We start from the raw sequence: 57100 nt of genomic DNA on the forward strand, positions 1-57100 counted from the left end.
GGGGTCAAGCCCGGCAATGACGACCAAGAAAGGCTGATCCGGATTTTATGCTCGCGGCTCTAGTGGTATTCCCGCCGTCCCGCCGCCGTGACGATGGGGATGTGGCGCATCCACAATTGGCGACGCCACCAATCCTCGTTGGTGCGGTACCAGTCGATGGTCCTGCGCAGCCCCTCCTGCCAGGACACTTTGGGTTCCCAGCCCAGCGTGCGGCGGATCTTGTCGTAGTCCGCCGTGTGGCGGATCACTTGGCCGGGGCGGTCTCCGGTGTTTTCGATTCGTGTCGTGGGGGTGCCGATCAGGGCTGTCAAGTCGTTGGCGATCGAGGCGATCGTTCGGTCCTCGCCGGTGCCGACATTGAACACCTCGCCATCGACCAAGGCGCCGTCGGCGTGAAGGGTCATGTCGATGGCGCGACAGACGTCTTCGACATAGACGAAGTCCCGAGCGGCCCCGCCCGATCCGTGAACCGTCAGCGGTTCATCCAGGAAGACGCTGGTGATGAAGCGCGGGATCACCTTTTCCAGGTGTTGGCGTGGACCGAAATTGTTGAACGGCCGAATGATGGTGGCCGGCAGCTTATAGGTTGCCCAATAGGAATAGACCAGACGGTCGGCGCCGCACTTGGCGCTGGCGTATGGGCTCATTGGCTTCAGCGCATGCTCTTCATCGATCAGGGGCGCTTCGGCGGTGCCATAAACCTCCGAGGTCGAGATGTGGATGAAGCGCTTGACGCGCCCTCCGGCCTTGAGCACCGCGTTGGCGACGGTGTGGGTTCCCAGGACGTCGGTCTGGAAGAACAGGCGATTGTCGAAGATCGACCGAGTGACGTGGGTCTCCGCCGCGAAATGAACCACATAATCGGCTTCGTTGACCAAGGTATCGACCAACTCGGCGTTGACGACGTCGCCGTACCAGAAACGCATGCGGGGATTATCCAGCTCGCGCATTCCATAGGGTAGGTTGTCCATCGAGCCGGCATAGGTCAGCGCATCGAGGACCATGATCTGGTATTCCGGATGATGACGGTCGATATAGTCGACGAAATTCGAGCCGATAAAACCAGCTCCCCCCGTAATCAGCACCGTCGTCATCGTGTTCCCTCGTCTCGCAGCTGGGCTTTCGTCCAGAATGGCCAAAGCCCTCATACACCAAACTCAGTCCCAAGTCCAAAAAGGACATCAGGTGGCGGCAACGTGATCGGATGGTTCCGCCACGGCCTCTCGCCGCAAATCCTCGATCTCGGCGCGAGCGGCGGCGACCACGGCGTCGAAGTCGGGGCCGCGTTCGCCGGCCACCGCCTCCAGCCGTTCCAGGATCGTCACCAGCCGGTGTTGCCGGCGTGCGATGGCATCGGTCCGCCACTGCAGGTGCGCCACTTCCAGCCGGTCGATCAGTGTCACCCGGCTCCCGGCCGATTGGCCGGGATATCCCTCGGACGCGATCATGGTGGTCCGGGACCGGCGCAGGCGCGCCACCATCACCACCAGGATGGCCAGGGCTATTCCCGTCGCGGCGAAGCCCGCGACCAGGGTGCGCTGTATGCCGACCTGCCGGTTCTTGATGGCGGTGACGCGCTCATAGAGACGCATCTCGTAATCCGGGATGGTCTTCAGCCAGTCGGCGTTCACCTCTTCCCGGGTCGGCTCTCGGGTCTGGGCGCCGGCCGGCGAAGCGGGCAGGGCCGCCAGCACGGACAGAACCACCAGGCAGCGAATGATCACGGCTCGGACGCTCACGGTCTTCTCCATCAAGAGTCACTGCAGGAATGGGAGGCGGCTCTTGCCGCGTCGTCGGATGTCGCTTCTGGCTTACGGCCTTCCAGGATGCAGATCGAATGGGGGAACGGTAGGGTGATGTGGATCAGATGCTGGCGGACCTCCGGAAAACGCCCGCTCGCCAAGCGCAGATAGGCCGGAATGGTTCGCACGTTCTGGCCGCGATCTTTGCTGATGACGAAGCGGTGCAGCCAGCTCTGTCCGGGAAAGTAACAGGGGTCGGCGGTGAATAGGCGCCCCCCTGGGGCAAGTGCCTGGTAGGCATCGTCGAAAAGCGACAGCGCTTCGTCATCGTCCAGATGGTGCAAGACACCGATGGCCAGAGCCAGATCGAAGGGACCCAACCCCGCGCCAATCGCTGCGCTGATCCGTCCGAGCAGAAATCGGCCGCGATCGCCGAAGGAGGCGCGTGCCCGCGCAAGATAGCTCTCGCTAGCGTCGATGCCGACATAGTCCACCGCGGGAAGGAGGCGGAGAATTTCCGCCGGCCCGCACCCGATGTCCAGGATCCGCTCGCCCTGCACCGGCTTGATGTGGCGTTCCAGTATCATCCGGTGGCAGCGCTTCGCTCCAACCAGATACTGGACGGCTTCGTAGGCCAGCGGATGGGACAGGACCGCTCGAATTCCGGTGGTGAGCTGAGCCATCGATTGGTTCTCTCCGATGGTCCGGCTATCGCAGCTTAGGGCGGGGCGCTTGCGGTCCCGATCCGATGCCATCGCGGAAATAGGCGAAAAGGGGGGCGGTCAGGACGATGGTCTTGGGGTCCAGTTCCCACACCGTGATCAAGCGGTGGATACGCCCGGCGGCGTTGTTCAGCGTGCCGGCTCGCCGCAGGGCCAGACCCCATTGCAGCCAATTCCGGGCGACATCGATCAACGAGCGGACCACGGTCAGGAACCGGGTTCCCTTCGCCTCGCCGACGGTGCGCGGAATGAAGGGGATCGGCACCTCGATGAAGCGCGCGCCGGTGGCATAGCTGCGCAGCAGTAGCTCGGGGTTGATGAAGGCCGAGGTGGCGGTCAGTGTCAGGCCTTGGACCAGTTTGGTCGGATAGAACGTGACGTTCTGGAAGTCGTGGAACGGTACGCCGAACAAGATTCGCAGGATATAGTAATTGGCAAGCGAGATGATCGCCTTGCGGATGTTGTCCGATCGACGGCGGACCCGGTAGATGGAGCGCAGAACCGGGACATAGCTCAGCAGGCGGATCGGAACGGGTCGGATGCCCTGGACGACGTCGTAGGTGCGGAGCAGTTCCAGATAGATCCGCACCGCGCTGATGTCGTAGGACCAGTCGACGGTTTCCCAGAACAGGAACTCCTTTCGCGCGTTTGCAACGGCGGATCGGGCGGCCAGGCCGACATTCTTGTTGACCTCGTGGTGCACCACCCGGATGCGAGGGTCCTCGGCGGCCATCTTGTCGGCGATCTCGCCGGTGCGGTCGGTGCTGCCGTCGTTGACGAAGACGATCTCGAAATCCTCGACCGTCTCTTCCATCAAGGCCAAGGCACGGCGCAGGAAGCCCTCGATCAGCTCCTCTTCGTTGTACCCCCAGCTCAGCATGGAAACGCTGCGGTCGAACTTGTCGAATGCGGGTTCGGTCACCATGGCGGCGAGATCCTCGCCCGTTGGCGCGGAGATCGCTCCGGTCCGCGATTGCTCCGCGAACGGCCGTGCGGCGCGATAGGTGCCATATGAGTTTCCCCTATGTCCATAATTCCGGCCAGATAAGGGGCCACTCCGTTGCCAAGGCCTGCACTGGACTACCATAGCCTTCTACGCACGATCAAGAGGCCTCGCCGCCATGCGAGTGGGCAGGGCGCGAATCGTAGCGTCGGTTCGATGAGTACGTTGATTTCACCGGTTGTTCGGCTTATAGCCCTGAGGAGGTAGGACCGAGTCGGAGAAATCGCACCGTGAAGAAGGCCGTATTCGCGTCAATCGCCCTGGTCATCGCCGCATGCTTGGTGGCCGGACTTTTTTTTTGGGCTGAGATCGCCTATCGAGCCTTCGGCTTCCGCCCCAGCTTGGGGCCGCTGATTGACGCGGCATTGTTCCCCTATGCGCCTTATACCGTCTCGTCGCATGCGCGCAACTACCGATCGGTGGATGGCGACGACTTGATCGGACGGTACTTTCCGGCAGTGAAGGAATGCGTGGGGGAGGATGGTTCGGCGGTTCGCTTCAACTCCCTGGGTTTTCGCGGGCCCGAGTTCCCGCCGACAGGGTCGAAGCAGGACAACGAAATTCGCATCCTAATCACCGGCGGGTCCGCTTCGGTCAGTTGGAACATTGGGGAACGCTGCTCTCTCGATGCCTTGCTGACCGAGCGCCTCGAGGCGATGATGCCGGGCCGCAAGGTGCGCGTGCTTAACCTGGGTGGCGCCGCCTGGAAATCTGCCCAGGAACTGATCGCCATCCAGCTATACGGACTGGAACTCGACCCCGACATGGTCATTCATTTTTCGGGGTTCAACGATTCCTACCATTCCCACTCCATGGCCGTTAATCACCCTTATTCCGGTTGGATGGTCAACCATTCTTTTCAACGCTACGTCTCGTGGTTGCACGGAACGCCGTCGGAATTCTTGAGCCAGTTCCATATCGGCAGTGCAATCAGGTCGTGGCTGTCGACCAAGCCAACGGTGTTGAGTGGGGCGGCCCAGGCTCCGGCGCTACCCGTCTTTCCAGAAAAGGCAGTCCAGCCCGAGCCCGGCAAGGTTGATACCCGGCTGGATCTTCCGCTGGACCTGGATGCCATCGCCCGGCGCGAGGATTTCGATCCCCATGGTCGGAAAGTGGTCGACAACTATCTTAAGCACGAAAGGCTGATGGCACGGTCACTGACGACGAAGGGTGCGGTGCTGCTGTCGGCCCTGCAGCCCAACCTTTACTTGAAGGAACCGTTGAGCGAGAGCGAAGATCGCATGATGCGGCAATTCTTCGCCGGATCGGTCAATTTCACGGTCCAGGCCTATCTGCGTCTGCGACAGGGGCTGACGCAGATCGCCGGGGATGAGCCGAACGTCAAATTCGTCGATCTCAGCACGCCGTTCAACGGCAGGCCCGAGACCTTCTTCGGTGACAACGTCCATTTCACCCGGGAGGGCTACCGCATCGTGGCCGATCGGCTGTCGCCGCAGATCGTCGAGATATTGACGGCAAGGGGCAAGTAAGGGGGCGGTGTCACTTGTCCATGATCTGCCGCAGGAGATCTGCCAGCAGGCCAAGGCAGAATATCAGGATGCTGAGAAGTATCCCGCCGACAAACCAATAATACCCTGCATTGAACGACAAGAATATTGATGACATAAGGCAGACAATCGAAAACACAATTGACATTGCCGACAGCATCAAGAACAGCTTGAGCGGGTTATAGTACAAAATGGCTTGAACAATATACTGCAATGTCATAATGGCGTCTTTGAATAGGCGCACCTTTGTCGTGCCGATTCTTTTGTAGTATGGGATATCCATGTAGGAAATATAGCGCCCATTCATCATGTAGGCGAGCGTCAGCGACGTGGTGAAGCTGAAGGTGTTGCACAGGTGCGGGAAGAACTCCATCGCCTCGGCCCGGCGGAACACCCGGAGGCCGGAATTGACGTCGGGAATTCGCCGCCCGGTGGTGAACTCCACCAGAATGGTCAGCAATTTGCGCATGGGGGCCTTGACTACCGATTCTCGATATTCCTCGCCGGTGCGGGCGCCGACCGCCATATGGAAGCCCTTGTCCAATTCGGCCAGCATCGCGGGAATGCGGCCGATCGGATAGGTTCCATCCGCGTCGGTGATGGCGATGATCGGATTGGCGGCGGCGGCGATGCCATCCTTCAGCGACCGTCCGTACCCGGCGTTCATCGGGTGTCGAACGACCTTGGCGCCGTGCTCGGCGGCCAGTTCGCCGGTGCGGTCGGACGAGCCGTCATCGACGACGACGATTTCGAAGCCGGCGTAATCGCAGAGGGTTTGGCGCACTTGCTGGATGGTTTCAACGATCGCGTCTTGCTCGTTGAACGCGGGAATGACTACGGAGATCATTGTCTGGATAAACCGTGAAGGCGGCGGCGGGCGGTACTTTGCGTGACACGGTCGGCGGGGTCAAGGTTGAAGTCCAGCGGACTTGCCCACGCTGTCCACCCAGGCACGCCACATCGTCAGGGCGAACAAGCGGAAACCATGGTCTGCCGTCATCGCTTGGTGCTCAGCGACCAAACGCGCCACCTCGGCTTCGACGAACCAATCCCCCGCCAAATTCCGCACAAGGTGGGTAGGGTCGGCCTGCGCGAACCAAGTGCTGACCGGGGCATTGAAGCCGGCCTTTCGCCGCGTCAGCACCGCCCGGGGCACCCGGCCTTGCTGGCTGAGCTTGAGGATGCGCTTCTTGTGCAGCGCAGGCATCCGTATAGAGGGGGGGATTTCGGCGGCCAACTCGACCAAGCGGTAATCGAGGAAAGGGGCGCGCGCTTCCAATCCGTGCGCCATGGTGGCGCGGTCGACCTTGACCAGGATGTCGTCGACCAGCCAGGTCTTGATATCGACATACATGGCGCGGTCCAGATAATGGGCGCCGGGGAGATGGTCGGCGAATCCCTTGAAATCGTCGAGCGGATCGGCCTGCAGTCCATTTGATCGGCGATCGGGTAGAATCAGCCGTGAGATTTGGTCGGCCGAGAATACTTGCCGCCAGAAATAATGGGCGGAATCGCCGTCCAGGCCGCATCCCGCCGTGAACTGCCGCAGTTTGTAGTCGAGCGGGACTTTGCCATGGCTGACCGGGGCCAGCCGGGCCAAGCCGGCGGCCCCGCTTTTGGCCCAGTCCGGCAGCCAGCCCATCCAGGCCCGCAGGCGGTCGGCGACATAGGTCTCGTAGCCGGCGAACAATTCGTCGCCGCCGTCGCCGCTCAGGGCGACGGTGACATGTTTGCGGACGAACTCGGCGAGACGGAAGGTCGGAAGGATCGATGTGTCGGCGAACGGCTCGTCGGCGTGCCAGGCGATCTTGCCCAATTGATCCAGGTCGTCATGGCGGGAGACCCCCTCGAGATGGTGGCAGCCCAGGAAGGCGGCGGCGGCGGCGGCATGGGGGCGCTCGTCGAAGGCCTTTTCGTCGAAGCCCATGGCGAAGCTGTGAACATTCGCGGGGCCGACGGAACGGCACATCGCCGAGACGATTGCCGTCGAGTCCAGTCCGCCACTGAGGAACGCGCCCAGCGGGACGTCGCTGATCATTCGCATCTGGACGGCGTCGTCGAGCAGCGCCGCCACCGCTTCGGCGGCCTCGCCAGCGTTACGGATCGGGCTTTCGATGCCGAAGTGATCCGCAAGATTCCAAAATGACGTCACGCGAGGCTGACGGTCGGCCTCGAACACGATGTGGTGTCCCGGTGGGACCTTGGCGACGCCCTCGAAAATCGCGGCGGACCCCAGCACGTATCCGAGTGACAGGAATTGTCGGAGCGCCTTGCCCGAAACGGTTAACCGCAACCCTGGATCGACGGTCAGCGCCTTGATCTCGGAAGCGAACGTGACCCCGCCGGTGGGCAGTTCCGCCCAGAACAGCGGCTTCTTGCCCAGCCGGTCGCGGGCCAGTATCAGGCGCCGGTCCCGTCGGTCCCAAATGGCCAGCGCAAACATGCCGTTCAGCCGGGCGAAGAGATCGAGACCCCAGCGGCGGAACCCCTCCAGCACGACCTCGGTGTCGCTCGTGGTGCTAAACGACGCGCCCAAGGCGATCAGTTCGCGCTGGAGGTCGCGATAATTGTAGATTTCGCCGTTGAAGACGATGACGTGGCGCCCGGTCTGGTCCGCCATTGGCTGGTTGGCTGCCGGGCTGGTGTCGAGGACCGCCAGCCGCCGGTGCCCCAGGGCCACCGGTCCTTCGACGAAGGTATTCTCGGCATCCGGCCCGCGATGGGCGATGGTTCGCAGCATGGCGGCAATCAAGGGCGCGTCGGCAGGCTCGTTCCAAGTGACCCTGCCCGTGATGCCGCACATAGTCGCCGTCTCCAATGCGTCGGAATGACAAATGCATCGATCCACGCTGCCTGCGCGGGTCATAGCCATCTCGGCAGAGGGCTGTCAAGCCGCGGTAGCGTGCAATTGACCACCCCTTGCGCCGTCGCTATGGTCGGGCGTCCCTCAGACGAGGAATTTCTTGATGTCGACAATGTCCGATCGGATGACCAGCTTTCTTGCGCACGATGTCCAGTTCGGGCGTTTCAGCCTGAGCGCCGTTACGGTGGTGGTGGTCGCCGTCGCCCTTGTTACCAACCTGATCGGATTGATTGGCGGTCCGATAATGTACCAGCCGGACAGCGGCAACTACCTTATTGCCGCCGCGATGCTGTGGCAGCAAGGCACTCTGATGGGAGTCGATCTCAACCGCGTCCCAGGTTACGCGATCTTTCTGTCGCCGATATTGGGCCTGGGCGGTGCGGGCGCAATGACCTTGATGGCGACGGTCCAGCACGGTTTGGCGGTGGCGACGTCGGCGATGATCGTCAGGATCGGCCACCTGCTGGACGAACGGCGCATCCTCGGTCTGGTTGCAGGATTGTTGTCGGCTTTTTCGCTCCAGTTCCAATCCTATTCCCGTTTGCCAATGAGCGAGATCCCGCATGCGTTCATGGCCATTCTTGGATTATTGCTGGTTCTGCAGCATCTGCGCGGTGGTCGGCGCGGCGCCATCCTGGTTGCGATCGCTGCCTTCTGCCTGGCCACGGTGATCAGGCCGTCGACCCAACTGATTCCTTGGTTCCTGCTGGGGTATATCCTGGTACGGATGGCCTTCCCTGGAAGTTTCGCCCGCTTGTTTCCCAACTGGCCTGTCCCCTCGCGCAGGAGCGATGCCGTCACCTTCGGCGCCGGGACGGCTCTAACAGTACTTCTGCTGGCGCCGTGGGCGGTCCATAACTGGAGCCATCAGGGATATTTCGGTTTGACCGGGTCGTTTGGGATCAATTTCTATTCCAATACGGTCGAGTATGGTGGTTTTGCCGACGAACAGAGCCCCGCGCTTGCCGAGATCAAGCGCCATTGGGAAGAGTTCGAGGCAAAGACGGTCGCGGCGGGGCAGCCGCCTGAGGACGTGTACACTTGGCGCCACCACTGGGCTTCAGCTCGTCATGTCATGGGCAATACCGGCTGGCCGATGTGGGAAGCCGACAAGTTGTTCAAGCAGGCGGCGTTCGATGCGATCAAGGCGCATCCTGGGCAATATCTTCGGCATATTGCCCAAAACATCTACAACACCCTGATGATGCTGGAACCGACCTACAACTATGTCCCCGGCCTGCGGAAGGGCGAAATCCCACCCGCCTACATGGAGGCGGCCTGGTCCTTGGACGATATGGAGCGGGTTCGGGCGTTTCATGATCGCGCAGTGCTGAGCATGGGCCTGATCGAGCCGGGAACGTTGAAGTTCGGCCAGGCCAACCCGGTGACCCCGGTTTACGGCGCGTTGTTGACGGCCTACCAGTCGGTGGTGATGTATGGCAATCGCCTTCTGCTGCTGCTGGCCGCAGGCGGAGCCATCGCGGTGGTTCTGGTGGTGCGGGGGCGGCGGGAATGGCTGGTCATCCTGGCCTTTCTCACATACGTCGTCGGGGTCACGGCCGTCGTCGTTCCCGGTGCGCCGCGCCATCGCTTGCCGATCGACCCGGTTATCTGTCTGGTTTACGCCCTCGCCCTGGTGACCGCGATCCGGCTGGGGTGGCACCGGCTTGTCTGGGTCTGGCGGGAGAAGGTCCTTCCAAGGCCTCAATGGGGCCTGCGGGAAACCGGCCGGGCGTGGTTCACCCTGGCAGTGTTGGGAGCCGCCGTGGTCTTCGGGCTCAAGGTCGGTGGCAAAGGCGGTTTGCTCATGATCCTGTTGGCCATCGCAGCGATTCTGGTCTAGGCATTTCCGCAATCAACTCTTTCGGAGGCCGTTCCGCTTGATGTATTGGTAGCAGCCGATCGTGTTTTTGCTGCCCGGCAAATTTTGGTGCTGTCCGGTCCGGTTTGCCTCTGGCGCCGCCGATGGTCGGGGGCACCAACTCCACCCGAACTCAAGGGTCCCCCGCTCATGAGAATTTGTCTTGTGCTCCCGCCATCGAATTTCATCGCGCAGGGCTACGGGGTCACGCAGAAGGTCAAGTTCGGTCATCTGCCGCCGCTCGGCATCGGCTATATCGCGGCCTATCTGGAACAGGACGGGCACCAGGTGTCGCTGGTGGACGCCACCTCGATGGAGATGGACGTCGAAACCGCAGCGAACGCGGTTCTGGCGACCAAGCCGGAATTGGTCGGGTTGTCGGTGCTGACCAATTACGCCGATCACGCCAAGGCCCTGGCCGACCGCCTGAAGGAATTGGCGCCCGACCTGACGATCGTCCTGGGCGGGGCGCATACGGCGTCGTTCTATCAGGAAATCCTGACGGACATGCCGTCGGTCGACCATGTCCTCAGGGGCGAGAGCGACACGTCGGTCTGTGAATATGTCCGCCACCTGCGCGATCCCGAGCGTCTGCATCAGGTCAAAGGGCTGGTTTATCGCGACGCGGACGGCAAGACGGTGGTCAACCCGCCGGCGGCGATCGTCGAGGACATGGACCAGATTCCGATGCCGGCATGGCATCTCTACGACATGAGCATCTATCGGCCCTTGCCGATGCAGTTCAAGCAGGCGCCGGTGTTCACCATGATGACCGGGCGCGGCTGCGCCTGGGCGCGGTGCAAGTTCTGCTTCCAAAGCGATCGGGTCGGCCCGAGCTTCCGCCGCCATTCGGTGAAGCGGGTGCTGGACGAGATGGAGATCCTGGTCAACCGTTACGGCATCAAGGAAGTTCACTTCTGGGACGACATCTTCGTTCTCAACAAGAAGTGGGTCGAGGAATTCGCCGCCGAGAAGAAGCGCAGGGGCCTGGGCCATGTGACCTGGGTCGGTTCGACGCAGGCCAACACCGCCAAGCCCGGCATGATCCGCACCTTGCGCGAAGCCGGCGGCTGGTCGCTGTTCGTGGGTGTCGAATCGGGCAACCAGGAACTGCTCAACGGGATGGACAAGGGCATCACGCTGGACATGGTTCGCCGCGTCATGGCCGAATGCCACGAGGTCGGCATGGAGACTCGGTGCGCCTTCATGCTGGGCCTGCCGGGCGAAACCCCGGAAATGGGGCGTAAGACCATCGAGTTTGCGGTCGAGATCGACCCGACCTATGCGATCTTTTATGCCGCTCACCCTCGGCGTGGTACCGAGCTCTATGACATCGCCTTGACCCAGGGTCTGTTCGTCGATCGGGAGTATCGCGGCATGTCCCGAGTGACCTACGTGCCCGAGGGCTATTCCGGACCCGAGGAACTGAGCAAGATGATTCAGTTCGCCTATCGGCGGTTCTACCTGCGGCCTTATTACTATTATCGGACCATTCGGAAGATCCGGTCCTACCGGGATGCCCAGGAACTGTTCATGGCGGTCTTCCTGTATATCGGCCTGTCTAACCTGTTCGCCCCTCTGACCCGTTTGGGGCAATCCCTGAAGCGTCGTCTGCTGCCGCAGCAATTGCGCGGGCGGGTGTTCGGCGATGGCGGCCAGTAACGACGACCGTCCAGCCTACCCCAGTCAATGCGGGGCTGCGATGGCGAGGAGTTCGGGGGTGACCGGCAGGCTGGGATAACGGGAACGGTGGCGGTCGATAATGGCGGCGATCTGATCGACCCAGTTGGCGCTGGCGAGTCGGGTTCCCGCTGTCATGGCAGCTGGGGCCTCGTGGTCGTCGATCAACACGAACCCGTTGGCGCAGCGGACCAGGAACCGTCCATCGGCGAAACGCTCGGCAACTTCGCCGCAGGCCAGGTCGGTGCCAACGTTCGCCAGCTTGAAAGGCCTGGCGCGCCAGATGCGAATCTTGTCGCCACCATCAGGCATGGAAAACGCCCCTGGATAGGGGCGAGTGAGGGCGCGGACGAAGGCGATTATGTCTTCCATGTCCCGATTCCAGTCGATCATGCCGTCGTCCGGTTGTCGTTGGGGAAGATAGCTGGCACTTCCCCCCTGTGACTGCGCGGATGCTGGCTCCAGCGCGGCCCAAGTCTGTTCCGTCGCGAGCAGGTCACCGACCGTGATCGACATCTTCCAGTAGGCGGTTTCGATGTCATCGTCCAGCGTCAATGGGAAGTCTCGGGTCGCGATAACCGGCCCGTCATCGATGCCGGGGCTGATGAAGAACAGCGAGACGAAGAACCGGCTTTGCCGCAGCATCAGCGCCCAGTTCAGTGGCGATCGGCCGCGGCCGGCGGTGATTCCGGCGCTGCTGCCGTGCACCCCGATAACCTTGCCGTGACAAAGCTCTATTAGCCAGTTTGGCACCAGCCGTTGCCAGCCAAGAACCAACAGCACATCAATGTCCAAGGCGGCGAAACGGGCATGGTTGGACTCGGGCGGCAGTGCGTACTTCTCAACCGTCTCATGGCGAATGGCGCGCTCTCGACACCAGTCGGAATAATCAAAATAGCCCGAGACGACATCGTCGGGGCTTCCTGGGGCCAGCCCGATCAAACCGGCGATCGGCATCGCGGCAACCACTCGCTCGATTGCCGGTAAATAGGTCCCTGTGGCCGAGAGGATCCAGACGTTCATGGCAAATGGCTCATTCGCAGGGGAGTTTGGTAGCTTCGCTCTGTGGCGAGCAGTACCGATTGGGTCGCCGCAAAATTCTCCTGCAACATCGCCTTCCACTTTTCCTCGATGGTCATCGGTGCGGTGGTCCACCATTCCGGATGCACCAGCAATTGCAGCTTTGGATGGCGAAGTTGCCCCAACCATGCCGATGGACAGCCTTCCCGCCAGGTCATGTTGGAGTCGGAGATATAGGTGAACCCGCGCGTGTCATCGCGGTCATAGACGTTCAGACAGAGAAGTCGGACCTGGTTCTCCAGGACGATGGCGGTCGGTTGGTGGAACGACACGACCGGAACCGGCTGGCCAAACAGCGTGCTCAGGAGCGCGCGTTCCTCCTCGCAATGTGCGGCGATCTGGTTGGCGTCCAGCGGACCATAGGCCGAATAATCATAGTGCAGCCCGAGATGGTGGCCGAGAGACAGGATTTCCCGGACGATGTCACTGTTCGGCTTGGCCAGCAAATTGTACATCGCCGACCGCAGCATGACGAAATAGGTGCTGCAGATACCCATCCCAGCTTCCAGGCGCGCCATGCGCAAGGCGGCAGTGAGGCTGTTGTCGCAATCGTGTCGCAGGGCGCATGTCGGACCGGCGGTGTTCGCGGCTGCGGCCAAGCTCGGGAAATCGATGAAGGAATAGCCGGCTTGCAGCGCTGACGCCAGGATGGCGCGGTAGCGGGGCAACGTGAATTCTGGGGCTGGGCAGTTGGTCACTTTCGGGCTTTCCATGATGATCGTGCAAGGCGATCTGCTATTGCAGGCTCTCGGGGTGAGTTTCCAGCCATTGTGCCAGGACCAGGATGTTCCAGATACGAGCTGATGCGTCAGTGGCGACCGAGTGGCCGGCCAAAAGTCTGTCCAAGGCGGCGGGGTCGACCACGTCCAGCAACACCGTGTTTTCGCGAAATTGCCGGCGAAGCTCGTCGATGCGGCCAGCCAGCCAGGGGCCCATCGGGAGGCCAAAGCCCATCTTGCGCCGCTCAATGATGTCGGCCGGGAAGCGTCGGCGGGCAAGGCGGCGCAGCAATACTTTCTTTTCGTACCGCGCGCCATCACGGACAACGCGTTGTTCAACGGGCAGCGTGGCCGCCAATTCGATGAGTTCGTGGTCAAGAAGTGGTGAGCGGACCTCCAGCGAATTGGCCATCGAGGCGATGTCCACCTTGGTCAGGATGTCGTTAGGCAGGTAAGTGTGCAGGTCGCAGAGCTGGAGACGAGACACCAGCGGGACCTCGAGTGCGTCCAGGAAACTGCGGACAAAATCGCTTCGATCCGATACCGCAGCTGCCCAGGAGCCCCGCAGTAATTGCCGGCGATCGGCTTCGCGGAAATGGCCATAGCATCCCTGGTGGAGCGTGGCCAGGGACGGGGGCTGTTTGGACCTCGACGGAAAGCACCTCAGTATCCGGGACAGGACGCTGCCGCCGGGACCACCGGCAAGGTCAGGTCGGACATCGGACAGGATCGATTCGTAGGTGTTGTAGCCGGCGAATACCTCGTCGCCACCGTCGCCGGACAATACCATCTTCACGGAATCCCGTGCCATTGCCGAGACGTGCCAGGTCGGGACCGCAGAGGAATCGGCAAATGGTTGGCCGTAATGGCGGACAAGGTCCGGTAGGATGTCCAGGCACTCCGGCCCAAGTACCCGGCTATGATGCTCGGTCCCCAAGATCTCGGCCACCTTGGCCGCGGGTGCCAATTCACTGTAGGCCTCCTCGGCGTAACCGACGCAGAAGGTCTGGACCGGATGGTCCAGCAGTTCGGCCATATGTGCCACCACCAGGGAGGAATCGATCCCGCCACTGAGGAATGCGCCAAATGGAACATCGCTCATCAGCCGAAGGGCAGTCGCCTCCCGGATCTTGTCCTCGATCAGTCGATCCCATTCTTCGACGGCAAGCGTCCGGTCTATGCTGAAGCGGACATCCCAGTAACGGCGGATGTCATGGCGGCCGGTTCTGAGGTCGATTTCCAGCACGTGGCCGGGTTCCAGGCAATGGACGCCTTGGTAGATGGTGAGCGGTGCCGGGACGTATTGCCAAGCCAAATATTGGTCGAGTGCTTCGGCATTCAGTTTCCAGGGGCCCAGAGTCTGCCACAAGGGTTCCAGCTCGCTGGAAAAGGCCAGGCCCCATGACCCGAATGTGTAGAAAAGCGGCTTTTTGCCGACCCTGTCCCGGGCCAACAATAACCTGCCGCGCTCTTTGTCATGGAAGGCGAAGGCGAACATCCCGCGCAGGCGTAAAATCGCATCGGCACCCCACTGACGGCAGGCGTGCAGCAAGGTTTCGGTGTCTGAGCGGGTCTTGAAGACATGCCCAAGCCGCTGCAACTCGGCACGGATGCTCAGGTGGTTGTAAATCTCGCCATTATAGGTCAACGCCGCCCCATCGACCGTCATCGGCTGTATCCCGCAAGCGATGTCGACGATCGCCAATCGGGTATGTCCGAAACATACGCCGCTGTCAGCATGCAGGCCGAAACCATCCGGTCCGCGGTGGCGCATGGCAGCGCAGCCCTTTTCCACTATTTCCGAGGCAGGCGGTGGACAGCCGGGTAGCGAAACGATGCCGAAAATTCCGCACATTCAGTCGAATCTCCAGCCCCAGCCGTGGCGGTCGGACAGTTCGTGGTAGACTTCGATCATGCGACCGATGACCAGATTTGATGAATGGTGTTGGCGGAACCACGCCAACCCCGCGATGCCGACTTGCGCACGTGTCTCTTCGTCGTCGAACAGTGTCTCCAAGGACTTGGCCACTGCTTCGTCATCGGGGGCATGCACCACCGGGGGCAGAACCGGGAAGCCCCAGCTGTGAGTTTCATGGTTCAAGTTCGAGATTACCGGTTTACCGCAGGCCAAGCCCTCGGGGACCACCGCGCCGAAGGACGCCAGGCCGGGATGGAATTGGTCGCATATCACATCGGCGGCACGGTAGAAATCCAGCATGCACAATTTACTGCGGATCGGTTCCCAGTGGACGCGGTCGGCAATGCCCAACTCAGCGATCAGGGCCTTAGAGAGGTCCACTTCCATGCCCCATTCGAAAAAGATGACGCTGGCGCGAATTTCCGGCCGGTTGGCCATGAATTTGGCGATGCCACGGATCAACACATCGTTGGCCTTGAACCAACTGTTCGGGTTTGCGTCCGGGGAGTGGCGCCAATGATGGCGTGCTGGACACAGAATCAGGTGGTCACAGTCCAGTCGTTCCAGCAGTTCCTGGCGGATCGGGCTCTCGCCAGGGTGGAAATGGTCGTCGTCAATCAGGTGGGGGATGAACACCCAATTGTCGAGCTCCAATCGTTTGGCCGAGGCGATGCAATCGACGTTGGTGATGAAGACCTTTTCGGCCTTCTTCAGCGCTAACCTGTAGAGGCGGCCACGGGCGGAATCTTCGTAAGGGAACTCCCGCATGGTGCCGTGTTCGTAGCAGATGAACGGCTTGCCCGGCGTTCCCAGCAACGGGTGGATCGGGTCTAGGGAGTAGCCTTGGATCAGCGGAAAATGGGAGAAGACAGGGGCATGCATCCGCGCTCGGCCGATGTGATCCAGGACGTCCTGGACCGTCAGGGGTGTCGGCGCGTCAGGCAGCAATCGGTCGTAGTCGGCAATGACGGTGGTGGCGAATTCCTTCAAGGCCCGCCCTTGATCGGGTTCCCCGGCCAGTCTGGCCAGGTTGATCATTTCTCGCAGCCGGGACGCCGTTTGGTGCATGCCAAGCGCAGACAATCCGGCCGAGACGGCTCGGCGCAACGGTGCGGCACGATGCCCTATGGCGGCGCGCCCGATCCGGCCGCGCAGGCTTTCGGTCGGCGTATCGACCGGCTCTGCCGGGGGGCGGTTGCCACCGTCTCCGGCCATCCGATCGGCCAGTTCGGGCAAATCGCCGCAGGACAGCCCGTGGTACCACGCTGGGCGCTGGAACTCTCCGACGTCGATTTGCGACCAGTCCTGGTCGAAATGAGCCACCGGCTGGGTGATTCTCACTTCATTCCACTCGGGCTGACCTTGGCAATGGGTGTAATCGACGTTCAGGCTTTCCGCCATGACACCGCGGCGGCGTAGGTATTTGCAATGCAGGTAGCCGTTGTTGAGGATGTTTCCGACATGCAGAACGTGACGAAGGGTCATTGCTTGGCCGCCAAGATGGATTTGTATTTCTCGATTACGCGTTCGGTCAGAAGGTCTGGATTATGGTATCTATGAACATAGTCAGGCCCCCTGAGGCCGACAGCCTTTAGCTCATCTGGCTTATCGAGCCATTCTTTCAGGACGGGATAGACGTTGGCTGGATCGGCGATGATGATCGGGCATTCTGGCATGTGCTCGATGTATTCTGGGCGAATATATGAAATATTTGGTACGCCAAGCATCATAGTTTCTATGTTTGCATTGTTATAGTATCCCATAAGCAGTTTGCCGACATACAAATCAGCACTTTTGTAAGCGGCGATTGCCTCGCGATAGGTCTGCTTTATGACCTCTATCAGCTCTACGGCGTATCCTTCACGCTGAAGGCGATTGACCGCAGCGCGAATGTGCGAGACGCCGTCTACGCCAGCGTGGTTCGAACTTGTGACAATCCGGAACAGCCCTTCGTTACGCGGGAGGGGGGCTATCGCGTCGAAGTCGACCTCGACCGGATGGACGAATGGCAGGTGTTCTGCCGTGGGCATGAAGTCCAACAGATCGGGGGTGGTGACATAGAAGTGATCGCCATAGCGACGGCCAAGGTCGATCAACTGTCGTTGTCCCGGGTTGTCACACGAGCCTTCGGGGTAATCGCATTCGGCGCAGGCATTGAGCGTCCCACGCAGCGACAGATTCACCTCGCGGCTTCTGAGGTCGCAGCCGCGATAGTGGATGACGATTCCCTTTCCCAACCTGCGGAGAACGTCCAGGTCGTAACCATCCTGGAACAAGAATGCATTGAAATGATAGTGGATAATGTCGTATCTGGCCATAACGGTCCACAGTAGCCATGCGGATATAATCTCACGGAACAACGCATTCGTGTTCATCGGAACTGAATAGTCATAGCCAATTGTCAGTCTATCATTCTTGGTTGTGTTGACAGCCAGAAATGATGACCTAATGCCGTGCCGCCGTAATAGGCGAGAAAGCATATATTGTTTGTGTGAGCTCAGGGATACCTGCAGCACAGAGCGGAGCTCGCGGGGCTTGTGACGATAGATGTTGAATCCGATCCAGGCCGCCAAAGGCCGGATCAGGGGGCGAATTAGAACGTGAAGCGTCTCGGCTATCAGCAGCGCCAGTGATGCCGGATGACGTAACATCCACACCCCGCGGATGATGCGATTGCGGGTTCGCTTCTGGATTCCAAGCCGATCAGCACATTTTCCCAGCCAACTCATGATGGAATTGCCCCATTCCGTCCCAGCCGCGTATGGGACATCCTGATAATTTCGGCCGCCGGTCGGCGTTCCTGCCCCAGTTCGGACACACTTTGCAGCCAAACCAGCCCCGCACCGCAGGTGACGGCCACCTCCCCATTGCGGCGAGCGGCCACATGCCCAGGAACGGCGAGATAATTGGACTCTTCATAACGAGCCCGCCATACGGTCAATCTGCGGTCACCCGCCCAGGTGAACGCTCCGGCGAAAGGTTCCGACGAGGCGTTGACAAGGCGGACGATCGTGCTGCCATCACTGTTCCAGTTCACCTCGCCGTCCTCGGGTCGACGGGGAAAGCAGCGAAAACCCTCGGCGGTCTGGGCGGTTCCGGCGGGTGGGCCGGCTTGGCGCATCGTGGTGAATAGTTCGCTGGCCATCTCGGGCGTAGAATTTTCCCAGAACGCGTAGAATTCACCGATACGTGTATCTAGCGTGGCCGGCATATGGCGCTTTGCTAGGATGTTGCCTGCATCCAGCCTATCGGGGTCCATCCAATGACAGCACACGGTTAACCGGGGCTCACCCTTGAGCAACGCCCAATTCGGGCATGCATTACCCTTGTAGTTGGGCAAATCGCCGGGATGGACATTGACGATTCCATGGCGCGTGAGGGCAATGGCTTCGCTGCGGATCAGCCGAGGCCAGTTGACGCTCAAGCCGGCATCGACTTCGGCATCGGCCAAGGCGCGGAGCGCTTCGCCCCCATTGACGTCGTCGGAAAAGACAAAGCGGGCGCCGGCCCGTTCGGCCAGGGAGGCGAAATCGGCCCGCCCCCGGGTATATTCCGGTGCTTCTGTAGCGGTGATGATCAACGGGATATGGAATCCGTCCGCCAGCAGCCGCTCGGCCGCCGCATAGAGAATTTGGGTCCTCCCGATCACGGCTATCTTGAATGATCCTGCCATATTCCTATGACTTCGCTAATGGTGTGGGTCTGGCCACTCGACAGATGATCGGTCAGTTGATCGAAGAACGTCGAGACCCCGGGGGAGGTTCCCACCAGCGGCTTAACCGCTGCCTCGGTCTGGACTGAAATGCCGCCTCGTGCCTGAAGGGTGTCGTAGGTTTCCATGCTTGAACTGTTGAGGATCAGGTGAATTGGGTGGAAATCGAATACTCTGAACCCGGCGCCGTCAAAGAATGCGGCGGTGGACGACCAGTCCTGCCCGCATGTGATCGCGACATTGTCCTGGAAGATGTGGGCGAGGCGGGTCATTTCCGCTCCTTCCCGGGAATATCGCAGTCGATGAGGGACAACGTGCGGAGCGTCTCGGAGGAATATCGAGCAGTCGATATCCAGGCCATAGTCCTCTACCATTTGTCGCAATAGGCGTTCGGACTGGAACAGCGAATGAGTCCGAACGCTACGGGCTTCCGGGAATAGGGATCGGCAATGGTCAAGCACCTGGGTCGGGTTCGTCCCATGTGTGCTGCCTGGAAGAAAATTGGGGTGCAGGCCGATCTCGAACAAATCGGCCCTGGCGTTGATGGCGGCAAGGGCAGGGCTGGTGTGGGTCGCAAACCATGTTGCTTTGACATTCTTGTCAATTAATTTGCTCGCCACCCGCTCGATCATCCAGTCGGGAGCCCAGTCGACGTCCAGGGTGATGCAGTGGAAAGTGCCCTGAGTGGTCATGTGGTCGGCTGTTCACGCGGCTTCAATGCATAGAAATAATGGTCGATCTCGACCTGAACCCGGCAGGAGGACTCGATCTTAAAATATGGGAGAATGCTGCTTTCAAAGGTCTCCCGGGTGAAATGGAACAGGTGATAAGCGTCCACCGGGCGGATATCGGGGTCGGTAGGATCATAGGGGGGGGCTTCGGCCATGAAAGTGACCCAGACCAGGAAATGTCCGCCGGGGATAAGCACCCGCCGGATTTCCGAGTAGGTGCGGTCAAGCAGAAGGACATGATCAATCGACGTTCCAGATATCACCACGTCGAAACTGTGATCCGGCCACGGCAGGTGCTCGCCGACACCGTTGGCGAAATTGAACGGGTGACAGTCCGGTGACGATATGGGATCGATCCCGTAGATCAGATCAAGAGGGTAATCCAACAGGTAAAGCGGGACCGGCTGCGGCCCACATCCGATGTCCAGGACGCGTCCTTGCAGGTACGGATAGGCGAACTTCTGGAAGTAGCTGCCGGAAGGGTGGCCGGGAACGCTGCAACTATGCAGCGGGAATCCCTCATAGGCATTACTGTTGACCGTTAACAATTCTCTCCACTGAGCGTAAGCGCCCGGGACGCGCTTTTCGAGGTCGGCAAATGCCTCGTCGAGAGCGAGGCCGACCGGAGGGAGCCGCGGCCACGGCGTCGTATCCGGGGGCTGATGCCGCGCCGCTTTGCGTGCCAAGATGTAGGCCATGGCAAGCATGTGCTTGGTGATTTGGTCATTCCGCTGTTGTTCACTGTCAATATGCCGCCGAAGTCGTTCGGTGTTCGTCAGCAGGTCCGGTATGGCCGAGGAAAGCCGTTTGAATTCCTCCCAAGCACCAAAGATGCGGCGGATCGGAGCCAGCAATTTCCTCACGGTCACGTTCTCCTAGGCAATTGCCTGGCATGCCCAACTTACGGATGGGTAGAACACGGTTGGTTCTGGGAACCCATCTCGAGCAACACCAATATCATACATGCAGTGGCGGTACTCGTAAAAATCCACAGCGTCTGGGATGTTGGGAAGGATCCCGAGGGAGACGATGTAGCGTCCTTCACAAAGTTGCAGCGGGTCAACGCGAGCCTCAATCCACCCGCTGCGGTGCTGTGCGCGCCGGAAGTCGGCATCAAAATATCGGGCCAGTTCGGCGTCGGAGTGAACCCGATTGGTGTTGAAGTGGCAGACGTTGACCATATCCGATTTCCGATGGATCGCGACAGCCAGCCCGATGGTTTGCGATGGCTCGCCTTCGCCGACCCAACTGTAGGCGACTCGGAGCCGGAACGCGCCTCCAAACCTGAAATAGTCAGTCTCCTGACCCGCTTCGTCCATGAAGGTCACCCGGTCGATGACATAGGGGCCCTTGCGGAAGACGTTTTCACCCGTTGGCGTGGTGGCGACGGTGCCACCGGCCTCGGATGTCACTTGGCGGTGGATGGCGTACTCGTAACTCCGCGTCACATCGACCGCCGTTCCATCCTCCCGGATGCGGCCTTTGTCCAGCCAGATCGCGCGGGAGCATAATTGCATGATCGCATAGGTGGAGTGCGACACGAAGATTGCGGTGCTGCCGCTTGAGCAGATCTCGCGGATACGTCGCACGCACTTGGCCGCGAACGCGGCGTCCCCGACGGCCAGCGCTTCGTCGATGATGAGGATTTCGGGGTCGACGCTGATGGCGGTGGCAAATGTCAGGCGCGCTTGCATGCCGCTAGAATAGCTTCGGAATGGTTGGTCTATGACGGCTTCGAGTTCGCTGAAGGCGATGATGTCGTCCATCTTTCGTTCGATCTCGTCGCGGCTCATGCCCAGGCATAGACCGCCCATGACCACGTTGTCGCGGCCGCTGTAGTCAGGGTGGAAGCCGCTTCCGAGTTCTAGGATGGCCGAGACGCGGCCGTTGATCGTCACTTTGCCCTCGTAGCGACGTAACGTGCCGGCCAGAATCTTCAGCAGGGTGCTTTTTCCGGCGCCGTTCAAGCCCAGAATTCCCAGGATTTCACCCTTGCGGATGTCAAGGTCGATGTCCTGAAGAGCCCAGAATTCCCGGTGACGCTGACGACCCGTCAGCAACTCAAGGGCAAGGTCTAGCGGTCTGCCGTAGATGGGGTACATCTTCGAAAGGCCGCGGACCTGGATGATCATTTCGGCTTGGCTCATAGAACGTTACCCACCCAGGGGCGCAGTCGGCGGAACATGCGATACCCAGTTACGAAGACCAGGACGCTGCCACCCATGAAGACGATCCAGGCGATCGGATGTTCGATCCGGCCGTAGAAAAGCGCATCCTGATAACACCATGTCATGTACGAAAAAGGGTTGAAGTAAAGAATTGGCCTCAGCATTTGAGGAACCCAGTCAGGCAGGTAAAAAACCGGCATTGTATAGATGGCAACCAGCGTTAATACCTGAATGATGTCCTTGATGTCACGCAGCAGGGCGCCAACGATTGCCAGGGCAAAGGCAATTCCCAGCATCAGAAGCAATTGCGCCAGGGCCAGCACCGGCAGCAACAGGTAAGTTGCCGGGGGAATGCCGGCGACGATGATGGCATAGGCGATCATGATCGTCAGCGTGACGACCTGCCCGGGAACAACCGCTAGGACCACCTTGATGGGCAGCACCTCGATGGGAAAGACGACCTGCTTGACGAGGTTGGCGCTGCCAGTAAGGGCCGAGCAGGACCTGATCATCGCCTGCTGGGTGCTCAGCCATGGCAACAGGCCCGACATCATGTAGCCGGCAAAATCCAACGGAATATCCGCTGTGCCGCCAATGCGCGCATTGAAGATAAAGTTGAAAACGAAGATATAAACCGCCATGTGGATGAGTGGGTGCATCAGTGACCAATAGGCCCCCAGCATCTGGCCGGCATATTGCTCGCCGATTTCGCGCTTGGTCAGCGCGACGATCAGATGACGGCGCGCCGCCACGATGGTCACTCCTTCCACAAAGGCGCGGGCGACGTGGACGGGGTGGATGATCCGGATCATCTCGGCTCCGTCGGTGCGGCGTTGGAGAATTGCTCCAGCCAGTTCTCGATATATAGCAGTGACCAGATCAGCAATCGCCTGTTCTCGCGCCCTTCAAGGTGGTCGAGAACGAGGGATTGAATCGATTTGAAGTCCATCAAGTCGTAGATTCTGGCCGAGCGGTTCAATATCTTGCGGCGAATGTAGTCAATGCTTTCCCCCTTGAACCAACTTGCATCCGGGGCCGAGAACCCCTGCTTTTCACGTTCGGCCACTTCGGGCGGAATGTAGCGGGCCATGACCTTGCGCAGCAAGAGCTTGCCGTCATTTGTCTTCTGAAAGTAGCGTGCGGCTTTCTGCCCCGGATCGTTCTCGTTCATACGGATCACTTCCGACAACCTGCCAAGCTTCAGGTGAGCCGGAAGCGCCATGGCGAAATCCACCAGGTCATTGTCGAGGAAGGGAACCCGAGTTTCGACCCCGTGCGCCATCGAAAGCTTGTCCTCGACGACCAGAAGGCCATGCAAGAAAGTCTTGGCCTCGAAATACAGCGAGTGATGAACGTAGTCCTCGGGCGTGCGCAACGATGATGCGTGGTGCTTGAACACGTCGCGGAAAATTGCATGCGTGTCGATGTGGGATACCTCGCTCCAGATCGGCGCCAGCACGGATGGCAGCGACCCGCTGGGGATCAGGCGTTGCCAGAAAGCGTAATACTTGCTGACATAATCATCGAAGTCGCTGTTGACGACCGTCCGGTAGTAGCGCCATGGGTAGCCGCCGAACAGCTCGTCGCCACCGCCGCCAGACAAAACGACCCCGACGAAGCGACTGGCCAATTGGGCGGCGTAGAAATTGGGATAACACTGGCCGACCCGAGGTTCTTCCAAATGATGAACCAATCGCGGCAGTACTCGCTCCATATCACCGGCTTTCAACACCATCTCATAATGTTCGGTCTTGAAGGCGTAGGACATTTGTTCGGCGGCCGGGCGCTCGTCAAAATTCATTTCGATTCCTGACGCGGACGTCAGGTCGAACCCGCAGGTAAACGTGCGCATATATGGGATATGTCGCGCGGCGACGGCGGTGATCGAGCCGGAATCCATGCCGCCGCTGAGATAGCTGCCGACGTCGACGTCGCTGATCAACTGGCGCTTGACCGCTTGGCAGAATAGGTGGTCCAGCTCCTCGATATACTCGGCCTCGGGCTTCGGAGACGATGGCTCGTGGAAGCTATAATCCCAGTAGCGCGTATCCGCGTTCACCCGGCCATTCCTGACATCCACGCTGATGTAGGTGCCCGCCGGGACCAAGCGGACACCGTTGAACAGCGTTCGATCGGTGAAGAAGTTTTGGAACGTCATATACTCAGTCAGGCCGGCAAGATCGATTCCTCCGGGTGCCGAGGAGTGGGCTCGGATTGCCTTGATCTCCGAGCCGAACATTAGCGTGTTGGCATGCTGGCTGATGTAAAGCGGCTTGATGCCGTACCGATCGCGAGCCAGCAGCAAGCGTCCGTCATGACGGTCGAGGAAGGCCAGCGCGAAGAAGCCGTTGAAGCGCCTTATCGCGTCGTCACCCCACTGCGCCAAGCTGTAAAGAACGACCTCGGTATCGGACTGGGAACGAAACTCCCACCCTTTCGCCACCAGTGCAGCCTTGAGTTCGCGGAAGTTATAGACCTCCCCATTGTAAACCAGCACGAATCGCTGGTCGGGCGAGAACATGGGCTGACTGGCAGCCTGGGTTACGTCAATAACCGCAAGCCGTGCGTGGCCCAGTCCAACTGCGCCATCGGCGAACGTGCCACGTCCGTCTGGGCCGCGATGCCTGATTGCATCGATCATGACCTCGATCGCCGACAGCGAAGCCGGGGCACCGTCAAGGTGTACGATTCCTGCGATGCCGCACACGGTCGGTCACCCGCCTCGACGCTGGGCGACCTCGGCCATATGGCTCTTTCGCCAGTCGATAAGGCGGGACAAACCTTCGCGCAATTCGATGTCCGCGTCGAATCCGATTTCCTCACTGGCCCGCTTTGGGCAGCCGATCCGATTGCGCACCAGGGTCGCCTGGCTTCGCGGCGCGTAGGTGATTGGATGCTTGCAGCCGGTCAATTCAATGATCATCTCGGCAAGTTCCCTGAGCGAGGTGCGCTTGCCGGTGCCGACATTGTAGAAACGATCGACCGAGGAGGCTTTCATGGCGCAGACATTCGCCTTGGCGCAATCCTCGACGGCGACGAAATCGAAAGCCTCGCTGCCATCGCCCATGATGGTCGGCCCCTGTCCAGCGTCGATGGCATCCAGCATCTTCATGATTACCGCGATATAGGCACCCTTGTAGTCCTGGCGTGGGCCATAGACGTTCATGTAGCGCAGTCCTACCATGTTCAGGCCGTAGCGGTGATGGAACGAGCGTGCCATGGCCTCGCCGGCGATCTTGGTCGCGCCGTAAAAATTCTTGTTATTGAAAGGGTGGTCTTCGGTCATCGGTTCCTGGACGGCGTCGCCGTATACCGACGCTGACGACGAATAGATCAGTCTGCTGACGCCGGTCGCGACGCAGGCCTCCAGGACGTTGAAGGTGCCTCGGATGTTGACGTCGAAGGCCGCTCGAGGAAAGTCATGGCACTGCAGTAGCCACAGAGCCGCGAGGTGAAAGACGCCATCGGCTCCTTTCAGGGCCGAGAGCAGGATATCGGTCTGGCAGATGTCGCCGCCGACATCGTAGACCTTGACCCGTGGGTCTTTCAGCGCCTCCGACAAGTTATCCTGTGTTCCGCGCACAAAATTGTCGTAGACGACGATTTCTCTGACGTCTTCGCGCAGCAATGCGTCGATCGTGTGGGAGCCGATCAAACCGGCCCCTCCGATGACAACGAGCCTCTTTCCTTGAATGTCCATAGCCGAGGCCTCATACCTTGCGAGCGGAAATGTGAAGATTGCGCGTGTCCACTGTTTGGCGGATATCGCAGAAGCCGGCCTCGATCAGCCAACTTTCAATCTCCGCAAAGGAGTAGAGGTCGGCGACGAGCGGCGAGATGGCGTCGAAATATCCTTCGATATGCAGGGGGCCGTTGACCAAGAACTTCTGTTGGGCCATAGCCTCGTTGACCGCGTCCAATCGTTCCGACAGCCCCATGTTCCGGGTCTTCCTGCGCCAGCATTCGTACTCGGCAACGGCGCGATAATCATCGATATAACCCTGGCGCGGTTCTCCATAAATCATCATGAAGATATACCCGCCGGGTTTGACGAGAGGGTGAACCCGGGAGAAGGCGCCATAGGTGTCGCCAGTGTGGTGCAAGACGCCGAAGGACCAGACCAAGTCGAATTGTTCATTGATGTCAAATGGCTGAAGCAGGTCGATCTGGCGGGTGCGGTGGGTGGGGTAGTCGGCGCACGCCATGGCACAACGTTCGAGCCCATGTTTCGACTGGTCGACGGAAAGTACTTCCGCTCCCATCGTGCTCATCGCCCAGGAATAGCGACCTGCACCACACCCGACATCGATCACCTTCTTGCCTTGGAACCATTCCGCAGGCAGGCCTGTGAATTGGCAGACATAACCGGCTGCGTCCTTCCTAAACTCTTCATTATCAAGGTTATAGCGTCCGGGAGGGAGAAGGTCCCATTGGAAATCAAAACTGGACCTGGTTTGCCGGGCATAGGGCAGATCGTTGATGACCGGGGCACTGAGATAGCGCAGCAGAGAGACGTTTCGCGACAGCTCATATTCAAGGTACTCGACCTGCGCCTCAAGCATGGATAGCCGCTTTTCCACACCCAGACGTTTCCGAAAGGACTGGAGGCGCCGGAAGAGTTTGGAAACGATGCGCATGGTGATGACGGGACCAATATGCTGCTTGAAGGGACGACCACCCCGGCCCGTATATCACGGTTCCGGGGTTCGTCCAACCGGGCCGGTCGCCGACGGTCAGCCAGCTCCCACTTTGGCTTATTCCAAGCTTAATGCCGGAAGTGGCGCATCCCGGTGAACACCATGGCCAGGCCCTTCTCGTCGGCCGCGGCGATCACCTCGGCGTCGCGCATCGAGCCGCCGGGCTGGATGATCGCCGTGGCACCCGCCGCCGCCGCCGCCAAAAGGCCGTCGGCGAACGGGAAGAACGCATCCGACGCCACCACCGAGCCGACGGTGCCGGGCTGGGCCAATCCAGCGGCAGTGGCGGCTTCCTGGCTCTTCCAGGCGGCGATGCGGCTGGAATCGACCCGGCTCATCTGGCCGGCGCCGATGCCGACGGTGCAGCCGTCCTTGACGTAGATGATGGCATTGGACTTGACGTGCTTGCAGACGCGGAAGGCGAACAGCAGGTCCTTCAGTTCCTGATCGGTCGGCGCCCGCTTGGTCACCACCTTCAGGCCTTCCAGCGACACGCGGCCGTTATCCTTGTTCTGGAACAGATAGCCGCCCGATACCGCGCGCAGCGTCATGCCGGCGCTGGTGGGGTCGGGCATGGCCCCGGTGACCAGCAGGCGCAGGTTCTTCTTGGCGGCGAAGGCCGCCACCGCCGCTTCGTCGGCCTCGGGGGCGATGACGACTTCGGTGAACAGCTTGCAGATTTCCTCGGCGGTGGCGCCGTCCAGCTTGCGGTTGATGGCGATGATGCCGCCGAAAGCCGAGACCGGGTCGCAGGCCAGCGCCGCCTTGTAGGCCGACACGATGTCCGGGCCGGTGGCCACGCCGCACGGATTGGCGTGCTTGATGATGGCGACGGTGGGGGCCTCGAACTCGGCGGCCAGCTCGAAGGCGGCGTCGGTGTCGTTCAGGTTGTTGTACGACAGTTCCTTGCCCTGCAGCTGGCGGGCGGTGGCGATGCCGGGGCGCTGGTCGGCGGTGACGTAGAAGGCGGCCTGCTGGTGCGGGTTCTCGCCGTAGCGCAGGCTTTGCTTCAACTGGCCGGCCACCACGACGCGGCGCGGGAAGGTGTCGCCCAGTTCACGCGCGAACCACTGGCTGATGGCGGCGTCATAGGCGCCGGTGCGGGCATAAGCCGTGGCGGCCAGATGCTTGCGCAGGCCCAAGGTGGTGGCGCCGCCATGGGCGGTCATCTCTTCCATCACCCGCTGATAATCCTCGACATCGACCACCACCGCCACCGAATCGTGGTTCTTCGAGGCGGCGCGGATCATCGCGGGCCCGCCGATATCGATGTTCTCGATGGTGGTGTCGTAATCGGCGCCCTTGGCGACGGTCGCCTCGAACGGATAGAGATTGACCACCAGCAGATCGATCGGATTGATGCCGTGCTCGGCCATCGCCGCCTCGTGCTCGGCATTGCCGCGAATGCCCAGCAGGCCGCCATGCACCTTGGGATGTAGGGTCTTGACCCGGCCGTCCAGCATTTCCGGGAAGCCGGTGTAGTCGGCCACTTCCACCACCGTCAGGCCGGCATCGCGCAGGGCCTTGCAGGTGCCCCCGGTCGACAGGATCTCGACGTCGCGTTCGGCCAGGAACCGGGCGAACTCGACCAGGCCGGTCTTGTCGGAGACCGAGAACAAAGCGCGGCGGATCGGGCGAAGATCGGACATGAGCATCCTAGCCTTGTGTCAGGTGTTTGCGGTTACGGCGATATAGCATAGGTTCCCAGCTAAACCAGAAGCATTTCGCGAAGACGGTCGCCGCCACGACCAAAGGGGAGATTTCCGTGTTTCGCCATCGCCGGGCCGTGATATACGAGCCGACTGAATCGGCGGGCCAAGCGGCTTTGGGCCTGCCGCGTTTCCAATGGGGTGAGGCGCAGGCAATGGAGACTTCGCGGCAGGAACGTCACCACGAGTGGCGCGACCAGTGGGAGATGTTCCGAGACGAGGCGGGGTTCTTGTTCCAAGACTGGATTCTTCCCGCAACCCTCGATTCCTTCGCCAACAAAGAGGTCTTGGAATGTGGCTGCGGCGGTGGTCACCACACCCGGATCATGGCGGGTGTGGCCGCGCGGGTGACGGCGGTAGACCTCAACACCGCCGAACTGGCGCGCGGCCGGATGACGGACTTCGCCAACGTCGAGTTCGTCGATGCTGACCTCACCACCATGGAGCTGGGGCGCCAGTTTGATGTTGTCGTCTGCATCGGCGTTATCCACCACACCGACAACCCGGACCGTGTTTTCGAGGTTCTGCTGCGGCATTGCCGCCCCGGCGGATTGATCGTGGTGTGGACCTATAGCGCCGAGGGCAACGCCTTGGTCCGCTTCGGGGTCGAGCCCCTCCGCAAGCTGCTGTTCCGTCGCCTGTCACGGTCGAAGTTGGCCGGCGTTTCGCGGGTCGTCACCGCCATGCTCTACCCGGTGGTTCACACCGTTTATCGGGTGCCGTTCCTGAAGTTTCTGCCCTATTTCGAATATTTCGCTAATTTCCGACGGCTCACGTTCGAACGCAACGTATTGAACGTGTTCGACAAGTTGAACGCCCCGCAAACCCATTTCACCAGCCTTGCGACCGCCCGACGGTGGATGTCGTCGGATCGGCTGGACCAGGGCAGTGTTTCGATCCGGCCTTATGTCGGGGTCAGCTACAGTCTGGTCGGCCGACTGAAACCCTGAACCTGCCGGTCAAATCGCCGATTGAACAGGTTCTTGACGCACGTTAGTTTGCGCGCTTCGACACTAACCGAGGACGTGATGCCAGCAAGTCCAGGAGCGGCCGGCACCAGGGTCAAGGCGCTCGGGTGGGGTTTGATCGCGGTGATCGTCCTGGCCGGGGCGGAATTGTGCGCTGTCTTGGTTGAGCGCCTGGCCGAGCCGCTCATGGACAATCCTGTGGCCGCGCAGGCCTTCGGCCTGATTCCTGATCTCGACAGCTATGAAATGATGTCGCCGACCGTCGGACGCCACTGGGTCTTGCGACCCGGCTACGGACGCGATTCTAGCGACATCGCACGTGAGAAAGCCGAGAGCGGGCGCGAGCTCGGTGCTGCCGCGGCCAGGCAGGGCGCCACGTCGGGCATGCGTCTGGAAATCAACGAACAAGGTTTCAAGGGTGGACCGCTCGACCCTCTCCACCGGCGGTCACGCATCCTGGTTCTGGGTGATTCGGTGACCTTCGGCTATGCCGGGATCGACTACGTACGGGCATTCGAAACCGGCTTGCGACAGCGGTCACTGGATGTCGAGGTGGTGAACGGCGGTGTCGAGGGATACGCGATCCGGAATCATCTGCTGGAACTTGATCGTTATCTCGCCCTCGACCCCGACATGGTGGCGATTCTGATCGGCTGGAATGACCTGTTCGCGTTGACCGGAAGCGAAGGGACGCTTTGGCAGCGCTTCGCGACCGGCCGTATGGCGGACAAGGCGGTGCGCTACCTCGAATTCCGTTCGACCAGCGCCGTCGAACGTGCGCAAGCCTTGCGCGATAAGCCGAAGCGGGTCGATGCCACAGCATCGGATCTGCGCCGATACGCCGAGCTGCGTCCTGCCTTCCTTGACAGGCTGGAGCGATTGGCGAACGCCTTCGCCGGCAGTGGCGCGCAGGTGGTTCTGCTGACCCTTCCAGGGCTTTATCGTGCCGATCTTGAGCCCACTGCCGAAGCGCTACGACTCGGTCATCTGCCTGCATTCACCGACAACCCGATGGTACTGGCGGTGCTGGCCGAAGGCTACAATCGGGCTGTCGCTCAACTGGGCCGCCGGCACGGCTGGCGGGTGGTGGACACCGCCGCCTGGGCCGAGGCAAAATTGGTACCGCCGGAAAATTTCTTCATCGATTCGGTTCATATGACCGGTGCTGCCTACGCGATGTTAGGCGAATTCCTGGCTGGTGAGCTGGCTGATCAGGTGCACGGGCTGCCGCAATCCGCTGGGGGGGGGAAAGGGCCATGAAGCAGGTGCTGATCCGCTCGGGCAAGGCCGTCGTCGAGGAGGTTCCCGCCCCATTGGCCGGACCCGGCGAGATACTGGTCGCCGTTGCCGCCTCGTGCGTGTCGGTCGGCACCGAGGCCTCCAGCCTGGCCCTGTCGGGGATGCCGCTTTACCGCCGGGCGCTGAAGCAGCCGCAGCATGTCAAGCGGGTGCTGGACATCGCCCGCGAGCAAGGCGTGCGCACCGCCATCGAGCGGGTGCGCGGCAAGATCGAGGGTGGCGCGCCGACCGGATACTCGGCCGCCGGCACCGTGGTCGCGGTCGGCGATCAGGTCGAAGGGTTGCAGGTCGGCGACCGCGTCGCCTGTGCCGGTGCCGGCATCGCCAACCACGCCCAGTTCATCGCCGTTCCGGTCAATTTGGCCGCCCGCATCCCCGACGGCGTCGATGTCGCCGATGCCTGCACCGTCACCTTGGGGGCCATCGCCCTGCAGGGCGTGCGCCGCGCCGCCCCCAGCCTGGGCGAGACCATCGCGGTGATCGGCCTGGGCGTGCTGGGCCTGCTGACCGTGCAGATGTTGAAGGCGGCCGGTGCCCGCGTCGCCGGCATCGACCCCGATCCCCGCCGCCGTGCCGTCGCGGCCGAACTGGGCGCGGCCTTCACGCTGGACCCGGCCGACGACGTCGCCGGCGCCATCGCCCGGCGCACCGACGGCTTCGGCGCCGACGCGGCGATCATCTGCGCCGCTTCGCCGTCCGACGCCATCGTCGCCCAGGCGGCACAAAGCTGCCGCAAGAAGGGCCGGGTGGTGCTGGTCGGCGATGTCGGTTTGAAGCTCGACCGCGCCGACTTCTATGCCAAGGAACTGGATTTTCTGATCTCGTGTTCCTATGGGCCGGGCCGCTATGACCCGGTGTTCGAGCAAGGCGGGCGCGATTATCCGCTGGCTTACGTGCGCTGGACCGAGACCCGCAACATGGAGGCCTATCTGGCCCTGCTGGCCGATGGCGCCGTGCGGCTGGCGCCGCTGGCTCCGGTCAGTTTCCCCATCGAGCAGGCGCCGGTCGCCTATGGTGCCTTGGCGGACGGCGCCGACCGGCCGCTCTTGGTCTTGTTGACCTATCCCGATCAGGCCGCACCCGACCGCCGAGTCGCCACCCGCGCGGCCCGCCCGGGCCGCGACGGCGCCATCGGGGTCGGCATCCTGGGGGCCGGCTCGTTCCTGCAGGCGGTCCACATTCCCAACATGCTGGCGATGCCCGAAAGGTTCCGCATGGTCGGCGTGATGAACCGTACCGGCGCCTCGGCCAAGGCGGTGGCCGAGCGTGTCGGCGCCGCCTATGCCGCCACCGATGCCGACGCCATCCTGGGCGACCCGGCGGTCGGGCTGGTGGTGATCGGCACCCGCCACGACCTGCATGGGCCGCTGGTGCTGGCGGCGCTGAAGGCCGGCAAGGCGGTGCTGGTGGAAAAGCCCCTGTGCCTGACCGGGGCGGAACTGGACGCCATCGAGGATTTCACCCGTGCCCATCCCGACGGCCCGCTGCTGCTGACCGGCTTCAACCGGCGTTTCTCGCCGGCGGTGCGCCGCTTAAGCGAGATTCTGGCCGGGCGCGGCACCCCGATCATGGCCAATTACCGCATGAATGCCGGCTTCCTGGCCGCCGACCACTGGACCCAGGGACCAGAGGGCGGCGGGCGTAATCTGGGCGAGGCCTGCCACGTCTATGACCTGTTCTGCGCCCTGACCGGCAGCCTGCCGGTCAAGGTCGAGGCCCAGGCGATCCGAGCCGGTGCCAAGCATTGGCGGGCCGACGACAATTTCGTCGCCACCCTGACCTTCGCCGACGGCTCGGTGTGCAGCCTGACCTACAGCGCCTTGGGGGCCAAGGACCATCCCAAGGAACGGCTCGAGGTCTTTGCCGACGGAATGGTCGCCAGCCTGGACGATTACCGCGCCCTGACAGTGGCCGGCACCCGGGCGAAGGGCTGGGCCGGCAACCAGGACAAGGGGCACAAGGCGCTGATGGCGGCGCTGGCCAAGGGGCTGGCGGACGGTGTTTGGCCGATCCCGCCCGAGCAGCAGGTGGCGGCGACGCGGGCGGCATTGACCATTCAGGGAAAGATTTTCGGGCGCGAACAACCATGACGCGCTTGACCAATTTGACGTCAGCCCCACGAACTAGGGTTGGGCGCGGCCGAAAAGAAGGCTGGAATTCGCGGTTTGTTCGAGAGTTTCACTTGATCTGACGGGCATAGTGGGATACAGCAGACGGAACCGACTTCATGCGGCCCATCAAGTAGGGCGGGGCGCAGGGAGTCAGACTCCGACTCGTGATTACCTAATGGGATACCCATGGCCGACAATCCTACCCAAAAGCAAGCCCGCGACGAGATGCTCCGCTGGGCAAGCTCGAAAAAAGGGCGCAGTGCCATCGAGTCCGCCTTCAAGACCGCCGAGGCCAACGTCGCCGCGTTCAACGAGAAGATCCGCATCGATACCGATCTTCTCCGCCTGCCCGTGACCCTCTAGTGTTGCCGCGGCGTGCCAGCCTATCGCGTCCTTCCGTACTCGCCCGATGTGCTGGCGCAGCTTCTGGTCGAGAAGTCGAGCGCGCCCTCGGGGGTTGAGGGCAAGGCGCATATCGCCTACCTGCAAGGATACCTGAGCCGGCTTGGCGTCAGGACCGTGCTGGTGGAAAAGGAATACATCGACAAGCACTATCTCGAGGATTATGTGGGCTATTACGCCCGCTGCTTCGTCGATTACGGCCGCAAGTGCGCCCGCCTGCATTTTTTCGACAGCGCCTTCACCGAGGCGGATTTCGCCGGGATGCTGAAAAAGAAGATCGCCGATCCGCCGGAACTGCGCGGCCATTATGCCGGCTTCATCGTGGTGAAGCCGCTGCCGACGACGGTGATCGGGCGAACCTGTCTCAAGACCTGTGCCGAGCCCGAGGGCGAACCCCATTTTCCGGCCAACCACGCCTATTCGGTCAATGTGTTCGGGTATGACTTGACGGTCACCTCGCTGGCGTTCCAGGAACAAGACAGCGACGTTGCCGCTTGCGCGACCAGCGCCCTGTGGTCGGCCTTCCAGGCCACCGGCCGGCGATTCCAGCACGAAATCCCGTCCCCGGTGTCGATCACCCGAACCGCGTCGACGGCGGTGCGTCTCAGAAACCGCACCCTGCCCAACCATGATGGGCTGACCGCCGAACAGATCGCTGACGCCATCCGCGCGGTCGGTTTGGAACCCCATGCCATCAGGGTCGGGCAGCGGACCGTCGAGGCTAATGGCAACATCACCCACACCTGCGACGTGGATCTGTTTCGCACGGCCGCCCATGCCTATCTGAGTGCCGGCATCCCATCCTTGGCCTGCGGAGCCCTGACCCGTCGGGATTCCGGCAAGGAGATTGGCCTCCATGCCATGACGATCGTCGGGTCTTTGCACGAGGGTCCCCCGGTGGCCCCGGGGCAGGGGATGGTTCTACGGGCCGCCGGCATCGGTCGGCTCTATACCCATGACGATGGCGTCGGCCCCTTCGCTCGCCTGCGGTTCACCGCCGGGTCCGACATCATCGCCACCTCGTGGGTCGATCCCGAGGACAGGCAGCCGGACAAGATCCAATTCGTTCCCTATCTGCTGATTGTGCCCACCTATCACAAGATTCGTGTGCCGTTCGCCATGATCCGCAGCGACCTCGAGCAGTTGGACCGGCTGCTGGATGGCTCGCGAACCAAGATCCCCGGCATGACCGGGCGGGGCGAATGGGACATCACCCTGACCGAAGCCGGGACCTTGAAGCGAAACCTGTTTGCCGCTCCGGCCTGTCGGTTCGATCGGGACATTCTGAAGGCCAGTCTGCCCAAATACATCTGGTCCTGCGACTTCCATGTCGACAACGCCGTCAAGGCACGCTTTCTTTTCGACGCCACCGACATCTTGCAGGGCAATCACTTCGTCGCCGCCCTGTGCTATGACGACGCCATCGGCGCGGCGGTCGCCGGACTGCGACAATCCTTTTCCGATGCGATCGAAAAGCAGCAAAATGCCGCGACCCGGTCTGTCCTGGACTGGTTCGTCCGCAGCTATCCCTGATCCATCGCCTCGGCCAACTCGCGCAGGCCTTCAAGAATCCGGGCCGAGCAGGCGCCAATATTCTCCATCTGGGCCAAGGCGTCGGCCAGGCGGCCCTCGTTCAAGGCATCGACGATGGCGCCGCCGGCCTGATGCAGGGCACGGTTGGGTTCCTCCAAGCGCGCGAAGGCCGGGTGGGCGCGGACCCTCTCGGGATGATGGCCGTGATACCAGCGCCCGAAGCGGGTGGCCTTGGGATCGCGGATCTCGTCCTCGCGCAGCTCGTTCTTGCCGATGAAAGCCTGGGCCAGGCGCTTGCGCCACAGCATGTGGTCGCTCATGGCCAGGCGGATGTCCTTGTTGGGGACGTCCTTGGCCGAGATGGTGGCCAGACCCTGCACCACCAGCTTGTGGGAATGATCGACCACCTCGGTCAGGGCCATGATGCCCTGGTGGCTGCGCTCGGTCATGGCGGCGATGGTGGCGCTGTCGCCGGCGATGGCGCCGGCGCTTTGCTTCTGGCTTTCGACGTGGCCGGTGACGTCTTGCATCAGGGCGGTGGTGTGGTCGGCATGTTCGGACACCGTGCGCATGTCGCGCCCGGCCTCGGCGACGACGGCGCGGCCTTCCTGCACGGCGGCGGCGCTGGCTTCCATGCCGCCGACGATGGCGTCCATGCCGGCCCGCAAGGAATCGGTGCGGCCGCGAATGGTTTCGGCCACCTCGCGGGTCTTGTTGGCCAGCTTTTTGACCTCGTCGGCGACCACCGCGAAACCCTTGCCGGCGGCCCCGGCCCGGGTCGCCTCGATGGCGGCGTTCAAGGCCAGCAGGTTGGTCTGGCGCGAGATCGCCTCGACCGAGCGGGCCATGGTGGCGATCTCGTCGGAAATGGCCGCCAGGGTGCCGACCCGGGTCTGGGCGTCATCGACGGCGTGGGCGATCGCCTCGATGCTGGTCTCGGCCCGGGCCGACGCCTCGATCGAGCGCAAGGCCGCCTGGGCGGTCGAGCGGGCCTCTTCGAAGGTGGTCTCGCTGGCGGTGGCCACCTCGTCCACCGAGCCGGTCATCGCGCCGGTCGAATCGGCGATGGCCTGGCCGCGTTCGGCGATGTCGCTGATCTCGCGGCCCAGGGCGATCACCGACAGAACTTCCTCGTTCAGCGCGATGGAATAGGCGACGGTGCGGTTCATCGAATCCAGCGCCTGGCGTTGCAAGGTATCGGCCAGGGCGCGCACCGCCCGGCCCAACCGGTCGGCGCCGGCCGGAACGCTGTCGTAGCGTCCGTCGGCGATCAGCTGCAATGCCGCTTCAATCGCGTCGATATCGATGGTGTCCACGCCGGATCATCCCCCTCCCAGCATCCCCACAAGGTGGTTAGCAGATTGAGGGCGTGCGCGAAAGAGCCTCGCAGGGGCTTTGAAAAACTGAACTGGTTGGTTTAGTTTAGATTTATGACCAAAGTACTTTCCCCCCGCTCGGCCGCCAAACGCGCCGCCATCCTTGACGCCGCGCAAGGATGCTTCTGCGAGCAAGGCTATGCCGCCACCAGCATGGACATGGTGGCGGCCTCGGCCGGGGTGTCGAAGGCGACCATCTACGCCCATTTCGCCAACAAGGACGATCTGTTCGGCGCCATCATCTGTCGCCGCTGCGACGATCAGGCGGAAGGCCTCGGCGGGCTGGTCCTGGCCGCCAAGGGCGACGGGGGCACCGCGCTTACCGCCATCGCACGGGTCTTGATGGATCTGTTCCTGGCGCCCGAGGTGATGGCGCTCTATCGGGTGGTGGTGGCGGAATCGCCCCGTCACCCCGATTTGGCCCGCATCTATTACGAACAGGGTCCGTGGCGCGGCAAGCAGCGCGTCGCCGAGGCGCTGGCGGCGTTGGACCGTCAGGGCCAATTGGTCGTGCCCGATCCCTGGCAGGCCACCGATTTGTTCGTCAACATGCTGCGCGGCGAGGTGTTCCACCGCGCCCTGCTGGGGCTCGAGCCGGCCGAGCGGCCGACCGCCGAGACCACCATCGCCGAATCAGTCCGGGTGATGCTGGCGGCCTATGGTCGGCCGGGATGATTTCGGGTCCATAGGGCTTCGGCGGCGGCCGTCACCTTGTCCACCGACAGGTCGCGCATCAGGCATTCCTGGCTTTTGTAATCGTAATCGGGTGCATGGCAGATGTCGGTGAACGAGCGCGGGCCGCGCACCGAGGCGCAATGCTCGCCCCATGGTCCATAGAACACTTCGGAGCTGGGGCCGAACAGGCCCAGGGTCGGCAGTCCGGTGGCCGCCGCGATATGCATCAGGCCGGAATCGTTGCCGACATAGAAGGCGCAGCGCTTGAGGACCGCCGGCACCGTGCCCAGATCGACGGTGCCGATCAGGTCGACCAGGCGTTCGGGCGGCACCCGGTCCAGCAGCGCCTGGACCGAGGCGCGTTCCGAGGCCGCGCCGAACACCGCAACACGGGCGCCGGGCAGGATGGCGCCCTCGGCCGTCAGCCGGGTGACCAGATCGGCGAAATTCTCGGCCGGCCATTGCTTGCCCCCCCAATTGGCGGTGGGGCCGATGGCCAGGACCTGTGGGCCGGCCGGCAGCAGGCGGGCGGCCTGCTCATCCTGCGCGGGCGTGGTCCACACCACCGGGCCTTGGGGAATATCCAGCCCCAGCACGCCGGCCAGATGGATCAGCCGGTGCTTTTCCTCCCACGAGGATTTGATGATGCGGCGCTTGAGCGTCGGCAGCAGCCAGGCCAGGCCTGAGCCGCGCAGATCGACCACCATGTGCCAGCGATGGCCGACGGTCTGCTTCCACAGTTCCAGCCAATGGCGCGAGCGGCGTTGCTTGACCATGGGGATGACCCGCTCGACGAACGGGGCGGCGGCGAACAACGGCGCCGCCGGGGCGCCGCAGGCCACCCAGAAGCGGGCCTGGGGGTATTGGCGGGCCAGATGGGCCAGCAGACCGGTCGACAGCACCGCGTCGCCGATACGGCTGGCGGTGACGAACAGGATGCGCAAGGGCTAAAGCCGCCAGACCCGGATGCCGTCGGGCATCTCGGTGTTGCGCCACATCCCCTTGATGTCGGCGACCAGGCCGTTTCGGGCCACCAGCTTGGCGAAGGCTTCCGGGCCGAAGCCGGCATAGGCATCGTGCGGCACCGCGCCGACCACGCAATCATAGCCCGAAGCGCCGTCCAGGCCGGTCATCAGCTCGACCTCGTATTCGTGCCGGGCTTCGTCGAGGTCGGCGAAGGGATCGTGGATATCGACGGTGTGGCCGCGTTGCGTCAACCCGCGGATGACGTCGATGACCTTGCTGTTGCGCAGGTCGGGCACGTTTTCCTTGAAGGTCAGGCCCAGCATCAGCACGCGCGACTTGGGCGCCAGTTGCTCGGAGATGCGCGCCGCCATCCACGGGCCCATGCCGTCATTGATGCGTCGGCCCGACAGGATGATTTCCGGGTGATGGCCGTTGTTCAGCGCGCAGGTGGCCAGATAGAACGGATCGACGCCGATGCAATGGCCGCCGACCAGGCCCGGCTTGAAGTTCAGGAAGTTCCACTTGGTGGCCGAGGCCTCAAGGACGTCGTGGATCGAGATGCCCAGCTTCTGGAAGATCATCGCCAGTTCGTTGACGAAGGCGATGTTGATGTCGCGCTGGGAATTCTCGATCACCTTGGCCGCTTCGGCCACCTTGATCGAGGCGGCGCGGAACACGCCGCCGGTGGTCACCGCGCCGTAGATGCCGGCCAGCATCTCGGTGATGGCCGGGGTCTGGCCGGCGATGACCTTGGTGATGCGGTCGACGGTGTGTTCCTTGTCGCCGGGATTGATGCGCTCGGGGCTGTAGCCCAGAAAGAAGTCGGTGCCGCATTTCAGGCCCGAGACCCGTTCCAGTTCGGGGCCGCAGATATCCTCGGTGACGCCGGGATAGACGGTGCTTTCGAACACCACCACCGCGCCCTTGGCCATGGCGCTTCCGACGGTGGCGCAGGCCTTCAGCACCGGGCCCAGGTCGGGGCGGTTCTCCAGATCGACCGGGGTCGGCACGGTGACGATATAGACGTCCTTGCCCTTGATCTCGGCCTGATCGGCGGTCAGGTGGATGGTCGAGGCGCGCAGGCGATCGGCCTCGATCTCGCCGGTGCGGTCGTGGCCGCCTTTTAGTTCCTTCACCCGCTCGGTCGAGATGTCGAAGCCGATGGTCGGGAAGTGGCGGGCGATGCCGACCGCGAGGGGCAGGCCGACATAGCCCAGGCCGATGACGACGACGGAAGTGGTGTGCATGGGTGCTTACTCCCCGGCGACGCGCTGCGCCAGACGGAACGGATGGGCGGGGTAGACGCCGAGGATGCGGACCTCGTGGCTGAAGAATTCCAGCTCTTCCAGGGCCAGGCGCAGCAGGCGCTGGGCGGGGTGGCCCTCGACATCGACATAGAACTGGGCGGCGACGAATTCGCCCCCGACCATGTAGCTTTCCAGCTTGGTGATGTTCAAGCCGTTGGTGGCGAAGCCGCCCAGCGCCTTATAAAGAGCCGCCGGCCGGTTGCGCACCCGAAAGACGAAGGTGGTGACGTTGGGCTGGTTGGGATTGGGTTCGATGGCGTCGCGCGACAGCACCATGAAGCGGGTGGTGTTGTGCTCGGCGTCCTCGATATTGGCCTTCAGGGACACCAGCCCATAGGTCTCGGCCGCCAGTTCCGAGGCGATGGCGGCGCGCGAGAGGTCGCCCGACTTGGCGACGTCCGAGGCGGCACCGGCGGTGTCGGCGCCGACGATCACCGTCAGGCCCAGCGACCGGATCAGGTTGCGGCACTGGCCCAGGGCGTGGACGTGGCTTTCCACCGAGCGGATGCCTTCCAGCGTCGCACCCTTGGGGGCCAGCAGGTGGTGGTTGATGCGCTCGAAATGCTCGCCGATGATGTGCAGGCCGGAATAGGGCATCAGGTGATGCACGTCGGCGACGCGGCCGGCCAGCGAATTGTCGATCGGGATCATGGCATAGCGGGCGCGGCCCTCGCGCACGGCGGCGAAGGCGTCCTCGAAGGTCATGCAGGGCAGCGGCACCATGGCCGGGAAGGCGTTCTTGCACGCCAGGTGCGAATAGGCGCCGGGCAGGCCCTGGAAAGCGATAGCGCGCGAAGGTTCGGTATGGTCGGTCATGGTCCGGCGGCAATCAGGGCACGAGCCCGTTCAAGATCGGCCGGAGTATCGACACCCAGCGGAACCGTGTCAACCAAGGCGCAATCGATGCGCATGCCGTTTTCCAGGGCGCGCAGCTGTTCCAGCTTCTCGCGCCGCTCCAGCACGCCCTGCGGCAGGGCGACGAAGCGGGCCAGGGCCTCGCGGCGATAGGCGTAAAGGCCGATATGGTGGTAATGCGGGCCAACCCCCGACGGGCAGGTGGCGCGGGTGAAATACAGCGCCCGGGCGATGCGGCCGCCAGGCGTAAAGCCGCACACCGCCTTGACCACGTTGGGGTTGGTGCGCTCTTCCTCGAGTTCGATTTCGGCCACCAGGGTCGAGATATCGACGCCCGGCTGATCCAAGGGCTCGAACACCGCGCGGATGATCGCCGGATCAAGGGTCGGCAGGTCGCCCTGGACGTTGACCACCGCGCCGAACTGGCGCTCGGGGTCGATCTTTTCCAACGCCTCCCACACCCGGTCGGATCCCGACGGATGATCGGGGTCGGTCAGAACCGCCGTGCCGCCATGGGCTTTGATGGCATCGGCGATCTCGGGATCGGCGGCGGCCACCACCACCGGGCCGATGCCGGCGGCAACCGAACGGCGCCACACATGCACGATCATCGGTTCGCCGCAGATGTCGGCCAGCGGCTTGTTGGGCAGCCGGGTGGCGGGCAGGCGGGCGGGGATGATGATCACCGGGTTCAAGGACGACATAAGCGTTTCCTTATTTATCTTGGTCACCCCCGGGCTTGACCCGGGGGTCCATGGATTGCCGGGTCAAGCCCGGCAATGACGATCCGTTCATTGGTTCGGGTGGGACAAATCCTAACCCGGCGGAAGGGGCGGCGAAATCCCCATTCGGGTCTGGTCGGATCGCTGATTTCACGCCAGACTGCACCCAACCTTACACGAAGGTCGATCATGCAGGCCGTTCCCAACGAATTCGTCACCCTTGCCCACGCCTTGGCCGATGCCGCCCGGCCGGTGGTGAAGCGCTATTTCCGCACGCCGGTCGCCGTCGATGTCAAAGCCGACGATTCGCCGGTCACCATCGCCGACCGCGAGGTCGAGGCGGCGATGCGGGTGCTGATCAAGGAACGCTTCCCCGAGCACGGCATCTTCGGCGAGGAACACGGCCAGGAAAATACCGGCGCCGAATGGGTGTGGGTGCTGGACCCCATCGACGGCACCAAGGCCTTCATCACCGGCAAGCCCAGCTTCGGCACCCTGATCGGGCTGTGCCACCGCGGCCGTCCGGTGCTGGGCATCGTCGATCAGGCCATCCTGGGCGAACGCTGGATCGGCGGTCTGGGCCATCCCACCACCTTGAACGGTCAGCCCGCCCGGGTGCGCGCCTGCGACCAACTGCAAAAGGCCTATGCCTATACCACCGGGCCGGAACATTTCGACAGCCGGACCCTGCCGGCCTGGAACCGCATCGCAGCGATGGTGCGTCAGCCGCGCTATGGCTGCGATTGCTATGCCTATGCCCTGCTGGCCTCGGGCTTCGTCGATCTGGTGGTGGAGGCCGGTCTCAAACCCTATGATTACTGCGCCCTGATCCCGGTGATCGAACAGGCCGGCGGCACCGTCACCGACTGGACGGGGCGCGCGGTCACCATCGCGTCCGACGGCACGCTGTGCGCGGCCGGCGACAGCCGCGCCCACGCCCAGGCGTTGAAGGTGCTTGCCGCGTCTTGATGTTGGCGCCACACTGAAGGCCCATGCGCATCCTGGCCTTCCTGCTCGCCCTGCTGCTCGCCGTGCCCGCCGCCGCCGAACCCCGGCACGGACTGGCCATGCATGGCGCCTTGAAATATCCGGCCGGATTTTCCCATTTCGACTTTGTGGTGCCCAACGCGCCCAAGGGCGGCGAGCTGAAGCTGGCCGACACCGATCCGTTCGATTCCTTCAATCCCTATATCGCCAAGGGGCAATCGCCCGACGGTATCGGGCTGGCCTATGACACCTTGATGGTGTCGTCGGACGACGAGCCGTTTTCGATGTACGGGCTGGTGGCGGAAAGTGTCGAGACCCCGCCCGACCGTTCGTGGGTGATCTTCACGCTGCGCCGGGAAGCGCGCTTTCATGACGGAAGGGGGGTGACGCCCGAGGACGTGATCTTCTCGCTGGACATCTTGCGCACCAAGGGCGCACCCAGCTACCGCTTCTATTATGCGGGAATCGAGCGGGCGGAGAAAGTCGGCGAGCGCGCCGTCAAGTTCACCTTCAAGCCCGGCGACAATCGCGAGATGCCGCTGATCCTGGGCGAGCTTCCCATTCTGCCCAAGCATTACTGGCAAGGCCGCGCCTTCGAGGAAACGACGCTGGAGCCGCCCTTGTCCAGCGGCCCCTACCGCGTCGCCAAGTTCGAGCCCGGCCGCTTCGTCACCTATGAACGGGTCAAGGATTACTGGGCCAAGGATTTGCCCGTGCGCAAGGGCCAGTTCAATTTCGACCGCGTCCGCTATGACGTCTACCGCGATTCGACGGTGGCGCTGGAAGCCCTGAAGGCCGGCGAATACGACATCCGGCCCGAGAACGAGGCCAAGAAATGGGCCTCGGGTTATCAGGATTGGGCCGCCCTGAAGGATGGCCGCGCCCGCAAGGAAAACTTCGCCCACCAGCGCCCGGCCGGCATGCAGGGTTTCGCCTTCAATCTGCGCCGGCCTTTGTTCACCGATATCCGGGTGCGCGAGGCCTTGGGCCTGGCCTTCGATTTCGAATGGGCCAACCGCACGCTGTTTTCCGGCCAGTACACCCGCACCCAATCCTATTTCGACAATTCCGAGCTGGCCGCCAAGGGCCTGCCCGACGCGGCCGAGCTGAAAATCCTGGAACCCCTGCGCGGCCAGATTCCCGACGCGGTCTTCACCAGCGAATTCCGCAGCCCGGTCACCGACGGGACCGGCTATGCCCGGGCCAACCTGAAACGGGCGGTGGCGTTGCTGGAAGCGGCCGGCTGGCAGGTGGTGGATGGTCGTCTGGTCGATGGTGCCGGCCAGCCCTTCGTCTTCGAGGTTCTGCTGAACTCGCCGGCCTTCGAGCGCATCGCCCTGCCGTGGGTCCGCAACCTGGCCCGGCTGGGCATTGAGGCCACGGTCCGCACCGTCGATTCCACCCAGTATGTCAACCGCGTGCGCGGCCACGATTTCGACGTCATCGTCATGAGCTGGGGGGCGTCCTTGTCGCCCGGCAACGAGCAGGCCAGCTATTGGACCAGCCAGGCGGCCGAGCAGAAGGGGGCGCGCAATGTCGGCGGCATCAAGAACCCAGCCATCGACAGGCTGGTCGAAAGCGTGATCTCGGCGCCCGACCGCGACAGTCTGGTGACGCGGACCCGGGCGCTGGACCGGGTGTTGCTGTGGAACCATTACGTGGTGCCGCAATGGCATATCCCCTATGATCGCGTCGCCTTCTGGGACAAATTCGGCATGCCGAAATCGGTTCCGATGAAGGGTTGGCAGATGCACACCTGGTGGATGAAATAAATCCATGCTCGCCTATGCCATCCGCCGCCTGATCCTGATCCCGGTCACCTTGCTGGGGATTTTGCTGGTCAATTTCGCCATCGCCCAGTTGGCCCCGGGCGGCCCGGTCGAGCAGGCCATCGCCCGCATCGAGGGCCATGCCGGGGCGGCATCGCGTATCGGCGGCGCCGGTTCGGACATTCAGGCCGCAGGTCCTGCGCGCGAGGGCACCACCGGCGCCTATCGCGGCGCTCAAGGCCTGGATGCCAAATATATCGCCGAGATCGAGAAGCAGTTCGGCTTCGACAAGCCGGCGCACCAGCGTTTCCTGATCATGGTCGGCAATTACCTGACCTTCGATTTCGGCAAAAGCTTCTATCGCGACGTGCCGGTGGTCGATCTGGTGCTGGAAAAGATGCCGGTGTCGGTGTCGCTGGGCCTGTGGACCACCTTGATCATCTATCTGGTGTCGATCCCGTTGGGCATCGCCAAGGCCCGGCGCGACGGCGGCACCTTCGACGTCGCCACCTCGTGGGCGGTGATCGTCGGCTATGCCGTGCCGGGCTTCCTGTTCGCCATCATGCTGATCGTGCTGTTCGCCGGCGGGCGATATGTCCAGTGGTTCCCCTTAAAGGGCCTGACCGGGCCGGACTGGGACACTCTGTCGGCGGCGGGCAAGGTCCTGGATTACCTGTGGCATCTGGCGTTGCCGGTCGCCGCCATGGTCATCGGCGGATTCGCCAGCCTGACGATGCTGACCAAGAATTCGTTCCTGGAAGAGATCAACAAGCAATATGTGATCACCGCCCGGGCCAAGGGCCTGACCGAAAACCAGGTGCTTTACCGCCACATCTTCCGAAACGCCATGCTGCTGGTGATCGCCGGCTTTCCGTCCGCGTTGGTGGGCATCTTGTTCGCCTCGTCCATTCTGATCGAGATCATCTTTTCGCTGGACGGCCTGGGCCTGCTGGGCTTCGAAGCGGTCAGCAACCGCGACTATCCGGTGATGTTCGGCACCCTTTACCTGTTCACCCTGCTGGGGCTGGTGCTGAACCTGGTGGGCGACCTGATGTATCACTGGGTCGATCCGCGCATCGATTTCGGGCGGAGGGATTCATGACCCCGTTGACCCGGCGCCGTCTTGAAACCTTTTGCCGCAACCGTCGCGGCTTCTGGTCCTTGTGGATCTTCCTGGGCGTCCTGGCGCTGTCGCTGGCGGCCGAGCTGATCGCCAACGACCGCCCGATCCTGGTGCGCTATGACGGCGCCTTCTATGTGCCGATGATCAAGGATTATCCGGAGGTCACCTTCGGCGGCGACTTCAAGACCGCCACCGATTACCGCGATCCCGCCGTCGCCGAACTGATCGATGCCAAGGGCTGGGCGCTGTGGCCGCCGGTGCGCTATTCCTTCGGCACCATCAACTACCTTGAACCGCGTCCCCATCCGGCCCCGCCCGGCGGCGGCAACTGGCTGGGCACCGACGACCAGGGCCGCGACGTGCTGGCCCGGCTGATCTATGGGCTCAGGCTGTCCTTGCTGTTCGGCCTGGCCCTGACCCTGGTCAGTTCCGTCCTGGGTGTGGCGGCCGGCGCGGTGCAGGGTTATTTCGGCGGCCGGGTCGATCTGGTCGGCCAGCGTTTCCTGGAAATCTGGGGCGGCCTGCCGCAACTGTTGATCCTGATCATCGTCGCCTCGGTGATCAGCCCGGGCTTCTGGACCTTGCTGTCGGTGCTTTTGCTGTTTTCCTGGACCAATCTGGTCGGAGTGGTCCGGGCCGAGTTCCTGCGGGCGCGCAATTTCGACTATGTCCGCGCCGCCCGGGCCTTGGGCATGAACGATGCCCGCATCATGGTCCGCCACGTCCTGCCCAACGCCGCCGTCGCCACGCTGACCTTCATGCCGTTCATCCTGAACGGCTCGATCGTGTCGCTGACGGCGCTGGATTTCCTGGGTCTCGGCCTGCCGCCGGGCTCGCCGTCGCTGGGCGAGCTGCTGAGCCAGGGCAAATCCAACCTGCACGCGCCCTGGCTGGGCATCACCGGCTTCCTGCTGGTGGCGGTGATCCTGTCCTTGCTGGTGTTCATCGGCGAGGCGGTGCGCGATGCCTTCGATCCCAGGAAGACCACATGACCGCGCCCCCGCTGCTGGAAGTCACCGATCTTCGCGTCCGTTTCGGCCAGGGCGACGGCGCGGTCGACGCGGTCAAGGGCATCGGCTTCACCCTGGAACGGGGCGAGACCCTGGCGCTGGTGGGCGAGTCCGGTTCGGGCAAGTCGGTGACCGCTTTGTCGATCCTGCAATTGCTGCCCTATCCGCGGGCAAGCCATCCCGGCGGCTCGATTCGCCTGAACGGGCAGGAACTGGTGGGCGCGCCCGAGCCGGTGATGCGCGCCGTGCGCGGCAACCGCATCGCCATGGTGTTCCAGGAACCGATGACCAGCCTGAACCCGCTGCATTCCATCGCGGCGCAGGTGGGCGAGGTCCTTGAAATCCATAAGGGCCTGCGGGGCGATGCCTTGCGGGCCCGGGTGGTCGAGCTTTTGACCCTGGTCGGCCTGCCCAACCCGGAACGCAGGCTGGGGGCGCTTCCGCATGAATTGTCGGGCGGCCAGCGCCAGCGGGTGATGATCGCCATGGCCTTGGCCTGCGAGCCCGACATCCTGATCGCCGACGAGCCGACCACCGCGCTGGACGTCACCATCCAGGCGCAGATCCTGGCGCTGTTGAAGGAACTGCAGGCGCGCCTTGGCATGGCGCTGTTGTTCATCACCCACGATCTGGGCATCGTCCGGCGCATGGCCGACCGGGTTTGCGTCATGAACCAGGGCGAGATCGTCGAAACCGGTCCGGTCGAGCAGGTGTTCACGGCGCCGGCCCATCCCTATACCGTCCGCCTGCTCGCCGCCGAGCCCCAGGGCCGCCCGCCGGCCCGCGGCGACAAGGCCGAACCGGTCCTCGAACTCACCGACCTCAGGGTCCATTTCCCGCTGAAGGCCGGCATCTGGGGCCGCACCATCGATTACGTCAAGGCGGTGGACGGGGTGTCGCTGACGCTTCGTCGCGGGCGCACCCTGGGGGTGGTGGGCGAATCCGGCTCGGGCAAGACCACGCTGGGGCTGGCGCTGTTGCGGCTGCAAGACAGCCAGGGCGCGATCCGTTTCGACGGCACCGATCTGCAGGGATTGGCGGCGGGCCGGCTGCGGCCGTTGCGCAGGCACATGCAGATGGTGTTCCAGGACCCCTATGGGTCCCTCAGTCCGCGCCTGTCGGTGGCCCAGATCATCGGCGAGGGGCTGGAGGTCCACCAGATCGGCGCCGATGCCGCCGAGCGGCGCGCCCTGATCGACCAGGCCCTGACCGAGGTCGGCCTGGACCCGGCCACCGCCGACCGTTATCCCCATGAATTCTCGGGCGGCCAGCGCCAGCGCATCGCCATCGCCCGCGCCCTGGTGCTGAAGCCGAAATTGATGGTGCTGGACGAGCCGACCAGCGCGCTGGACGTCTCGGTGCAGGCGCAGATCGTCGATCTGTTGCGCGACTTGCAAATCCGGCATTCCATCGCCTATCTGTTCATCAGCCACGATTTGCGCGTGGTGCGGGCCTTGGCCGACGAGGTGATGGTGATGAAGGATGGATTGGTGGTCGAGGCCGGCCCGGCCGAAACGCTGTTCGAAACGCCTCGGACCGATTACACCCGCGCCCTGATGGCGGCGGCTTTCGACCTGAGTGTGGTGTGATGGCCGACCGGGCAGCGTGCGGCGGCGGCTGCGCCGGGGGTGTCGATATCGACCTCCAGATGGCCTTTCAGCCCATCGTCGATCTGCCGGAGCGCCGGATTCATGGTTACGAGGCCTTGGTGCGCGGCCCCAACGGCGAAGGGGCGGCCTGGGTGCTGGCCCAGGTCACCGATGCCAACCGCTATGCCTTCGACCAGGCCTGCCGGGTCAAGGCGATCGAGTCCGCGGCCAGCCTGGGTCTGGATCGTCGGCTGGGCATCAACTTCATGCCCAACGCCGTCTACCACCCCGAGGCCTGCCTGCGCCTGACCCTGGCGGCGGCGGCCGAACACGGCTTCCCGCCCGAACTGATCACCTTCGAATTCACCGAGGACGAACGCATCGGCGACCACGCCCACATCACGGCGATCATCGAAACCTATCGTCGCCATGGCTTCATCACCGCGCTGGACGATTTCGGCGCCGGCTTCGCCGGCCTGTCGCTGCTGGCCGACTTCCAGCCGGACAAGATCAAGATCGATCGCCACCTGGTCACCAACATCGACGCCGATCGGCCGCGCCAGGCCATCGTTCAGGGGCTGGTGGTGACCGCCAAGGTGCTGGGCATATCGTTGGTGGTGGAAGGGGTGGAACGGCCCCAGGAACGCGATTGCCTGCTGGACCTGGGGATCGGCCAGTTCCAGGGCTACCTGTTCGCCCGCCCGGCCATCGGCCGATTGGTGGCGGAAGACGAAATTTCGTGGTGATCAACCGGCCTAGAGCAGATTTCGATCAATCGAAACCTGCTCTGGTTTGCATGATGCGCCCCGTGCCGGGCCCGCTCAGCAACTGTCTTGTCAGGCTGTCTGTTCAGCGGGCCAGGGCTTGCCGTCTCGGACGATTGCATTGAGGATGGTGACCAGTTTGCGGACGCAGGCAATGATGGCGACCTTCTTTGGCTTCCCTTTGGCGACAAGGGTGTCCTTGAAGGTGCGCAGGATTTTGTTGTGGGTCATGGCGACCAGGGCCGCCATGTAGAGCACCATTCTGACCTGTGGTCGACCTCCGGCGATGGCGCGGTGGCCTTTGATGCCGCCGCTGTCGCGGTTGAAGGGGGCGACGCCGACCAATGCGGCGATCTGCCTGCGGGTCAGGCACCCCAGTTCCGGCAGGTTGGCGAGAAGGGTGATGGCGGAGATCGGTCCCACCCCTGGAACGCTGCAAATCAAGGCAAATAAGCCCTTCAGGCGGGCGGAAGCGTTGACGGTCGCCATCATGCTGGCCTCGATCTTCTCTAGGTCTGCCGCGATCGCCTTGAGGCGGCTGGCGGCTGATCGCCGAACCAGGGCGTCGCGGAAATGCGGCATCTGGTTGGTCAGGCGCGTGCGTTCGTCGATCAGTTGGCGCCGGTAGAGCAGGAGCTCCGACAGGCGGCTTTCCTCGGCTGGCGGCACCGGGGTCGGGGCGGGCTGACGGACACGCCCAAACTCGGCCAGCATCGCGGCGTCGATGGCGTCGGTCTTGGCCCGCTTGCCCATCGCCCGGATGAACTGGCGCACCTCGACGGGGTTGACCACCGACGTCGGAATCGCCGCCCGGGTCAGGGTTTCGTGGGCCAAGCGTTCATAGCCGCCGGTGGCCTCCATGATGACGTGAGCATGGGGAACATTCCGAAGCTGGCGCCGCAGGGCCGCCAGGCCCATACGGGTGTTGGCGATCGTCAGGGTGTCGCCGGTGCCTGGGATAAAGACCTCGATCTGGGCTTTGCCAATGTCGAGGCCGATGAATTGCGTCGTCTGGTCCATCGTCCGTCCCTGTCTCGTGATTTCGGCCTCTTGCGCCGGACAACTGTTCGGGCTTACGAGATGGGGCGAGACGGGAACCACACTGAGCGACGGGAATGCTGGCCCTAAACGCCTTCGGTCTCCGCCTCGCCGAACGCGGGGGGATGGCCATCCCCCCGCGTTCATCCTTTCGGACGGACTATTCTTATCGGATTTTCAAGACACGAATCGCCGCGCGGGCTTGTCGCGGATTGAAATCTCGTCCAGATCGTTGGAAATCCGCTCTAAAGCGGCCTGAAGGCGACGAAGGTCATGTCGTCGCGGCGGCGTTCGTCGCCGCGCCATTGGCCCAGGCGCTGGAACAGCAGATCCATCTGCTCGGTCAACGGCCGGTCGGCATTCTCGGCCAGCATCTGCTGCAGGCGGCGGCGCCCGAACAGTCGGCGGTTCTCGCCGCCGACCTGGTCGATCACCCCGTCGGTGAACAGATAGAACGCGGTGCCCGGCTCGCAGGCCAATTGGTGCGAGGTGAAGCGGTAATCCTCGGGGCTGTCCTGATAGCCCAGGCTCATGCGGTCGCCGCGCAAAAGCTCGATCTCGCCGCCCTTGCCCACCAGCAAGGGCAGATTGGCGCCGGCCCAGGTGACGGTGCCGGCGCCGCGATCGATCACGCAGATGCCGGCATCCAGGCCGTCATTGGACACCGCCGTCTCGCGGTCCTGGCGCAAGGCCGATTTCACCAGCCGGTTCAACTGGGTCAGGATCTCGGCCGGGTCGTCGTGGCCGTGATGGTGCAGCACGCGCGAGAAGCTGGACGCCACCACCGCCGTCATGAAGGCACCGGGCACGCCGTGGCCGGTACAGTCCATCACCGCGATGACGCCGCGATTGCCGAAGGTGCCGGCCCAGTAATAATCGCCGCCGACCATGTCCAGCGGCTGCCAGCCGATGGCCAATTCATCCACCAGCCCGGCCAGCGCGCCCTGGTCGGGCAGCAGCGCGGTCTGGATGCGGCTGGCGTAACGGATGCCGTCGTTGATATCGCGCGAGGCGCGCTCCAACTCGGCGTTGGCGATGTTGAGCTGGGCCAGGGCGCGTTCCACCCCTTCCTTCTCGCGGGCCAACTCGGCGGTGCGCTCGGCGACGCGGCGCTCCAGCGTGCGGGCCAGGCTGGCCAGCTCGCCCTCGGCCTTGTCGCGGGCGTCCAGGTTGGATTGCGCCCCCGTCAACATGGCGTTGACATTGCCGACCAGCAGCCCCAGCTCGTCGCGGTCGTGGTGGCGCGGCAGGCTGACCAGGGCGGTGCCGGGCTTCGACGGATCGACCCGGCCGATGGCCGCCGAGATCTTCAAAAGCGGCTTGGTGATCAGGATGTAGAAGACCGCCACCATCAGCACGCACAAAAGCGTGGCCCGCACCGCGCCGGACCAGATGGTGGCGGTGACCTGGCCAAGCCAGCTGTTCATCAAGGTGTTGGAATCCAGGGTCAGTTCCAGCGTGCCGACGGTGGTCAAGCTGCCGTCGGGGGCGCGCGATTCGAGGGTCTGACGGTGGCGGGTGACGTCGCCGAACAGCCGCTCGGCGGTGGACGGCATCGGCGACACCGTCTTGGCCCGCACCATATGGCCCAGATTGCCGCCGAAATTGTCGAGAAGCCGCACCTCGGTCACCGCCTCGGCGCGGAACAGCCCGCCCACCACTTCGCCGGCCAGATCGGCCGACAATTGATAGGCCGCCTCGATGGCCAGGCCGCGCACCAGCTGCAGGTCGTCCTGGGTGGATTGCAGCGTGCGGGCGTGCAGGCGCTGATATTCGGCGTAAAGTTCCCAGCCGCTGATGCCCAGCCCGACGCCCAGGGCGATCACCAGGGTCGCGAAGGCCTGCTTGAACGACAATCCGTCAAGCACCCCCACCTGCCCGGGTGGCCGGGCAGCGAGCGATTCGGGTGAAGGGGGGGCGGAGTGCAAGCGGGTGATTTCCATCGACGGAGGGGCCTAGTCGAGACCCCTCCATAGATAGCGCGTTTTGGCCCCGGCGCAAACAGCCGCCGGTTATTTGCCCAACACCTTCGGCACGTGATTGGTCCGCAGGCGGAAGGCGTCGGGCATGCCCGAGCCCAACAATGGGCGCAGATACATACGAAAGGCGTCGGTGACGCCGTTGCCCTCGGCGTTGATGAACTCGTCCTCCATCACCCGGGTCTTGCCGGCCACCGCTTCCAGCGGCTGCAGCTTGTACTCGACCGAATAGAAGCCGGTGCGCTCGATCGCCACCGAGCCGTCCTGCTGACCCCACATGGCGTATTGCACCGCCTTCTCGCCGACCTCGCGGGCCTCGCGCTGATCGACGTCGGAAACGCAGCCGACGAAGGACCGTTGCAGATAGCCGAAGGTATCGGCGCGCACCCGCTTGATGCCCAGCTTGGTCTTGATCTCCTCGGCCAGCAGGTCGCCCAGGGCGCCGGTGCCCGACAGCTGCACGTTGCCGTGGGCGTCGTGCTCGACCTCTTTGGCCAGCTGGGTGATGATCGGCTGGCCCTTGTCGTCGTGGATGCCTTCCGACACGGCGATGACGCAGCGGCCGTACTTGTCCTGGGTGGCCTTGACGTCGGCCAGGAACTTGTCGAGCACGAAGGTCCGTTCCGGCACATAGATCAGGTGCGGGCCGTCGTCGGGGAACTTCTTGCCCAGCGCCGAGGCGGCGGTCAGGAAGCCGGCATGGCGACCCATCACCACGGCCAGATAGACACCGGTCAGGGCGGCATTGTCCAGATTGGCGCCCATGAAGCCTTGCGCCACGAAGCGCGCCGCCGATGGGAAGCCCGGGGTGTGGTCATTGCCGACCAGATCGTTGTCGATGGTCTTGGGGATGTGGATGCAGCGCAGCGGATAGCCGGCGCGGCGGGCTTCTTCCGAGACGATCCTGACGGTGTCGGACGAATCGTTGCCGCCGATATAGAAGAAATAGGCGATGCCGTGCGCCTGCAGGACCTTGAAGATCTCCTGGCAATATTTGAGGTCGGGCTTGTCGCGGGTCGAGCCCAGGGCCGAGGACGGCGTGCCGGCGACCATTTCCAGGTTGTGGGTGGTTTCCTGGGTGAGATCCAGGAAGTCCTCGTTGATGATGCCGCGCACGCCGTGATAGGCGCCATAGACCAGATCGACGTTGCGGAATTTTCTGGCCTCGAGCACGACGCCGGCCATGCTTTGATTGATGACCGCAGTCGGCCCGCCACCTTGGGCCACCAGCACCTTACCGTGCAACATGGGACCTCCCTTTCTGCCTTGTCTTTGTCTTTTCAGTGTGTTCGCCGATGACGATAGGCCCTATCGCGGCGCAGCAACCAGGGGGAAAATGATGATTGATTCTTCTGAGTGGGGAGGCTTCAGGAAACAAGCCGCCCCTTCGGGCGACGGCCGGGCGGGTGCGATCCCCCCACCCGCTCGATCACCCTCTTGCCGACGACAGGCCAAGACGACATAATGCCGGTCCCTTCGGGGATGCGGGTGTAGCTCAATGGTAGAGCAGAAGCTTCCCAAGCTTACGACGAGGGTTCGATTCCCTTCACCCGCTCCAGCCTCTTTCGCTTCGAAATCAATACCTTAACCGAAACCGGCCATGCCCGGCGATGCCGCGTTATGCCTGTTTCTGCCTATGGTTTGATGACTTGGTGATGACCTGGGCGCTTACAAGCGCCCTTACATCGGCAGGCGGGAGGAAGCGATGAGGAAGGATGCCGGCCTCAGGGCCAAGCTCACCAAATCCGCCATCGACAAGATTGCCGATTGCCACATCCACGACCTGCGCCACACCTTCGCAAGCCTCACCGCCCGCCAGGGCGTGCCGCTACAGGTGGTTGGCGGGTTGCTGGGGCATAGCGACCACAAGACCACCAGCCGGCATTTGCATCTGTATGATGATTCACTCCGAGCGGGGGCGGCAGCTATTTCGGCAATTTTTAAGGCGGGCTAGATGGGTGGGCGGATTGCTATACCGTTATAGAGGTATCCGTGGACAACCCGTAATGCCAAGCCAGCCTTGAACATAACTATTGATAGATGCGCTGCGACGGGGCCACAATGGGTTCAACAGATGGGCAGAACTGGCTTTCTTCGTATATGACGACCGCAGCTCTTGAGTCCCTGAAAAAATCACTTCGGGAGATCGGGACCCTCTATCGGAGCCGGTTAGACCGTGCGCGCCGCCTCTTCATTGAGGAGAGAGCCTGCGCTTTAAAGGGCCTCCGGGATGTCGAGTATTCTGTCAAGCAAGATGTGGCGCAATTCTTCAGAATTAGCTATGCTTCTGTTTGCTTTACTGGTTCGGCTCAGCTTGGATTCAGTATACTCAAGAACAAGATGTTCCAGCCCGGCATTTCGGACCTCGACGTTGCCTGCGTTAGCGCGGACCTGTTTCAAGACAGTTGGACAGACGTGATCACATCCACGCGCGCATTTACTGACGAGACAAAATTCTCAGGGCTGAGTCGGGACGAAATTGATTTGTTTAAACAGAGCATTCTGCGGAGGGGGATGATAAGGGTTTCCCTCATGCCGAGATCTGAAATTAGCCGAGAGTGGCAGGGTTTTGAGCAAAAGCTTACGAGGAAATACGCTCCTTATTTTGGCGAAATCTCTATTGCTGTTTATATGAACGAATATGCTTTCTGCTGGAAGCAAGACGCCGCATTAGCCGGATTTTTCAAGTAGGTGACGCATGGAAAATGATCTTCGCTTTCAAGTGCGATCTCGCGAGATCGTCGATCTTTACTCTGCCATGCGGAATGCCCGCCTTATACTCACGCCATATTTTCAGAGAAATTTGGTTTGGAGGGACGCTCACAAGCGCGACTTCATTGACACCATATTAAAGGGCTATCCGTTCCCGCAAATATTCCTTGCACGCGGCCCAATAGACTTGGAAACGATGGAGGCCTATCAGTGCGTCGTGGACGGGCAACAGAGGCTTAATACGATACGCGAATTCATTGAGGGCAAACTTGATGTTGATGGCAAGCAGTTCTCCGACCTAACTCCGAAGGAGAAAGAGGGTTTCCTGAAGTATGAAATCGCGGTTATCGATTTCGATTTGGATGCTGGGGACCCTAGGCTGAAAGAGATTTTTCACCGTCTGAACAGAACATACTACTCCCTATCTGCCATCGAGAAAATTGCATCCGAGTACAGCGCGTCGGAATTTCTCCTCGTCGCCAGGGTGCTATGCGGTGAGATTACGAAGCAGGCGTTCATGACTGACGACGAACTCATCGATGTAGATGACTCGGCAGAAGAAGGCGACCCCGAGGCCAACAGTTTTGCTCGCGACCCAGGAATCGATGAAGGCGCTTGGAATTGGCTATTGGAGAAGGCGGATGGACCATTCGCGATGCTGATTCAGAACCGTGCGATCTTCACAAGACTAGAGTTTGATAGAAAAGTGCCGCTGATGTTCACCTTGAATATAATGTGCACATATCTCTCCGGTTACTATAATCGAAACGACAAGGTGAGAAAGTTCCTTGAGGATAAGAACAGTGAGTTTCATGAAAAGGAAGAGGTCATAAATGCGCTAAACGAGGCTGCGGGCTTTATCCATCTAATGGACCTTCCAAACGACTCCATGTGGTGGAATAAGGCTAACTTCTTCAGTCTCGTCTGTGAGCTTTCCCGCAACACGGCTATTAAGGCCCTGGGGGCTCCAGTTGTTGGCGGAAAGTTGCTCTCCTTCGCCAATGCTGTGCCCCAAAACTACAGCCTTGCGGCACGGGAAGCTGTCGGACGCAAGAGCCAGCGCGAACTCCGAGGATCAGCAATTCGCACTGCCATTCTTGGGGGCTAGTCACCCGCGCGGGCCCCACACTCATCCGGCAGGGGTGATCCGGGACTGGTGTCGCGGTTGACGTTGATGGCACCAGTTGAAACTGGCGAAACCGGGGGGCAGCGAAACCGGTGGAGGAAACGGGGTCAGAGTCCGTTTTCCGCCCCGCGATTCCCCAGCATCCCAATCCCCTCCAACACCCCCGCCAATTCCACCCGCGCACACTTCACCTCATACATCCCCTGCAACCGCATCCAATAGCCCGGCCCGGTGCCGAAGGCTTGCCCCAACCTTAGCGCCATCTGCGCTGTCACACCCCGCTGACCATTCAGGATGGCCGTCACGGCGTTGGGCGGCACGCGGATGTGGTCGGCGAATTTACGGGCGCTCATGGACAGCGCTTCAAGTTCGTCTTTCAGGATTTCGCCGGGATGGACCGGGGGCAGGTTGTCGATGGCGGGAATGGTCATGGCTGCCTCAGTGGTAATCGACGATTTCAACGTCCACGGCGTCGCCGAGAACCATCAGCGGGTCTTTGCCGGTCGGATTCTCGGCGAAGGCCCATCGGAAGCAAATGCGCCACCGATCATTGATGCGGATGCTGCACTGGTCGGGACGGTCGCCGCCCAGCGCCTCGAAGCGATTGGACGGCGGGTTGCGCAGTTCCACCAGCCGGACGGCGGCTTTCCCCATGTCCTCCACCTCCGGCATGGTGCCAGGTCCCGGGAACAATCCGTCACCGATCTCTCGGAACGGACACCCAGTAAGATCAACCGGTTGCCGTGGTCTGAAACGGCGGCGGCGCCACTCGTTTGCCTATTTGTAAGGCGGGACGCCTCTCTGGTCCGATCCCCCGCCAACAATCCGGCCGATCCCGCTCGTTGGGCCGGGCCGGCCGACAGTCCTCTCTACTCCACCACCATCAGCAGGTCCTTGGTGTCGATCTGCTGGCCCGGCGCCACGGCGACCCGCTTGACCGTGCCGGCCCGTTCGGCGCGCACCGCCGTTTCCATCTTCATCGCCTCGATGGCCAGCAACAGGTCGCCCTTTTCGACCGCGGCGCCTTCGCGCACCGCCACGCTGACCACCAGGCCGGGCATCGGGGCGGCGACGTGGGCCGGGTTGCCGTCTTCCGCCTTGGGCTGGGCCGGGCGTGACGGCGCCACCGACTTGTCGGCCACCTTGACGGTGCGCGGCTGCCCGTTCAGTTCGAAGAACACCTTGCGCTGGCCGTCCTCGTCGGCTTCCGCCGTGGCCAGATAGCGGATGATCAGGCTCTTGCCCTTTTCCAGGTCGACGCTGATCTCCTGGCCCGGCTCCATGCCGTAGAAGAATACCGGCGTCGGCAGCACGCTGACGTCCGAGAACTTCTTCTTGGTGAAGGCATAGTCACGGAACACCTTGGGATACATCAGGTAGGACGCGAACTCGTCGTCGCTGACATGGCGGGCCACCTGCTTTTCGGCCTCGGCGCGCAATGTGTCCAGGTCGGCCGGCGGGGTCACGGCGCCGTAACGCTGGGTGAAGGGCTTCTCGTCCTTCAACACCTTGCGGCTCAGCGCCTCGGGCCAGCCGCCCGGCGGCTGCCCCAGTTCGCCGCGGAACAATTGCACCACCGATTCGGGGAAGGCGATTTCCTTGTCGGGGTCGGCGACGTCTTCGGCGGAAAGACCGGTGGTCACCATCATCAAAGCCATGTCGCCCACCACCTTGCTGGTCGGCGTCACCTTGACGATGTCGCCGAACAGGCGGTTGACGTCGGCATAGGCGTGCGACACCCGGTCCCACTTTTCCTCAATGCCGAGGCTTTTCGCCTGCTGGCGCAGGTTGGTGTACTGGCCGCCGGGCATTTCGTGCAGATAGACTTCCGCCGTCCCGGCCTTGATGTCTGCCTCGAAGGCGGAATATTGGCGCCTGGCGTGTTCCCAGTAAAGGGCGATGCGGTCCATGGAATCCTGGTCCAGGCCGGGATCGCGCGGATGGCCCTTCAGGGCGGCGCGGATCGAGCCCAAGGGCGGCTGGCTGGTGGTGCCGCTCATGGAATCCATGGCGCCATCGACGGCATCGATTCCGGCATCGACCGCCGCCAGCACGCTGGCCGCCGACAGGCCCGAAGTGTCGTGGGTGTGGAAGGCGATGGGGATCGAGATTTCCTCTTTCAGCGCCTTGAACAGCATGGATGCGGCGCGCGGGCGGACCAGCCCGGCCATGTCCTTGACCGCCAGGATGTGGGCGCCGGCCTTCTCCAACTGCTTGGCCAGGCCGACATAATATTTCAGGTCGTATTTCGGCCGGGCCGCATCGCCGATATCGCCGGTATAGCAGATGGCCGCCTCGCACACGGCGCCGGTCTCGATCACCGCGTCCATGGCGAAGCGCATGTTCTCGACCCAGTTCAGGCAGTCGAACACCCTGAACACGTCCAGGCCGGCCTTGGCGGCCCGCTCGATGAAGTACTTGACCACGTTGTCGGGATAGTTGGTGTAGCCGACCCCGTTGGCCGAGCGCAGCAGCATCTGGGTCAGCAGGTTGGGCATGGCGGTGCGCAATTGCGCCAGCCGGTCCCATGGGTCCTCGGTCAAGAAGCGCATGGCGACGTCGAAGGTGGCCCCGCCCCAGCATTCCACCGAGAACAGATCGGGCAGCATCTTGGCGTAAGCCGGCGCGATCTTGACCAGATCATGGGTGCGCATGCGGGTGGCCAGCAGCGATTGG

49 protein-coding genes and 1 tRNA gene (1 of these 50 cut by a window edge) are annotated in these 57100 nt (G+C 62.5%); 19 read left to right on the plus strand and 31 right to left on the minus strand.

The window, feature by feature from the left end; genetic code table 11:
- Positions 1-59: 59 nt before the first annotated feature.
- The 4 genes from MTBLM5_RS09645 to MTBLM5_RS09660 form a co-directional block, all read right to left on the minus strand.
- On the minus strand, positions 60-1094 hold the full coding sequence (locus MTBLM5_RS09645) for a dTDP-glucose 4,6-dehydratase (RefSeq protein ID WP_173975910.1): 1035 nt from the start codon (positions 1092-1094) through the stop codon (positions 60-62).
- 87 nt (positions 1095-1181) lie between these two features.
- Positions 1182-1739, minus strand: a complete 558-nt coding sequence (locus MTBLM5_RS09650) for a hypothetical protein (protein WP_173975911.1) — start codon at positions 1737-1739, stop codon at positions 1182-1184.
- Positions 1740-1750: 11 nt separating this feature from the next.
- Positions 1751-2425: a bifunctional 2-polyprenyl-6-hydroxyphenol methylase/3-demethylubiquinol 3-O-methyltransferase UbiG gene (locus MTBLM5_RS09655; protein WP_173975912.1), complete on the minus strand. Its 675-nt coding sequence runs from the start codon at positions 2423-2425 to the stop codon at positions 1751-1753.
- A 25-nt stretch (positions 2426-2450) separates the two neighbouring features.
- Complete coding sequence (locus MTBLM5_RS09660; RefSeq protein ID WP_173975913.1) at positions 2451-3389, minus strand: glycosyltransferase family 2 protein; 939 nt, start codon at positions 3387-3389, stop codon at positions 2451-2453.
- A 308-nt stretch (positions 3390-3697) separates the two neighbouring features.
- Between MTBLM5_RS09660 and MTBLM5_RS09665 the strand changes: the two genes are divergently transcribed.
- Entirely contained in the window at positions 3698-4957 is a 1260-nt protein-coding gene (locus tag MTBLM5_RS09665) for a hypothetical protein (RefSeq protein WP_173975914.1), read from the plus strand.
- 10 nt (positions 4958-4967) lie between these two features.
- Here MTBLM5_RS09665 and MTBLM5_RS09670 read toward each other — a convergent pair whose 3' ends face one another.
- Both MTBLM5_RS09670 and asnB (MTBLM5_RS09675) read right to left on the minus strand, forming a co-directional pair.
- On the minus strand, positions 4968-5822 hold the full coding sequence (locus MTBLM5_RS09670) for a glycosyltransferase family 2 protein (RefSeq protein ID WP_173975915.1): 855 nt from the start codon (positions 5820-5822) through the stop codon (positions 4968-4970).
- A 60-nt stretch (positions 5823-5882) separates the two neighbouring features.
- The gene (asnB, locus tag MTBLM5_RS09675) at positions 5883-7778 is read right to left on the minus strand and encodes an asparagine synthase (glutamine-hydrolyzing) (RefSeq protein ID WP_173975916.1); all 1896 of its coding nucleotides are present in this window, start codon (positions 7776-7778) and stop codon (positions 5883-5885) included.
- A 163-nt stretch (positions 7779-7941) separates the two neighbouring features.
- Here asnB (MTBLM5_RS09675) and MTBLM5_RS09680 point away from each other — a divergent pair, with 163 nt between their 5' ends.
- Positions 7942-9681, plus strand: a complete 1740-nt coding sequence (locus MTBLM5_RS09680; protein ID WP_173975917.1) for a hypothetical protein — start codon at positions 7942-7944, stop codon at positions 9679-9681.
- Between the two features lie 168 nt (positions 9682-9849).
- Positions 9850-11361 (plus strand): B12-binding domain-containing radical SAM protein, encoded by a 1512-nt coding sequence (locus MTBLM5_RS09685; RefSeq protein WP_173975918.1) that lies wholly within the window; start codon positions 9850-9852, stop codon positions 11359-11361.
- A gap of 24 nt (positions 11362-11385) precedes the next feature.
- On the opposite strand, the gene MTBLM5_RS09690 is transcribed toward MTBLM5_RS09685, so the two are convergent.
- From MTBLM5_RS09690 to purH, 14 genes are all read right to left on the minus strand, one after another.
- Positions 11386-12402, minus strand: coding sequence for a methionyl-tRNA formyltransferase (locus MTBLM5_RS09690; RefSeq protein ID WP_173975919.1), 1017 nt, complete (start codon positions 12400-12402; stop codon positions 11386-11388).
- Positions 12399-13172 carry a hypothetical protein gene (locus MTBLM5_RS09695; RefSeq protein ID WP_173975920.1) on the minus strand — a complete coding sequence of 258 codons (774 nt, stop codon included), beginning with the start codon at positions 13170-13172 and terminating at the stop codon, positions 12399-12401. The genes MTBLM5_RS09690 and MTBLM5_RS09695 overlap by 4 nt, the downstream gene beginning before the upstream one ends.
- A 22-nt stretch (positions 13173-13194) precedes the next feature.
- Positions 13195-15033, minus strand: a complete 1839-nt coding sequence (asnB, locus tag MTBLM5_RS09700; RefSeq protein ID WP_173975921.1) for an asparagine synthase (glutamine-hydrolyzing) — start codon at positions 15031-15033, stop codon at positions 13195-13197.
- Positions 15034-16581, minus strand: coding sequence for a glycosyltransferase family 4 protein (locus MTBLM5_RS09705; protein WP_173975922.1), 1548 nt, complete (start codon positions 16579-16581; stop codon positions 15034-15036).
- A complete protein-coding gene (locus tag MTBLM5_RS09710) occupies positions 16578-17825 on the minus strand; it encodes a glycosyltransferase (RefSeq protein ID WP_173975923.1) in 1248 nt (415 codons plus the stop codon). Before MTBLM5_RS09710 ends, MTBLM5_RS09705 begins: the two co-directional genes overlap by 4 nt.
- Positions 17822-18769: a methionyl-tRNA formyltransferase gene (locus MTBLM5_RS09715; protein ID WP_173975924.1), complete on the minus strand. Its 948-nt coding sequence runs from the start codon at positions 18767-18769 to the stop codon at positions 17822-17824. The genes MTBLM5_RS09710 and MTBLM5_RS09715 overlap by 4 nt, the downstream gene beginning before the upstream one ends.
- Positions 18748-19500, minus strand: coding sequence for a hypothetical protein (locus MTBLM5_RS09720; protein ID WP_173975925.1), 753 nt, complete (start codon positions 19498-19500; stop codon positions 18748-18750). Before MTBLM5_RS09720 ends, MTBLM5_RS09715 begins: the two co-directional genes overlap by 22 nt.
- Complete coding sequence (locus MTBLM5_RS09725) at positions 19497-20402, minus strand: class I SAM-dependent methyltransferase (RefSeq protein WP_173975926.1); 906 nt, start codon at positions 20400-20402, stop codon at positions 19497-19499. The genes MTBLM5_RS09720 and MTBLM5_RS09725 overlap by 4 nt, the downstream gene beginning before the upstream one ends.
- Positions 20403-20414: 12 nt before the next feature.
- A complete protein-coding gene (locus tag MTBLM5_RS09730) occupies positions 20415-21686 on the minus strand; it encodes an ABC transporter ATP-binding protein (protein ID WP_173975927.1) in 1272 nt (423 codons plus the stop codon).
- Positions 21683-22519, minus strand: a complete 837-nt coding sequence (locus MTBLM5_RS09735) for an ABC transporter permease (RefSeq protein ID WP_173975928.1) — start codon at positions 22517-22519, stop codon at positions 21683-21685. Before MTBLM5_RS09735 ends, MTBLM5_RS09730 begins: the two co-directional genes overlap by 4 nt.
- A complete protein-coding gene (gene asnB, locus MTBLM5_RS09740; protein ID WP_173975929.1) occupies positions 22516-24414 on the minus strand; it encodes an asparagine synthase (glutamine-hydrolyzing) in 1899 nt (632 codons plus the stop codon). The genes MTBLM5_RS09735 and asnB (MTBLM5_RS09740) overlap by 4 nt, the downstream gene beginning before the upstream one ends.
- 6 nt (positions 24415-24420) lie before the next feature.
- Positions 24421-25407, minus strand: a complete 987-nt coding sequence (locus MTBLM5_RS09745) for an NAD-dependent epimerase/dehydratase family protein (protein ID WP_173975930.1) — start codon at positions 25405-25407, stop codon at positions 24421-24423.
- A gap of 10 nt (positions 25408-25417) precedes the next feature.
- On the minus strand, positions 25418-26344 hold the full coding sequence (locus tag MTBLM5_RS09750; protein ID WP_173975931.1) for a bifunctional 2-polyprenyl-6-hydroxyphenol methylase/3-demethylubiquinol 3-O-methyltransferase UbiG: 927 nt from the start codon (positions 26342-26344) through the stop codon (positions 25418-25420).
- Positions 26345-26472: 128 nt separating this feature from the next.
- Positions 26473-28053 (minus strand): bifunctional phosphoribosylaminoimidazolecarboxamide formyltransferase/IMP cyclohydrolase, encoded by a 1581-nt coding sequence (gene purH / locus MTBLM5_RS09755; RefSeq protein ID WP_173975932.1) that lies wholly within the window; start codon positions 28051-28053, stop codon positions 26473-26475.
- Between the two features lie 116 nt (positions 28054-28169).
- On the opposite strand from purH, the gene MTBLM5_RS09760 reads away from it, so the two are divergent.
- The 5 genes from MTBLM5_RS09760 (at position 28170) to MTBLM5_RS09780 (ending at position 34426) form a co-directional block, all read left to right on the plus strand.
- Entirely contained in the window at positions 28170-29063 is an 894-nt protein-coding gene (locus tag MTBLM5_RS09760; protein WP_173975933.1) for a bifunctional 2-polyprenyl-6-hydroxyphenol methylase/3-demethylubiquinol 3-O-methyltransferase UbiG, read from the plus strand.
- A gap of 141 nt (positions 29064-29204) precedes the next feature.
- On the plus strand, positions 29205-30341 hold the full coding sequence (locus tag MTBLM5_RS09765; protein WP_254430993.1) for a GDSL-type esterase/lipase family protein: 1137 nt from the start codon (positions 29205-29207) through the stop codon (positions 30339-30341).
- Positions 30338-32470 carry a bi-domain-containing oxidoreductase gene (locus tag MTBLM5_RS09770; RefSeq protein ID WP_173975935.1) on the plus strand — a complete coding sequence of 711 codons (2133 nt, stop codon included), beginning with the start codon at positions 30338-30340 and terminating at the stop codon, positions 32468-32470. The genes MTBLM5_RS09765 and MTBLM5_RS09770 overlap by 4 nt, the downstream gene beginning before the upstream one ends.
- Positions 32471-32677: 207 nt before the next feature.
- Entirely contained in the window at positions 32678-32854 is a 177-nt protein-coding gene (locus MTBLM5_RS09775) for a hypothetical protein (RefSeq protein WP_173975936.1), read from the plus strand.
- 12 nt (positions 32855-32866) lie between these two features.
- Positions 32867-34426 (plus strand): hypothetical protein, encoded by a 1560-nt coding sequence (locus tag MTBLM5_RS09780; protein ID WP_173975937.1) that lies wholly within the window; start codon positions 32867-32869, stop codon positions 34424-34426.
- Here MTBLM5_RS09780 and MTBLM5_RS09785 read toward each other — a convergent pair.
- Positions 34417-35742, minus strand: a complete 1326-nt coding sequence (locus tag MTBLM5_RS09785; RefSeq protein ID WP_173975938.1) for a methyl-accepting chemotaxis protein — start codon at positions 35740-35742, stop codon at positions 34417-34419. The genes MTBLM5_RS09780 and MTBLM5_RS09785 overlap by 10 nt on opposite strands.
- A 114-nt stretch (positions 35743-35856) precedes the next feature.
- On the opposite strand from MTBLM5_RS09785, the gene MTBLM5_RS09790 reads away from it, so the two are divergent.
- Positions 35857-36477, plus strand: coding sequence for a TetR/AcrR family transcriptional regulator (locus MTBLM5_RS09790; RefSeq protein ID WP_173975939.1), 621 nt, complete (start codon positions 35857-35859; stop codon positions 36475-36477).
- Here MTBLM5_RS09790 and MTBLM5_RS09795 read toward each other — a convergent pair.
- From MTBLM5_RS09795 to MTBLM5_RS09810, 4 genes are read right to left on the minus strand one after another with little or no spacing between them, the layout of a single operon-like run.
- Entirely contained in the window at positions 36459-37421 is a 963-nt protein-coding gene (locus MTBLM5_RS09795) for a glycosyltransferase family 9 protein (protein WP_173975940.1), read from the minus strand. The genes MTBLM5_RS09790 and MTBLM5_RS09795 overlap by 19 nt on opposite strands.
- 3 nt (positions 37422-37424) lie before the next feature.
- Positions 37425-38690: a nucleotide sugar dehydrogenase gene (locus MTBLM5_RS09800; RefSeq protein ID WP_173975941.1), complete on the minus strand. Its 1266-nt coding sequence runs from the start codon at positions 38688-38690 to the stop codon at positions 37425-37427.
- A gap of 6 nt (positions 38691-38696) precedes the next feature.
- Positions 38697-39566: a prephenate dehydratase gene (locus tag MTBLM5_RS09805; protein ID WP_173975942.1), complete on the minus strand. Its 870-nt coding sequence runs from the start codon at positions 39564-39566 to the stop codon at positions 38697-38699.
- The gene (locus MTBLM5_RS09810; protein ID WP_173975943.1) at positions 39563-40309 is read right to left on the minus strand and encodes a 3-deoxy-manno-octulosonate cytidylyltransferase; all 747 of its coding nucleotides are present in this window, start codon (positions 40307-40309) and stop codon (positions 39563-39565) included. Before MTBLM5_RS09810 ends, MTBLM5_RS09805 begins: the two co-directional genes overlap by 4 nt.
- 207 nt (positions 40310-40516) lie before the next feature.
- On the opposite strand from MTBLM5_RS09810, the gene hisN reads away from it, so the two are divergent.
- Genes hisN through MTBLM5_RS09840 form a run of 6 tightly spaced genes read left to right on the plus strand, consistent with a single transcriptional unit; the run spans position 40517 to position 47551 of the window.
- Positions 40517-41296, plus strand: a complete 780-nt coding sequence (gene hisN / locus MTBLM5_RS09815; RefSeq protein ID WP_173975944.1) for a histidinol-phosphatase — start codon at positions 40517-40519, stop codon at positions 41294-41296.
- A 23-nt stretch (positions 41297-41319) separates the two neighbouring features.
- Positions 41320-43086, plus strand: coding sequence for an extracellular solute-binding protein (locus MTBLM5_RS09820; protein WP_173975945.1), 1767 nt, complete (start codon positions 41320-41322; stop codon positions 43084-43086).
- A 4-nt stretch (positions 43087-43090) separates the two neighbouring features.
- Positions 43091-44185 carry a microcin C ABC transporter permease YejB gene (locus MTBLM5_RS09825; protein WP_173975946.1) on the plus strand — a complete coding sequence of 365 codons (1095 nt, stop codon included), beginning with the start codon at positions 43091-43093 and terminating at the stop codon, positions 44183-44185.
- Positions 44182-45198: an ABC transporter permease gene (locus MTBLM5_RS09830; RefSeq protein WP_173975947.1), complete on the plus strand. Its 1017-nt coding sequence runs from the start codon at positions 44182-44184 to the stop codon at positions 45196-45198. The genes MTBLM5_RS09825 and MTBLM5_RS09830 overlap by 4 nt, the downstream gene beginning before the upstream one ends.
- Positions 45195-46805: an ABC transporter ATP-binding protein gene (locus tag MTBLM5_RS09835; RefSeq protein ID WP_173975948.1), complete on the plus strand. Its 1611-nt coding sequence runs from the start codon at positions 45195-45197 to the stop codon at positions 46803-46805. Before MTBLM5_RS09830 ends, MTBLM5_RS09835 begins: the two co-directional genes overlap by 4 nt.
- Complete coding sequence (locus tag MTBLM5_RS09840; RefSeq protein ID WP_173975949.1) at positions 46805-47551, plus strand: EAL domain-containing protein; 747 nt, start codon at positions 46805-46807, stop codon at positions 47549-47551. Before MTBLM5_RS09835 ends, MTBLM5_RS09840 begins: the two co-directional genes overlap by 1 nt.
- Positions 47552-47641: 90 nt before the next feature.
- Here the strand turns inward: MTBLM5_RS09840 and MTBLM5_RS09845 are convergent, their stop codons facing one another.
- The 3 genes from MTBLM5_RS09845 to MTBLM5_RS09855 form a co-directional block, all read right to left on the minus strand.
- Positions 47642-48589 (minus strand): IS110 family transposase, encoded by a 948-nt coding sequence (locus MTBLM5_RS09845; protein WP_173975950.1) that lies wholly within the window; start codon positions 48587-48589, stop codon positions 47642-47644.
- A 263-nt stretch (positions 48590-48852) separates the two neighbouring features.
- The gene (locus tag MTBLM5_RS09850) at positions 48853-50475 is read right to left on the minus strand and encodes a SpoIIE family protein phosphatase (protein ID WP_254430978.1); all 1623 of its coding nucleotides are present in this window, start codon (positions 50473-50475) and stop codon (positions 48853-48855) included.
- A gap of 144 nt (positions 50476-50619) precedes the next feature.
- Positions 50620-51834 (minus strand): 6-phosphofructokinase, encoded by a 1215-nt coding sequence (locus tag MTBLM5_RS09855; RefSeq protein ID WP_173975952.1) that lies wholly within the window; start codon positions 51832-51834, stop codon positions 50620-50622.
- 236 nt (positions 51835-52070) lie between these two features.
- Here MTBLM5_RS09855 and MTBLM5_RS09860 point away from each other — a divergent pair.
- The 4 genes from MTBLM5_RS09860 to MTBLM5_RS09875 all read left to right on the plus strand — a co-directional run bounded on the left by MTBLM5_RS09860 (position 52071) and on the right by MTBLM5_RS09875 (position 54406).
- A tRNA-Gly gene (locus MTBLM5_RS09860) sits at positions 52071-52144 on the plus strand.
- A gap of 147 nt (positions 52145-52291) precedes the next feature.
- The gene (locus tag MTBLM5_RS09865; RefSeq protein ID WP_173975953.1) at positions 52292-52540 is read left to right on the plus strand and encodes a tyrosine-type recombinase/integrase; all 249 of its coding nucleotides are present in this window, start codon (positions 52292-52294) and stop codon (positions 52538-52540) included.
- A gap of 107 nt (positions 52541-52647) precedes the next feature.
- Positions 52648-53277, plus strand: coding sequence for a hypothetical protein (locus MTBLM5_RS09870; protein ID WP_173975954.1), 630 nt, complete (start codon positions 52648-52650; stop codon positions 53275-53277).
- Positions 53278-53284: 7 nt separating this feature from the next.
- On the plus strand, positions 53285-54406 hold the full coding sequence (locus tag MTBLM5_RS09875; protein ID WP_173975955.1) for a DUF262 domain-containing protein: 1122 nt from the start codon (positions 53285-53287) through the stop codon (positions 54404-54406).
- A 125-nt stretch (positions 54407-54531) separates the two neighbouring features.
- On the opposite strand, the gene MTBLM5_RS09880 is transcribed toward MTBLM5_RS09875, so the two are convergent.
- From MTBLM5_RS09880 to pyc, 3 genes are all read right to left on the minus strand, one after another.
- Complete coding sequence (locus tag MTBLM5_RS09880; protein WP_173975956.1) at positions 54532-54855, minus strand: HigA family addiction module antitoxin; 324 nt, start codon at positions 54853-54855, stop codon at positions 54532-54534.
- Positions 54856-54862: 7 nt separating this feature from the next.
- Complete coding sequence (locus MTBLM5_RS09885) at positions 54863-55096, minus strand: type II toxin-antitoxin system RelE/ParE family toxin (protein WP_173975957.1); 234 nt, start codon at positions 55094-55096, stop codon at positions 54863-54865.
- A gap of 197 nt (positions 55097-55293) precedes the next feature.
- Positions 55294-57100, minus strand: partial view of a pyruvate carboxylase gene (gene pyc, locus MTBLM5_RS09890; protein ID WP_173975958.1) — the 3' portion only. It continues 1637 nt past the right edge of the window; the window shows 1807 of its 3444 coding nt (coding positions 1638-3444); its start codon lies beyond the right edge, outside the window; the stop codon is at positions 55294-55296.

Origin of the sequence: Magnetospirillum sp. LM-5 (assembly GCF_902729445.1) — a bacterium.
Classification (GTDB): Bacteria; Pseudomonadota; Alphaproteobacteria; order Rhodospirillales; family Magnetospirillaceae; genus Magnetospirillum.

What these genes read in the sequence shown, in the direction of transcription:
- MTBLM5_RS09685 (WP_173975918.1), top strand. Translation starts at nt 9,850, where the DNA reads ATGAGAATTTGTCTTGTGCTCCCGCCATCGAATTTCATCGCGCAGGGC.
- asnB (WP_173975916.1), bottom strand. Translation starts at nt 7,778, where the DNA reads ATGTGCGGCATCACGGGCAGGGTCACTTGGAACGAGCCTGCCGACGCG.
- MTBLM5_RS09875 (WP_173975955.1), top strand. Translation starts at nt 53,285, where the DNA reads ATGGAAAATGATCTTCGCTTTCAAGTGCGATCTCGCGAGATCGTCGAT.
- MTBLM5_RS09750 (WP_173975931.1), bottom strand. Translation starts at nt 26,344, where the DNA reads ATGCGCATCGTTTCCAAACTCTTCCGGCGCCTCCAGTCCTTTCGGAAA.
- MTBLM5_RS09845 (WP_173975950.1), bottom strand. Translation starts at nt 48,589, where the DNA reads ATGGACCAGACGACGCAATTCATCGGCCTCGACATTGGCAAAGCCCAG.
- MTBLM5_RS09870 (WP_173975954.1), top strand. Translation starts at nt 52,648, where the DNA reads ATGGGTTCAACAGATGGGCAGAACTGGCTTTCTTCGTATATGACGACC.
- asnB (WP_173975921.1), bottom strand. Translation starts at nt 15,033, where the DNA reads ATGTGCGGAATTTTCGGCATCGTTTCGCTACCCGGCTGTCCACCGCCT.
- purH (WP_173975932.1), bottom strand. Translation starts at nt 28,053, where the DNA reads ATGTCCGATCTTCGCCCGATCCGCCGCGCTTTGTTCTCGGTCTCCGAC.
- MTBLM5_RS09840 (WP_173975949.1), top strand. Translation starts at nt 46,805, where the DNA reads ATGGCCGACCGGGCAGCGTGCGGCGGCGGCTGCGCCGGGGGTGTCGAT.
- MTBLM5_RS09810 (WP_173975943.1), bottom strand. Translation starts at nt 40,309, where the DNA reads ATGTCGTCCTTGAACCCGGTGATCATCATCCCCGCCCGCCTGCCCGCC.
- MTBLM5_RS09855 (WP_173975952.1), bottom strand. Translation starts at nt 51,834, where the DNA reads ATGTTGCACGGTAAGGTGCTGGTGGCCCAAGGTGGCGGGCCGACTGCG.
- MTBLM5_RS09825 (WP_173975946.1), top strand. Translation starts at nt 43,091, where the DNA reads ATGCTCGCCTATGCCATCCGCCGCCTGATCCTGATCCCGGTCACCTTG.
- MTBLM5_RS09730 (WP_173975927.1), bottom strand. Translation starts at nt 21,686, where the DNA reads ATGAGCCAAGCCGAAATGATCATCCAGGTCCGCGGCCTTTCGAAGATG.
- MTBLM5_RS09865 (WP_173975953.1), top strand. Translation starts at nt 52,292, where the DNA reads ATGAGGAAGGATGCCGGCCTCAGGGCCAAGCTCACCAAATCCGCCATC.
- MTBLM5_RS09775 (WP_173975936.1), top strand. Translation starts at nt 32,678, where the DNA reads ATGGCCGACAATCCTACCCAAAAGCAAGCCCGCGACGAGATGCTCCGC.
- MTBLM5_RS09830 (WP_173975947.1), top strand. Translation starts at nt 44,182, where the DNA reads ATGACCCCGTTGACCCGGCGCCGTCTTGAAACCTTTTGCCGCAACCGT.
- MTBLM5_RS09805 (WP_173975942.1), bottom strand. Translation starts at nt 39,566, where the DNA reads ATGACCGACCATACCGAACCTTCGCGCGCTATCGCTTTCCAGGGCCTG.
- MTBLM5_RS09745 (WP_173975930.1), bottom strand. Translation starts at nt 25,407, where the DNA reads ATGGACATTCAAGGAAAGAGGCTCGTTGTCATCGGAGGGGCCGGTTTG.
- hisN (WP_173975944.1), top strand. Translation starts at nt 40,517, where the DNA reads ATGCAGGCCGTTCCCAACGAATTCGTCACCCTTGCCCACGCCTTGGCC.
- MTBLM5_RS09660 (WP_173975913.1), bottom strand. Translation starts at nt 3,389, where the DNA reads ATGGTGACCGAACCCGCATTCGACAAGTTCGACCGCAGCGTTTCCATG.
- MTBLM5_RS09735 (WP_173975928.1), bottom strand. Translation starts at nt 22,519, where the DNA reads ATGATCCGGATCATCCACCCCGTCCACGTCGCCCGCGCCTTTGTGGAA.
- MTBLM5_RS09885 (WP_173975957.1), bottom strand. Translation starts at nt 55,096, where the DNA reads ATGCCGGAGGTGGAGGACATGGGGAAAGCCGCCGTCCGGCTGGTGGAA.
- MTBLM5_RS09715 (WP_173975924.1), bottom strand. Translation starts at nt 18,769, where the DNA reads ATGGCAGGATCATTCAAGATAGCCGTGATCGGGAGGACCCAAATTCTC.
- MTBLM5_RS09710 (WP_173975923.1), bottom strand. Translation starts at nt 17,825, where the DNA reads ATGAGTTGGCTGGGAAAATGTGCTGATCGGCTTGGAATCCAGAAGCGA.
- MTBLM5_RS09720 (WP_173975925.1), bottom strand. Translation starts at nt 19,500, where the DNA reads ATGACCACTCAGGGCACTTTCCACTGCATCACCCTGGACGTCGACTGG.
- MTBLM5_RS09680 (WP_173975917.1), top strand. Translation starts at nt 7,942, where the DNA reads ATGTCGACAATGTCCGATCGGATGACCAGCTTTCTTGCGCACGATGTC.
- MTBLM5_RS09770 (WP_173975935.1), top strand. Translation starts at nt 30,338, where the DNA reads ATGAAGCAGGTGCTGATCCGCTCGGGCAAGGCCGTCGTCGAGGAGGTT.
- MTBLM5_RS09705 (WP_173975922.1), bottom strand. Translation starts at nt 16,581, where the DNA reads ATGACCCTTCGTCACGTTCTGCATGTCGGAAACATCCTCAACAACGGC.
- MTBLM5_RS09800 (WP_173975941.1), bottom strand. Translation starts at nt 38,690, where the DNA reads ATGCACACCACTTCCGTCGTCGTCATCGGCCTGGGCTATGTCGGCCTG.
- MTBLM5_RS09655 (WP_173975912.1), bottom strand. Translation starts at nt 2,425, where the DNA reads ATGGCTCAGCTCACCACCGGAATTCGAGCGGTCCTGTCCCATCCGCTG.
- MTBLM5_RS09670 (WP_173975915.1), bottom strand. Translation starts at nt 5,822, where the DNA reads ATGATCTCCGTAGTCATTCCCGCGTTCAACGAGCAAGACGCGATCGTT.
- MTBLM5_RS09695 (WP_173975920.1), bottom strand. Translation starts at nt 13,172, where the DNA reads ATGGAAAGCCCGAAAGTGACCAACTGCCCAGCCCCAGAATTCACGTTG.
- MTBLM5_RS09835 (WP_173975948.1), top strand. Translation starts at nt 45,195, where the DNA reads ATGACCGCGCCCCCGCTGCTGGAAGTCACCGATCTTCGCGTCCGTTTC.
- MTBLM5_RS09645 (WP_173975910.1), bottom strand. Translation starts at nt 1,094, where the DNA reads ATGACGACGGTGCTGATTACGGGGGGAGCTGGTTTTATCGGCTCGAAT.
- MTBLM5_RS09820 (WP_173975945.1), top strand. Translation starts at nt 41,320, where the DNA reads ATGCGCATCCTGGCCTTCCTGCTCGCCCTGCTGCTCGCCGTGCCCGCC.
- MTBLM5_RS09880 (WP_173975956.1), bottom strand. Translation starts at nt 54,855, where the DNA reads ATGACCATTCCCGCCATCGACAACCTGCCCCCGGTCCATCCCGGCGAA.
- MTBLM5_RS09790 (WP_173975939.1), top strand. Translation starts at nt 35,857, where the DNA reads ATGACCAAAGTACTTTCCCCCCGCTCGGCCGCCAAACGCGCCGCCATC.
- MTBLM5_RS09690 (WP_173975919.1), bottom strand. Translation starts at nt 12,402, where the DNA reads ATGAACGTCTGGATCCTCTCGGCCACAGGGACCTATTTACCGGCAATC.